The following is a 55,331-nucleotide window of genomic DNA, read 5'->3' on the forward strand; positions in this document are numbered from 1 at the left end:
CCACGACGCGCAATTCCCGGAGACACCGGCCCCATCTTCGTGATCCTGCCGAGCCTTTCCTTCGCCGGAGTCGTTTCCGGGCGTCAGTCCGAGCGAGCCCGCAAACTGCCGTTCGTTGCGGAACTGCCCTCCGCTGCCGATGCTCGCCAAGATGGCAGAAGCCGTCACCGGTTTCCCCTCCGGAATGGTCCGCAGCAATTTCATCTGCCGGTCTGCACGCGTGATGGTCTCCAGCCGCATGTCAGGCCGGCGCATGAGAGGACCGCTCGACAGGAGTTGCCCGGAGAGGAGGCGCAGGACATCCGGCCCGATCTCGGGACTATCCGGGGCCGAACCGTCGGCGACATCTTTCGCGAAGCCCGTCATCTTCGCCAGACCCTGAGGCAGGACTATCCCGAATTCCGCCAGCCGTCCGCGCAGCATGTTCACCCGCTGCGGTCCCTGCCGCCCCACGCGTTCCCGCCGTCCGGTGCAGGCCTGGCAGGGCCTGCCGGTCTTCCGGCTTCACCTGCACGACGCGCATGGTCGGCCGCGCCACGGCCTCGCGAGGCTCGCTTCCGCATCTTGCGCGGCCCCACTGGGGCCACGTTCCGGCTCACCGTCTGATTTGCCCCGCTTCACGTCGGGTTTGACGTGGATCAGCGGGATCGGCCGCACTTCCTGTCCCTGCTTCGAGAGCTCCCGCGCCCGATACTGGCCCGACGCACCGGCTTCCTGCCAGATCAGGTAAGGGGCGGGGCGCTCGAAGAACGCGGGCCGCTCTGCCCTGCGCAGCGGCTTGTTGAAGACGACCTCGCCCGCTGGGGTGATCCCGTGAACCTGGAAGAGCTTCCCGGCCGGATCCGGACCGACTGTCGTAACCGTCAGATGCTTGGCTTCTTTCGCAGCAGGCAAGGACATCTGCACGAGGGCGCATTGCGATGCCGGGCGAGCAGGGGCCATCCACCCCACCCGCTTTGGAAAGACGTCCCGTGGCCGCTGAGCGCGCCCCGGGGGGGATCGGTATAAGATTGCCCGGGCCTGCACGATTTCGGTTGCGTCCCCCGGCAGGCCGGGAGCGTGTGCTTCGGTGGGGGGGCAGGCTCGGTGGGGCGACGGCCGGGGCTACCGACTGGCGAGAGCCCCGGCGAGGCCGAGAAGCGCGTCGATGTCGAGATGGGTTTCAAGATGGGCGGCCAGCCTGTCAAGCGTGTCCTCGACCGTGGCGTCATAGCCTTTGCTGCCGGTTTCGACCCCCAGCCCTGCGAGCCAGGCGCGGCGGAAGCCGTCCTCGGAGAAAAGCCCGTGCAGATAGCTGCCCGCGACCCGCCCATCGGCCGAGATCGCCCCTTCGGGTCGGTCGCCGATATGGACGAAGGGGCGCGCGCGGTCGGGCCCTTCGGTCGCGCCGATATGGATCTCGTAGCCCGAGACGGTGGCGCCGGTTGCGGCATGGGTGGCCGCGATCCGGGTCAGGGTCTTGTCGGCATGCATCACCGTCTCGACATCGAGAAGTCCAAGGCCCTCGGTCACGCCCGGCGGACCTTCGAGCCCCTCCGGATCGGCGATGCGGCGACCGAGCATCTGATAGCCACCGCAGAGCCCCAGCACCTGCCCGCCCCGGCGCAGATGTGCGGCAAGGTCGATATCCCAGCCCTGGGCGCGCAGGAAGGCCAGATCGCCCCGGGTCGATTTGGTGCCGGGCAGGATCACCAGATCGGCATCGCCGGGCAGGGCGCGGCCCGGTGGCACCATGCTCAGCCGGATGCCGGGTTCGAGCTTGAGCGGGTCGAGATCGTCGAAATTGGCGATCCGCGACAGCATCGGGCAGACGACGTGAAAGCTGCCCCGGCCCGCGCCGCCCAGATCCACGGCATCCTCGGCAGGCAGGCGGCAGGCCTCGGGAAACCACGGGATCACGCCGAAGCCGGGCCAGCCGGTGCGGGCCCCGATCAGCCGGTAGCCATCGTCGAAAAGCCGCGGATCGCCGCGGAACTTGTTGATGGCAAAGCCCCGGACCATGGCCAGATCGCCGGGATCGAGCACCGCCTGCGTGCCGACGATCTGGGCGATCACGCCGCCCCGGTCGATATCGCCGATCAGCACCACCGGCACATCCGCGGCCCGGGCAAAGCCCATATTGGCGATATCGCCCGCGCGCAGGTTGACCTCGGCCGGGCTTCCGGCGCCCTCGACGATGATCAGGTCACGCCCGGCGGCCAGCCGGTGGAAGCTGTCCAGCACCGGCGCCATCAGTTTCGGTTTCTCGGCGGCGAAGGCGCGGGCGCGCAGCGCGCCCCGGGCCCGGCCCTGCACCACCAGTTGCGCGCCGGTATCGGTTTCGGGTTTCAGAAGGACCGGGTTCATGTCGGTCAGCGGCTCGAGCCCCGCCGCCCTTGCCTGCAGAGCCTGCGCCCGGCCGATCTCGCCGCCATCTGCGGTCACGGCGGCATTGTTCGACATGTTCTGCGGCTTGAACGGCGCAACCGACAGCCCGCGCCGAAGCGCTGCGCGGCAGAGCCCGGCCACCAGAAGCGACTTGCCCACATTCGAGCCGGTGCCCTGCAGCATGAGTGCGCGTGTCATCGGTGGGGCTCCTGTCTCGACCGGGCGCCGGTTGCGGGCGTCGCGTCATGGGTATTTGGACCAGGAAGAAGCTGCAAGCGTATCGGGGCTCAGTCGGGCGCGGTGGCGGCGTCCGCGTCCCGGCGGCGGGTCATCTCGGCCAGGGCGCGGAGCGCATAGGGGGTGCCGCAGACCCAGTCGGGGCCGGAAAAGGCGGGGGCCGCCGCCGCGGGAAGGGCGCGGAGCGCGGGATGGGCCAGGATCTCTTCGGCGCGCGAGGTTTTCGGATAGGGGCGTGAGAGGATCAGCAGCTCGGGATCGGCCATCACCAGTTCCTCGAGCGCGAGATCGAAGCCGCCATGGCGACCCTGGGCGGCCTGGTCGGTGCGGGCGAGATTGGCAAAGCCCGCACGGGTGAGGATGTCGTCCGCAAGCGTGCCCTCGCCCTGGGTGTAGCCGTTGGCATAGAAGAAGGCGGCCAGCGGCCGGGGCGGGCCGCTCTGCGACAGCCGGGCGAGGTCCTGTTCGAAGGCGTGGGCGAGCGCCTCGGCCCGGGCCTCGCGGCCCAGGAGCCGTCCGGTCTGACGCAGCCGGTCGGGGATCTCGTTGAGCCGGGTCGTCAGGCCGATCCGCGCGACCCGGATGCCCAGGCGTTCGAGCATGGCGAGGGTCGCCGGGTTCGAATAGGTACCGGCCAGCACCAGATCGGGGCGCATCAGGAAGATCTCCTCGGCGCCGCCGGTATTGGCGGGATAGGCGCGGGCGGCGCCGGCCATGGCCGAGTTCATCGGGTTTGCGGCCAGGTCGCTGACCGAGACGAGCTGGCCCGGGCCCGCGACCAGCATGGCAAGCTGGTCGGTGCAGAGATTCATCGACACCACCCGCCCGGGTGGGTCGGCCAGCGCCGCGGTCCCGGCAAGGGCGAGGGCCGCGGCGAGCCGGATCGCGCTAGAAGGAGGCACGCAGACCCACATAAAGCGCCCGGCCCGTGGTGTTGTAGTGATAGGTGCCGCCAAAGGCGACGGCCGAGTAGAACTCCTCGTCGAAGAGGTTTTCGACCCTTGCATAGGCCTCTGTGGCGTTGCCCAGCGCGTAGGTGACCTGGGCTGCGGCAAGCCCGGCATCGGGCAGAGAACCGTAAGGGTCGAGGCGCCCGGCCACATATTGGTACGAGACATCGGCCGTGAGCCGCGACGTCACCTCGCTACTGACGCCCAGCAGAAGATCGTGGAGCGGGACGCGGTCGAGCCGTTCGCCTTTCCAGCGCACGTCGGTATAGGTGTAGCTGCCGTAAAGCGCGGTCGCAGAGGTCATGTCGTAGCGGCCGGACAGTTCCAGGCCCTGGCTGCGGGTGGTTCCGTCAAGCTGGCGGTAGCAGCCCCAGGCATAGCTGCAGATGGCGGGGTCGGCCGCGCCATAGTCGATCTTGTCATCGATTTCCGCAAAGAAGGCGGTGGCTTTCAGGAACCCGTCGCCCGACAGGCGTTTTTCAAGCCCGATGTCGAAGCTGGTGCTGGTTTCAGGGTTGAGGTCCGGGTTGCCGACCGTGTCGCCGGTAATGGTGCCGTAAAGTTCGTAAAGCGCGGGGACGCGATAGCCGGTGCCCAGAGAGGTGCGGAAGATCAGGTCGGGCTGGAGCCGCCAGGCCAGCGCGGCGCGGCCGGTCACCTGATCGTCAAAGCTAGAATAATCATCGTAGCGCAGCGAAAGCGACAGATCGATGTCGTCGGTCGCGGCCTGGCGAAGCTCTGCAAAGAGCGCGCGGTTGATGACCGAATAGGTCTCGCCGTCAAGCGTGGCCTCGTCCTGCTTCCAGTCGGCGCCGAAGGACAGGTCGGTCCCGGCCGCCAGAGAGGCCGTTCCGAGGTAGCTGGCGGCCCGGCTGGTGCCATCATAAAGGGACGTCCCGAAACTCGAACGGTAGCTGCGCTCGGTCTGCGTGCGCGCCAGCGACAGTTCGTTGTCGACCGCTCCGATCGCGAATTGGGCGAAGGCGCGCAGGCCTTTTCGCGTCGCCTCCGATCGGGTGATCGGGTTCGTGTCGGTAACGTCGCTGTCATAGTCCGAGTTTCCGTCGGAATAGAATCCCGAGAAGCCCAGCCGAAGGGTGTCGGTCAGATCGTAGGCGGCATTGAGCGAGACCGAATCTTCGTCAAAGCCGTCCGCTTCGTCATTGCCCGACAGGGTCGAGAAGCCGTCGGTTTCGACATGCGAGACCGTGGCCGAGATTTCGCCGCGTTCGGTCTTCTGGCCAAGGCTCAGACCGGCAGAGTAGCTGCCATAGGTGCCGGTTTCGACCGTGGCGCGCCCCGAAAAGCCCAGTTTTTCCGGTCTCCATGTGGTGATGTCGACAACGCCCGCGATGGCATTCGCGCCGAAAAGCGCGGATTGCGAGCCCTTCAGCACTTCGATCCTGGAGAGCAGTCCGGCGGTCAGGGTGCCGAAGTCGAGCGCGGCGGGGGTGCCCGAGGGATCGGCAAAGCCCATCCCGTCGATCCGGGTCGCGATATAGCCGTTTCCAAGCCCGCGAATCCGAAGCGTGGCGGTCTGCCCGAGCCCGCCATTCTGCGTGATCGACACGCCCGGCAGGGTGGCAAGGGTCTGGCCCAGATTCTGACCGCCTGCGGCGATCTCGCTGCTCTCGAGCGTCTCGACCGTCGCGCCGGTCCGGTTGGTGGCGATGGGCGTGAGGCTGGCGCTGGCGGTGATCTCGTCCAGCATCAGGCTGGACCGGGCTTCCTGGGCAAGGGCGGGCAGGGGACTCAGCGCGGCGAGGCCGAGCGTGAGGCAAAGGGCAGGTCTGGTCATGTCGGTTCCGTCCCGGTCTCGGGAACCGCCGCGGCGGGCGGTCCGTCCTTCGTGGGGTCCTTGGAAAGACATGCCTCCCGCAGACGGTGATGCGTCACCACTGCGGATGGACCGCCGCCTGCGCCGCGCCCCGCGGACAGGCTGGGTGATCGTCCTGGCAGGTCTCCTGGCTTGCGGGTCGTCGCTTGGCTGGCCTTCCCGGGGCGGACCCCAGTGGCACGATCAGCCGCGCTCGCCGCTTACAGTTGCGGGGGCAGCCGCGGAATTGAGCCGACGATGGCCGCACCGCGTTCCCTTTTCATCGCCCGTCGCCGGGCGAACCAAGACAGTTTTCGGTTAATCCGGGCCTCCGGACCTGTCAAGCGGGACGCCGGGGCGGCAGGCCGCGACGATTGCGGCCGGTTCGGTGCCGAGCGTCAGCAGCAGCGCGGCCTCGCTGCCATGGGCGACCCGGACCGGCAGCAGAGCGAGGGACGGCGGCGCGCGCAGGATCGCACAGGCGATCTCCGGTTGGGCAGCGGCGGGCAGGGCGGGCTGCCCCGGCGTGGTGAAGCCGGTCAGTCTGTGGCTGAGGTCCGGATTGCCGATCGCGTCGACGATGCGTCAGGCGCGCAGCCGGAGCCCGGCGGTGGTCCGGGCTCCGGCATGCCCCCAGCGGGTCGTCGTCGGCGGGGGCTGCCCCGGCCGTCCTGCCGGGGTCGGACGGGGTGGCGGGTCCGGGAGAGCTCCGGTCACGCCGGGCGGCCGCGCGGAGCGCCCTGACCGGACAGACGGTCTCAGTCGGGGCGATCAGGAAGGCCGGTGGTGTCGTGGCGACCGGCGGATGGGCGGCGACAAGGCTGCCGACCGGGTCCTGAAAGGCGGCAAGAGGCGGCGCGTCGCGGTCGCCCTGCGCATCGGGCGGTTCGGCCGATGCGCGGCATATGACGGCGCACGACCAGCCGCCGGTTCTTCTGGCCGTTGCCAGCGGCGCGCGTCACCTCGCGTGGCGGGATCGTCCCGGAGATTTCGGTCAGCGGGGCATCGGGCTGGCTTTTGACGCCGCCGGTTCCGGAGCTGTCGCAGAAGGTCTCCGCGCCTTCAGGGGAATGGGACCGGAGATGTCAGCCTTATTCGCTGCGCCGCGTCTGGTGCCGGGCGGCTGCGGTCGCGATCTCGGCGATGGCCTTGCGCCTCTGAGACAGCGCGGCTTCGACCCCGGTATCCGGTCCGACCAGGGCGCAGAGCGCTTCGTCGGGATCGCGGGACGCCCGCACGAAAATCTCGATTTCGCCATAGCGCATCGGCGTGGCATCGCGGGGCAGTTGCCCGATGCCGGAGGCCTCGGTCAAGGCGGTGGCTTGATCGTCCAGACTCAGGGCGCCGCGGAGATAAACTGCATAGAAATATGCGCGCGGCTGGGGCTTTTCGGCCCGAGGCCTCGGCCCCAGCCGCGTCGGAAGGTCGACGAATGCGATGGCGCGGCAACCGGGAATTGGCGTCTTCATGGCTTGAATGGGAACGGTGAAGGGCATCTGTGGAGGGCGTCTCCGAAATTGCGGGGTCCGCCGGGGCCATGGGGCCGACCGTTCAGGTCGGGCGCGGCGCGTGGCCCGAGCACTCGTTGCGGCCCGGATGCGGGCGGCGGATGCGGCTTGCATCGACCTGGTCCGGGCGCGGGCGGCACCGTCCGGGGCGCAAACCGATAGGCCGGAAACGGGGGCAGCGGTGGAGCGACCAGCGACACGCCAGGCTGGGTCGAACCGCATCGGTCCCGCCTCCTGAGGGGCCCGCCGCCGATCCCGCGCGGGATCGGCATCAGGGCAGGGCCGAGCGCCTCTGCCCCGCTTGCCGCCCAGCCGGACGAGGCGCCGCGCGCCGCGGTCGGCGCGATCGGCAGGACCTCCGCGAGAGGCCCGGCGGTTCTGCGTTGTACCGGGTGCAATACCCGCTTGCGGTTGCTTTCGGAGGCGCGCCTGTCGAACCGGGTCGGCAGCAGCAGGCTCGATCCGCCCGGATGGGGGGCGACGAGCTCCCAGATCGCGGCTTCGGACCAAGGGCGCGAGGCCTAACAGGGTGCTGAAATAGTCGATTGGTCGGAACGGCTTCCTCCGTTCCTGCCATTGCGCTGCTCCTCTCCGCCTTCTTCCCGCCACGCGGCATGCTGGTCGGGGGGCTCCGCCCTCAAATCGCCAGTATTCGCGGCAGCCGGGCAAGATTTGCCGCCGCCAGGGCGAGGATGAAGCGGGACCGCACCCGCTCCACGCCGCGACAGGCCGTCTGCGCCGCGCCTCCCACCGTCTTGGACCAGCCGAAGAGTTCCTCGATCCGCTTCCGGTGCTTCTGCGACAGCGCATAGCCATTGTGCCGGGTGGTCTGTCCGTCGATGGCGGAGGACCGCGCCTTCTGCGCGACATGCGGCGTGATGCAGGCCTGCCTGCAATCGGCTACGAACCCGGCGGCGTCATACGCCTTGTCGGCCCCCGGGGGCAGCCGCCTGGTCGACCCCGGCGACTGCCGGTGCATCATGTCGAGCGCCGCCTTGCGTTCGGCACGGCCATCCGCGCGGGTCAGGTCGCCCTGGACGGCCAGCCCGCTGCGGTTCTCCATAAGTGCGCCCGATGAAGCATAGCATCGCGCCGGTGCCCGGAGATTTCCGGTAGAGCCGTGCATCCGCATCTGTCGTCGAGGCATGCGTCGCGTTCGTGCGCTTCTGACCCCGGAAATCGACTTCGGCATTGCGGCTGGCGGGAAGGGGCATCTGGCGGGTTTCCGGATCGGGCCGCGGGGAGGGGCTTTGCGGGGCGGCGTCCCCTGCCAGAGGATCGCCGGGATCGCCATCCTCTTTCGGCCGGACGCTCTTCATCGAGGCCAAGGCTTTCACCAGCGTGCCGTCGACCGAGAAGTGGTCGTCCGAAAGCAGCGGCGCGACCTCACGGTGGGCCAGGATGGCAGCCATCACCTTGCGTGACATGTCGGTGGTCAAAAGGCGGTCGCGGTTCTTGCTGAACACGGTCGGGACCCAGACCTGGTCGTCGATGCCAAGCCCCACGAACCAGCGGAACAACAGGTTGTAGTCCAGCTGCTCCATCAGCTGCCGCTCGGAGCGGACGGAGTAGAGGATCTGCAGCAGGCTCGCGCGGATCAGGCGCTCCGGCGCGATCGAGGGACGGCCGAAGTCAGTGTAGAGCACCTCGAATTCTGCATCGAGGCTGGCGAGCGCGTCATTCACCACCTGACGGATCTTCCGCAGCGGATGCCGGGCGGGGATGCGCACCTCGAGATCGACATAGCTGAACAGCGATCCGCTCGTCTCGTCTGCACCGCGCATGCCTGTATCCGCCGTTGATCCCCGGCGGATGAATCATGTTCTGCAACCGGCGTCGAGGTACGACTATTTCAGCACCCTGCTAAGGCGCGAAGCAGCACCATGTCATGCCATTTGCGGCGAGGCCGCGTATTCGCAGAGGTCCCGGCCGATCTCCGGGGCCGGGATGGCAGGCAGGTCGATCAGCTCGCAATGCCTCGGGATCTCGGCCTCAGTCTGTATCTGGATCGGCTGGGTATCGGCGTCCGAGAGGCCGGACAGGCCGACAAGATCGGCCGGCGCCGGTCGGTCGCGGTCAGGGGGCTGGTTGCTCCGGTGCCCCGGTCCGGTTGCGCAAAACCCGAACGGGACGGGCCAGTTCCCCGCCCGATCGGTGATTGCGGGGCCAGGGACCTGCTTTTCCGGACCGCCGGGCGGTGCGGGCGCGGCGGACGGGGGCAAACGATGTCATGGACGATGCCGGTCGGGTTCGGGCCTGAAAAACCGGCCGTCCCGTCCGTCCCGGGGCCGTCAGCTCGCCGCCGCTCCGGGCGACAGGGGTTTCGACATGCTCCGCCCGCCGGTCTATAGAGGGGCACTCGCCACGGGGGCGGGCAAGGCGAGAGGTTGGCGATGGCGCGGATCCTGATCGTTTCCAGCTATGTGGCTTCGGGCCATGTCGGGCTGTCGGCCGCGACCGCGGTGCTGCAGGCGCTTGGCCATGAGGTGACCGGACTGCCCAGCGTGGTGCTGTCAAACCATCTTGGCTGGCCGCATGCGGCGGGCGGGCCGCTGCCTGCGGGCGAGCTGCGCGAGATGGCGGCGGCGCTGCGGGCGAACGGGCTCTTGGCGGGCCATGACGCGGTGCTGATCGGCTATCTGCCAAGCCCCGAACATGTCGCCTTCGCCGCCGATCTGGTGATGGAACTGCGTGCGGCCGGGACGGCGCCACGTGTCGTCATCGACCCGATCCTCGGCGATGCGCCGGGCGGGCTTTACGTTCCGGCGGCGGTGGCCGAGGCGGTCCGCGCGCGGCTGGTGCCGCTGGCCGACACGCTGACCCCGAACCATTTCGAACTGAGCTGGCTTGCCGGTCGGGCATTGCCCGATCTCGAGGCCACGGCCGGGGCGGCGGCGGCTCTGGCGCCGGAAGTGCTGGTGACCTCGCCGCCGCTCGGCCCCGAGGCCACCGGCGTGCTGGCGGTGCGGGGGCGGCGGGCAGAGCTGTTCAGGACCCTCCGGCGGGGCCGCGTGCCACATGGGGTGGGCGATGCCTTCGCGGCGATGATCTCCGCCGGGCTCGCCCCGGGCGAGGCGCTGGGCCGGCTGGATGCGCTGGTTCTGTGCAGCATCGGCGCGCCCTGTCTGGCGATTGCAGGTGCTGCGCCGCGCTGGAGCTCGGCCCCGGCAATCATGCCCGAGCCGCATCCCTGACAGGGCGCGCCAAGGGGCCCGGCTTCGCCCGTCAGGCGCCGGAAGCCTGTGTCTGCCCGGCCCCGTGCAGTTCCGCTCAGCTCAGCGCGGCACGAAGCCGGACCAGCGTCGTTTCGAGCCCGCCATTCGTATCGATCCGGCGCCAGCCGATTCCTTCGGTGCCATGGGCAAGCTGGGTTTCGAGCACGTCCAGCGTGGCGTCAGAGGCGCTTGCGCCCCGCGTCGCGATCCGCTCGCGCAGCCGCTCGGGCGGGGCTTCGAGCCAGAGCGTGTCGACCCGAAGCCCGGCGAGCCGGCCTTCGATCTGGGCCCGGTGCGCGGCGGTGTCGAAGACCGCGCCAAGGATGACCGTGGCGCCGCCCTGGGCCAGCGCCCGGCTGCGGGCCGCGATCCGGGCATAGACCTCGTCCGAGACGCCTGGGGCATAGGCCTCCTGCGGCAGATGCTCGGTCGCCTCGACACCGAACATCGCCTTGCGGGTGCGGTCGCTCTCGACGATGCGGGCGCCCGGGGCGGGGCCCAGATGCGGGGCGAGCCGTTCGGCAAGCGTGGTCTTGCCGCTGCCCGACAACCCGCCCAGCACCACCACCCGGCCCTGCGCGGGGCTCTGCAATTCGCGGGCCAGCTCGAAATAGGTCCGCGCCTGCGCCGTCCGGGCCGGATCGTCGCCGGCCGCGGTTGCGCCGACATGGGCCCGGACCTCGGCCCGGACCGCCATCAGGAAGGGCAGCAGGCCATGGGCATCCTCGGCCCCTGCGGCGTCGAAATATCGGTTGGCCACGCGGTTGGCGATCTCGGGCAGGCCGCGATGCCACAGGTCCATCAGCAGGAAGGCGAGGTCGTAGGCGACATCGACGGTGGCTAGCGCGTCGTTGAAGTCGATCGCGTCGAACAGTTCGGGGCGGCCGTCATGGCGCACGATATTGGCCAGATGCAGATCGCCATGACAGAGCCGGACCAGCCCCTGCGCGCTGCGCCGGTCGAGCCGCCCGCGATGGCGCCGGAAGACGCGGCGGAAGGACTCGTCGAGCGCGGCGACGGCGGCGGGGGCGAAGACCCGGCTTGTGGCAAAGCCCGCCCGGTTGATGTCGAGCACGGCCGCCATCCGCGCGGCGCCGCCGGGATGGCGGCGGACCGGCGCCCGGACATGCATCGCGGCCACCGTCCGGGCCAGATGTTCGGCATCGGCCCCGGTCAGGTCGCCGGCCTCGGCCACCCGGTCGAGAATGTCGTCCTGCGAGAAGCGCACCATCTCGACCACGGCATCGACCAGCGGCCCGTCGCCATCGAAGGCAAGCCCGTCCGCCTGTCGGGTGATCCGCCGCACCCCCAGATAGATCCCGGGCGCGGTCGGCCGGTTCAGGGCGAATTCCTTCTCGCAGGTCCGAAGCCGTATCCCGGGCGTCGAGAAATCGGCATAGGGCAGGCGTACCGCGCGCTTCAGCTTCCAGGCGCGGTCTCCGGCCAGGAAGATGCGCGAGATATGGGTTTCGATCTCGCGCGGCGGTTCCGGTCCGCGCGTCTGTGCGCGCAGGAAGGCCGTGACCTCGGTCTGGTCGTCCAGGATCATGGGGCAGTCTCCTCGGTGTCGAGCCTAGACCCGGTGCGTGAGGCCGAACAGGGGGCGAATCCGCCCGGTCGGGGCGGCCCTTCTGCGCGTCCCGGCCGCGCGGCCCCCTTGGCCCGGGCGCGCTTTCCGCTAATTGCTGACGGAAGGGGCCGGTTCGGGCGCCGTGAACGCGAGGGGAGGGCCGATGGCCGCCAGCACGCAAAAGAAATACGAGGACCGCATCGCCGAGCACGAGCTCGAGGCGATCGATGCCAAGGCGCCGATCCGGGCGCTGGCGCTGTTCGAGTCGATCCGCCGGGAGGGCGCGCATGAGCTTAACCGCCCGGCCTCGGCCCTGGCGCTGTCGGGACTTACGGCGGGGCTTGCGATCGGGTTCTCGGTCTTGTCCGAGGCGCTGCTGCGGACCCATCTGCCCGACGCCCCCTGGCGGCCGCTGATCGAGAATCTCGGCTATTCCGTGGGCTTCGTGCTGGTCATCCTCGGTCAGCTTCAGCTGTTCACCGAGAATACCATCACGGCGGTCTGTCCGGTTCTGGACGATCCGCGGCCCCGGGTTTTTGCCAGCCTCGCCCGGCTCTGGTCGCTGGTGCTGGTCACCAACCTGATCGGGGCTGCGGCCTTCGGCTGGGTGCTGCATGCCGGCACGGTCTACGAGCCCGAATTGCGGGCCGCCGTGGTTGCGCTGTCCGATCACGCCACCGGCTATGGCTGGTGGGAGACCGCGGTCCGGGGCATCGGTGCGGGCTGGCTGATCGCGGCGCTGGTCTGGGTCAAGCCGAATGCGCGCAACTCCGAACTGCTCCTGATCGTGCTGGTGACCTATCTGATCGCGCTGGCCGATTTCTCGCATGTGATCGCGGGCACGACCGAGGCGGCGGTGATGGTCTATTCCGGCGGCATGGGCGCGTTGGAGGCCCTGGGTGGCTTCGTTCTACCCGCGCTTGTGGGGAACATTCTCGGCGGAACGGTATTCTTCACCCTGCTGACCTATGCCCAGATCCGCAGCGAACTTGTGGGCGATCCGGATGCCGGGAGAACGCGATACTGACGCCCATGAATTCGGAGCTGTCTTCTGGCCGGTCTTCGGGCGTGTCCCGCGCGGCGGATGGCCGGGGCTGGGGGTGGGGCCGGTTTCGATCCCGGCCCTTTCGGGCGGCGTGTCCAGGGCGGGCTAGACACCCTCGCCACGGCTGCTAACTATCGGCAGGCGAACAGTAAGGAGACGCCGAAATGGCCGATGGAAGCAGAACGGGCGGCGCGTGCCGCAGTGTGGTCATCAACGGGTTCACGAACAGTGTGCTCGACCCCGATGCGCCGATGCTGGGGCCGGTCGAGAATGGCGGGACGATCATCGCCAACACCGCGCCCGGGTGCTGGGGGCCGATGATCACGCCCAGCCTGCGCGGCGGCCATGAGGTCACCCGTCCGGTCGCGGTCGAGGGCGCCGAGCCGGGCGATGCCCTCGCGGTCCGCATCCGCGACGTCACCGTGACCTCGCTGGCGACCGCCTCGGGCCATGACAGCTCGCCCGAGGGGTTCTGCCTCGGCGATCCCTATGTTGCCGCGCGCTGCCCGACTTGCGATGCGCTCTGGCCCGAGACCCATCTCGAGGGCATCGGCGGGGAAGCTGTGCGCTGCAATGTCTGCGGCAATCCGGTGACCCCGTTCTCGATCGTGCATGGCTATACCGTCGCTTTCGACGACACCCGCAGTGTCGGCGTCACCCTGCCGAGCGACGCGGCCGAGACCATCGCCCATGACGCGCCCCATTACGCGGCGCTGCCCGATGCCAGCCGTCAGCATTCGATCCTGGTCTATGCGCCCTCGGACATGCCGGGCGCGCTGGTCCGGATGCGGCCTTTCCTCGGCCAGCTTGGCACCTGCCCCTCGAAGGCGATGCCCGACAGCCACAACGCGGGCGATTTCGGCGCCTTCCTGGTCGGCGCGCCGCATCCCTATGCGCTGACCCCCGAGGAACTCGCCCAGCACAAGACCGACGGCCATATGGATATCGACGCGGTTCGTCCCGGCGCGATCCTGGTCTGCCCGGTCAAGGTCAGGGGCGGCGGGCTTTACATGGGCGACATGCATGCCGGTCAGGGCGATGGCGAGATCGCGGGCCATACCATGGATGTGGCGGGCAGCGTCACGCTGCAGGTCGAGGTGGTCAAGGACTATCCCATCGATGGCCCGGTGCTGTTCCCGCTGGCCGAGGACCTGCCGCCGATGGCGCGTCCGTTCAGCGATATCGAGAAGGCCCGGGGCGCGCGGCTGGCGCGGCGCTGGCATGTCAATGCTCTGGAAGAGGTCGCGCCGGTTTCGGTGATCGGCACCGGTGCCAACCTGAACATCGCCATCGAGAACGGGCTGGAGCGCGCGGCGAAACTTCTCGACCTCTCCGTGGCCGAGATCCGCAACCGTGCCACGATCAACGGTGCCATCGAGATCGGACGGGCGCCGGGGGTGATCCAGGTCACCTTCCTCGCGCCGCTCGATCGGCTCGATGCGGTCGGGCTTGGCGGCTATGCGCGCGAGCAGTACGGGATCTGACCCCTGACATCCCGGAGCGCGGCCCTTCATCGCGCGCTCCGGGGCCCGGCATCTTACCGCGGCCGGCCTGTCCGGCCCGGCCTCGCCCGCGCCGCATCCGGCATCTTTGCCGGGGCGAGGTTCCTTGTAGGGAAGCACCGATGCTGTCTCGGCCCGGCCCCGGGTTTCAACACCCTCCTGTCCAATGGAAGCGCGTGTCTTTCGACGCGATGCCGCGGTTGCCGTTCCGGGCGCGGCGCCATACCCGCTTTCGACAAAAGTCCCGATCTCGTTTCTTTATCCGTTCCGGCCAGCATGCTGCAGGACGTGTCCCCGGCTGCCATGCGACCTGTCAGGGGTCATGCTTTCCGCGTGGCACCGAGTCCCGATCCCGACCGCGAGCTTCGCGGCCCCGCAAGGCGGCTTGGGCTTCCGGTGAGCGTATCGGTGGTGCTATCGCGAAGCCTGGCTGTCAGCGCGTCGTCAGAGCTTCGTTCCGACATCGGGAGGAGAGACAGGAGGCATTTTCAGGCACCCGGGGGCGGTTGCGGTTGAACCGCGCGGATTGCAGGCCTGACGGCTCTGACCCGTGCATCTGGCTCGGCTGTCGCCCTTGGCCGGACGGTGCCGAGGCGCGGGCCGGCCTGCACAGCCTGCATCCTAGCGGAAACGGCGCCGATATTCGGAGGGGGACAGGCCGACTTCTTTCTTGAACGCCTTGCCGAAATAGTTGGCATCCTGGAAGGACAAGTCGAGAGAGACGTTCGTGATCGGCAGGTCGCTGTCCTGGAGCAACTGCTTGGCGCGCTCGATGCGCTGGGTCTTGAGGTAGGAGATGAAGGTCACGTCCATCTCCTTGCGGAACAGACGGCTGAGATAGCAGGGGCTGATCTGCGCGAAATCAGCCGCATCCTCCAGCGTCACGCCCTTGTGCAGGTTTCGTTCGATATAGTTCAGCACATCCTGGATCCGGCCCGAGGCATGGGCGCCGCCGGATTCGTTGGCCTCGAACAGCACATCGGTGATCTGGCAGAGGATCTCCTGCACCTGGAAATGGCTGTGCATGTCGAGCCGCTGTGTTTCGAGCGTGTCGACTTGACGGGCGAGGGGGGCAGGCAGATCAAGCCCGCGCCGCTCGACCATCTGCAGCATGATGCGCAGGAATTCCAGCACGGCGCGGCGCGGCGAGGCCTCGCGCTGGGCGTATATCGCTTCGAGATGGCGGCGCACCAGCGCCAGGCATTCGCGATAGGCGCTCTGGTCGACGAGGGCCGCGATGCGGTCGGCGACAGGCGGCTCGGGGGCGCGGATCGAGTCGGGCGCGGGCGCGGGGGCCGTCACGGTCCAGGCGTCGGCGGCGCGCGCGGCCACAGGTTCATGCTCGGTGAGGCATTCGCGCACGGCCTTGATCAGATCTGCGGTACGGACCGGCTTGAGCAGGAAATTGTCGGCCTTGAGGTGAATCGCGCTCTGCATGAGCTCGAAATAGTCATAGGCCGTCAGAATGATGACCTTGGTCTGCAGGCCGCGATCGCGCAGGGTCTGGATGATCTCGAGCCCGTCCGGACGCGGGATCTTGATGTCGACCAGAACCAGGTCGATATGCTGGGCCTCGATCAGGGCCATCGCCTCGGTGCCGTTGCGAGCCTCGCCCACGATCCGGCCATTCTCGAGGTTCTTCTCGAGGATGCTGCGCAGCGCGCGGCGCTCCAGCTCCTCGTCTTCGATGATCGCGATATCGAACATGGGATCGGTTCCTTACTCCTGCCGCGCCCGGGCCGTGGCCTCGTCGAAGCCGGTCGGCAGCCGCAGCCGCACCAGGGTGCCGCGCCCGTCGCGGAACGGGCTGACGATTTCCAGGCCGTGGCCATCGCCGAAATAATGCCGGAGGCGGCTGTCGACATTGTGCAGGCCGATGCTCTTGCGGCCGCCCCGGTCGGCTGTCCCGGCCAGCACCGCGATCCGGCGTTCGGCCGTGATGCCCTCGCCATTGTCGATGATGTCGACGATCACGTCCTGACCGTCGCGATAGGCGCTGATTTCCACCAGACCGCCGCTTTCGCGCGGTTCGATGGCATAGTTGATGCAATTCTCGACGATGGGTTGCAGCACCATGAACGGGCAGGACACTTCGGCCAGCTGCTCGGGGAGGTCGATCGTGAAGCTGAAGCGGTCGCCCAGACGCAGGCGCAGCAGGAACAGATAGTTCCTGACATGGTCCATCTCGGAGGCGAGCGGCAGGAACTGGGTCCCGCTTTTCTTGAGAATGTAGCGCATCATGTCGGCGAAGGCATGCACCGTGCTTTCGGTCTGCTCGGCATCCTCGATCAGCGCGAGCCGGCCGATGGTATTGAGGACGTTGAACAGGAAATGCGGGTTCACCTGATAGGACAGGGCCTGCAGTTCCGCCTCGCGGAGCAGGCGTTCCAGTTCGGCGCCGCGCTTGGATTCCTCCATCAGCCGCAGGTTCTTGGCGTAAAGCTCCTGGGTGACGCTGTTGGAATAGCTTTGCTCGACGATATGCGAGGCGATGTAGAACAGCGAATAGGCCGCCGAGCGCAGCCGCCCGTAGGAAATCTCGCCGATGTCATGATACAGCGCCATCAGGCGCGGATCCTCGCGCCAGGACGCCTCGACCGGGAACAGCCCCGAGAGATCGATGAGATCGGGCGCCATCTCGCCGGGCCGCATCTTGACCTGGCCGCAGATCACCGCGCCCAGATACTCGCCCCGCATGATGATCGGCGCAGCGAAGTCGACAAGGCCCGCATGGCATTTGTAGATTGAGGGATCGCCGGTCGAGAGCGCGGTGCGGCCACCCACCGCGTCGCAGTGATAGCAGCGCTCGCGCCATTTCGGATGGTGCCGGATTGTGTCGCAGAAGGAACTGAAGCCGCTTGGCTTCGTGACCGGCTCGCCATCGGGATCGACGATCACCATGGCGACGCCCACCGCCGCGCTGAAATTGTCCTGCACCTTTTGCAGAGTGTCGATGTTCATCAGATCGACAAGGCGCTGGTGGCGGGCGGCTTTCTCCTCGGCGGTCCTGGAACCGCCGAGAGGGAAAGAGGCATTTTTAATGTATGATTTCTGATCGACTTCGGACGTCAGTTGAAAGCCTTCTGCAAGGCGTCCGCACGATCCGTCTGCTCCCATGGGAACCCCTCTGTGTCCCGCCCGAAATGCCCGTATGCCGCCGTCTTCTCGAAGATCGGCCGACGAAGCTGCAAGATGTCGATCATGCCCGCCACGGAAAGCGGAAAGACCGACCGGACCGCTTCTTCAAGCTTTCCGGTATCCACCTCGCACCCAGAAGGTAAGGTAATCCCGACCATCTCGGGAAGTAACTGACCTATCGCAAATGCGAGCGAGACTTCACAACTTTGTGCGATTTCTGCAGCAACGATATTTTTCGCGATGTAGCGGCACATATAGGCAGCCGTGCGGTCGACCTTTGTCGAATCCTTGCCCGAGAAGGCGCCGCCGCCATGGCGGCCGATGCCGCCATAGGTGTCGACCATCAGCTTGCGGCCGGTCAGCCCGGTATCGGCGGCGGGGCCGCCCAGCACGAAGCGCCCGGTCGGGTTGATCAGCACCCGTGTATCGGCGCGCAGCCAATGACCCATCACCGGTGCGATCACCTCTCCGATCAGGCCGCGCAGCATCTCCTCGCGGTCGATCTCGGGGTCGTGCTGGGCCGAAAGGACGAGACTGCGCAGCACGGCGGGCCGGCCGTCGGCGCCGGTCTCGAAGGTGACCTGCGCCTTGCCGTCGGGGCGCAGCCAGGGCAGCCTTCCGGAATGGCGCACCGCTGCCAGCCTTTCGGTCAGCCGGTGGGCGTAATGGATCGTGGCGGGCATCAGCGTCGGCGTCTCGTCGCAGGCAAAGCCGTAGAAGATGCCCTGATCGCCAGCGCCGATCTCGGCATCGCGCGACACGCCCATGGCGATGTCGGGCGATTGTTCATGCAGGTCGGTCAGGATGAAGCAGCCCTCGGCATCGAAACCCAGCGCGGGATCGGTATAGCCGATCCGGCGCAGCACGCCGCGGGCCAGGGCGGGCACGTCGACATGCGCGGTCGAGGTGATCTCGCCCGCGATATGCAGCGTGTTGCCCGAGGCCAGGACCTCGGCGGCGACACGCGCCATCGGGTCCTTCGCGACATAGGCATCGAGGATGGCGTCCGAGATCTGGTCGCAGACCTTGTCCGGATGGCCTTCGGTGACCGACTCAGAGCTTGTGCAGGTTGTCATGGCCTTCGCCTCCTTCCAATGCGGGGTGTCCGGTGCGGTCGGGGTCAGCCCCCGACCACGCAGGTCAGTCCGAAGGATTGGATTGCCTCGACCAGCGGCGTGACCGTTTCGGGTTTCATGTTAGGGGTGTCGCCCATCGGATAGGAGCGGCCGAGCAGCGAATACTTGTTCTCGCCATAGGTGTGGTAGGGCAGCAGGTGGACGGTATCGACGCCCGGCATCAGCTTGGCGAAGCGGGCGACCGCCTCGGCGGCCTCGATGCTGTCATTGACGCCGGGCACCACCGGGATCCGCACCACGGTATGGGTCAGCGACGAGATGCAGAGCGCGTTTTCCAGGATGATGCGGTTGTCGACGCCGGTATTGGCGACATGCGTGTCGGGGTCGATCGACTTCATGTCGAGCAGCACATGGTCGACATGGGGGATCACGTCGCGCACGATCTCCCGCGTGGTGTAGCCCGTCGTCTCCATCGCGGTGTTCCAGCCCTGTTCATGGCAGGCCATCAGCAGTTGCTTGGCGAATTCATGCTGGAACAGCGGCTCGCCGCCGGACAGCGTCACGCCGCCGCCCGAGCGCCGGTAATGGATCGCGTCCTTGCGCAGTTCCTGCATCACCTGGGTCACGCTCATCTTCTTGCCGGACATGCTGAGGGCCTGGGTCGGGCAGACGGTCGTGCAGGTGCCGCATTCGATGCATTTCGAGCGGTCGACAAAGCCCGGATTGGTCGGTGCCAGCGCCTGGGTCGGGCAGACCGGCACGCATTGGCCGCATTTGATGCAGCTCGAGGCACGGAAGAAGAGTTCGGGTTCGGGATTCTGGCTTTCGGGGTTCGAGCACCAGCGGCAGCGCAGCGGGCAACCCTTCAGAAAGACGATGGTGCGGAGCCCCGGGCCGTCATGGATCGAATAGCGTTGAATGTCGAAGACCGTGCCTTCGCAGGAATAGTCGATGTCGGTCATCTGGTGGTTCCTTCCGTGTATCTTGAGACCTGTTCATCGGTGCAGGTCAGAAGGCGGGGCTTTGTGCCGCCTCGATTGCCGCCATCGCCATCCGCACGGCCGAGGTCTCGCCCAGCACCGCCAGAGTGGTGGTGGTCTGCGGGCAGGAGCCGAACAGCTCGACCGTGTAGACATTGGCCGTCTTTCCGGCCAGGTCGGCGTAGTAGAAGAGATCAGGGACGGAGGTCTGGACAAAGCCGATCGCCGAGATCGGATTGGCCTCGATCCACTTGCGGGTATGCGGAGCAATGCGCCTCGTGAGCATATCCATGATATTCTCTTGCGGCGCGTTGATGATCCTCATCATGTGCATGGTCCCGTTTCCCCTGATCTCTTCTTTTCACCTGGTGCCGAACTCCGCGCTCAGCGGACGTTCAGCGCCTCGACCATCACGCATTTGCGCTTGCGTGCGAACGACTTGGGCGAGGTCAGCCCTTCGCCGGTCGGGCCTGCGATGGTGAAGGTCGTGTAGCCTTCGCCGCCGACGGCCAGCCCCGCATAGGACGGGCCGTTCTTGACGAAGATCGTGGTCTGGATGAGCTTGGCCATCTTGGTCAGCTTGCGCACGTTGGTCGAGTGCATCATCGCCGTGTGCCGGTTTCCGTGTTCCAGCTCGACCGCCAGATCGATGGCATCGTCGACGCTGGGTGCACGCACCAGCGGCAGGATCGGCATCATCAGCTCTTCCTGGACGAAGACATGATCCTTGTCGGCTTCGGTCAGGATGATCTTGACGTCGTCGCCCACGGTGATGCCGATCAGGCCCAGCAGGTGCGCCGCGCTCTTGCCGACGCAGGAGGTTTTCGGCCCGCCCTTCTCGTTGATGACAACGCCCTCAAGCTGCTTGATGACCGCCGGGTCCTTGATCAGGTAGGCACCGCATTTCTGCATTTCCGAGATCAGGAAATCGGCGATCTGGTTGACCGCGATCACTTCCTTCTCGGCGATGCAGGGCAGGTTGTTGTCGAAGCTGCAGCCGTTGACGATGTCGCGGGCGGCCTTCTCGATATCGGCGGTCTCGTCGACCACCACCGGCGGGTTGCCCGCGCCCGCGCCGATCGCCTTCTTGCCGGTCGACATCACGGTCTTGACGATGCCCGGGCCGCCGGTCGCGACCAGCATCCGCACCTTGGGATGGGCCATCATCGCGTTGGTGTTGTCGATCGAGGGCGTCTGCACCGTCACCACCAGGTTCGCGGGCGCGCCGAGCGTCGCGAGCTTGCGGTTGATCAGCTTGATCGTCAGCAGCGAGACCTTGGTCGCGCGCGGGTGGACGCTGAACACCGCCGAGTTGCCGGCCGCCAGCATGCCGATCGAGTTGCAGATGACGGTCTCGGTCGGGTTGGTGGTGGGGGTGATCGCACCGACCACGCCATAGGGCGAGTATTCGACCAGCGTCAGGCCGTCATCGCCGCTGACCGCATCGGTGGTCAGATCCTCGATGCCCGGGGTCTTCTCGCAGGCCAGCCGGTTCTTGATGATCTTGTGGGCGGCATTGCCCATCCCGGTTTCCTCGGCGGCCATATGCGAGATCCGCTCGAGCGTGCCGTTCGACAGGATCACCTCGCGGATGCCGTCGGTGAAGCGCTTGCGGGCGGCCATCGAGCAGAACAGGAACTGGCGCTGCGCCAGCTCGGCGGCCTCGATCGCCTCGTCCATGGTCGCGAAGACGCCGTCGCCCAGCGTGGTCGCCTCTTCATCCGAGACCGCGACATCGGCCGAGCTGCCCGAATGCGGGCAGACACCGCAGGGTTGCTTGTCGCCGAGCGCCTTGACGACGAGATCGTTGACGATGTCGTCGATGGGGTCGTCGACGGGCGACTTCGACCAGCAGCAGCGTTTCGAGCCCGGCACGTAACCGGCGCCATCGGTCGTCGCGGCTGCCGGAGACGATCCCAGATCGGTCAGGATCTGAGCCACGAGGTCGGACATGGGCTGACCGCTTTTCGGCTTGGCCGGCGGCGGAGCGTCCGCAGCGCTGTCGGCCGCCGTGCTGCCATAGCCGCTCAGGACCTGGGCCACGGCGTTGCTGATATCCTTGTCGTTCATCTTTCCGCTCCTTCTTCGGGGCTCTGCCCCAATTCGTCCGAAATTCCGGTCAGGGACTGGCGCGCGATGGCCATGTCCTCGTCGACGGTGCCGCCGCTGATGCCGACCGCTCCGACGACCCTGTCGCCGCGCCGAACCGGCATCCCGCCGCCGAAGGTCACGACGCGGCCGTCATGGGTGCTTTCGACGCCGAACAGCATGCCGCCCGGTTGCGCCATCCGGCCAAGCTCGTCGGTGCCCATGCGGAAGGCCGCGGCCGTCCAGGCCTTGCCGGGGGCCAGCGCGGCGCTGGCGGGCAGGCTGCCCTCCATCCGGTGAAACAGGATCTGGGCCCCGCTTGCATCGGCCACCGAGATCACCACCGGCACGCCCATCGCCACCGACGCGGCCCGGGCCCGGGCGGCAATGGCCTCGGCTTCGGCGAGGGTCAGATCCGCCGCCGGGGCAGGGGAGACCCCGCGCCGTTCCAGCGCAGCCGTCACCAGCCGCTCGATCAGTTGGGTTTCGTTCGGGCTCATCATCGCATGCGCCTCCTCAATGGGTCTCGACGGTGTCGACAATGCCGACGATCGAGGCATCCGAGACCGACTTGCCCAGCGAACCCGCCATCCGCGCGCCGCTGCCCTTGGCGACGATCACCGTCTCGCCCCAGCCCGCGCCGACCGTGTCGACGGCGATCTCGGTGAAACCGGTCGGTTCCAGTTGCGGGGTCAGCCGCGCCACGATCAGAAGCTTGGAGCCGGTGAGGCTCGGATCCTTGCTGGTCGAGACCACGGTCCCGATAACGCGTCCCAGATGCATCGGCCTTCTCCTACACTCTCACGACGCGGACCTGCCGGGCCCGCAACTCTTCCGCCGCCAGCGGCGTGATCAGGACATCGGCGTCGAGCGTCAGTTCGGCGCTGTCGAACGTCTTGGCCTCGCTCCAGCCGAAGACCCGCGACCCGGGCACGGAGGGTGTCGCGGTCCTCCGGCCCGGGCCCGGCCCCCGGTCGCCCGGCCGCGGGGACGCGATGGCATCGCCCAGCTTCGCGGCCCAGGCAAACTCGACCCCATAGCTCTGCAGGCGGACCAGATGTCCGGCCAGCATTTCGCGATAGGCGGCATTTCCGGTCAGACCGCGCGCCTTGCGGTCGCGGCTGGCGGGGCAGACGCCGTCACGGGCCGCCACCACGCGGCGGCCGCGTTCGAGCGCGCCGGTCAGAAGCGCCGAGACCTCGTCCTCGGCCATGCCGAGCGAGGCCCGCGCTGCCAGCGCCACGCTGAGCGCGGGCACCACCACGAGGCCATGGCGTCCCAGGACGCCGTCGATATCGGTTTCGCCGGGCGCCGCCATCGGCGGGATCGCCTGCGCGCCGCCCAGCAGGCGCAGCCGTTCCGGGGTCAGAAGCCCGGCGGCGTCGGGGCTGCGGCGGATCTCGAAGGACCAGCCCGCGGCATTCAGCGGCGACAGCGACCGGATCGCCGCGTCGAGGCCCAGATCGGTGCCCGAGACCAGCAGCAGCGCCGAGCGCTCGCGGGCCTTCAGACGGGCCACGATGCGGTCCGACAGCAGGTCCAGCAGGGCCCGGTCGAGCAGGGTATCGAGCGCGGCGCGGTCCATCATTTCTCTCCTGTCGCTTGCGGGAACATCGCGATCCCCAGCGGGGTCACCAGGAGCGGCTCGGCCGGCTTGACGATCCGGCGGCCGGTCTCCTTGGCGAAGACCTGCTCGAACTCGCTGAAGGTGCAGGCGCCGCCGACGACATGGACGGCGTCCAGATCGGGATAGGCCTCGAGGAAGCGGGCGACGATGCTGGCCATCTTGTCGGCCACGGGGCGGATGACGGCGAAGACATCGCGTTCGGCGGCGGGGTCCAGCTTCTCGGCCTCGGCCTCCTCGAAGCTGACGCCGCGCGCCCCGGCCAGGACCAGCGTCATATGGGTGCCGCCGGTCGCCTCGTCGAAGGAAGCCAGGACCTCGCCATCCTTCAGCACGCTGATGCCGGTGGTGCCGCCGCCGACATCGACAACGGCGCCGTCGGCGATGCCGAGGAACCGGGCCGCGGCGGCAGGTTCGTCGACGATCTCGGCCAGCTCGAAATCGGCCGCCTCGACGACATTGCCGATGGCCTTGGTGCTGCCCGGATGGATGCCGGGCGGGATCGCGGCGGCGGCCCGGATCAGGGGCTCGCCAAGGCGCGCTTCAAGCTCGGCCTTCATCTCGCGGACGGCACGGACCGCGCCGATATAGTCGACGACGATGCCGTCGCGGACCACCGTCGAGCGGAAGGTGGTCCCGGCGACGGGGCGGTTGGCCGCGTCGAGCACGGCCAGCACCAGATTTGCGGTGCCGAGATCGACGCCGATCTTCAGCGGGCCCGGCGCGCGGCGATCCGCGGGCAGCACGTCGCCCGAGCGGATCAGCTCGGCAAAATCGCGCAATGTCCTGTCGGTGCTCATCGTTCTGGTCCCGTTTCCTCGCGTCGTCGTCCCTGCGGTCAGTCCCGGAGGATCCGCACGATATCGTCGTTCTTCAGCCCGAAGGCGTTCGCTTCCTCGACGTCGATATGCATCTCGGTCGCCGAGGCCTCGGCCGCGCGGATCGCGACGTGATGCATGATCCCGCCGCGCGGTCCCTCGACCAGCACGCTGACCTCGTCGCCATTGGCGAGGCCCAGCCGGGCGGCGGTTTCGGGCAGCATGTGGATGTGGCGCATCGCGACGATCACGCCCGCGCTCTTGCGCACCGAGCCATGCGGGCCGACGATCTCGAGGCCGGGGGTGTCGTTGAGCTTGCCCGACATCCGGAGCGGCGGGCGGACGCCCAGCGCGAAGCCGTCGGCGGTCGAGACCTCGACCTGGGTGTCCTTGCGCAGCGGCCCGAGAACCCGGACCTTGCCGATCTCGCCCTTGGGCCCGCGCAGGATCACGGTTTCCTCGGCGGCATACTGGCCGGGCTGCTTCATCGCCTTCTTGCGGGTCAGCATGACGCCGGGGCCGAACAGCGCATCCATGTCCTGGCGCGACAGGTGGATATGCCGGTTCGAGACGCCGACCGGAACCAGCGCGGGGTCGGATCCCGCGTCGGTTCCGGTCGTGCCCCGCGCTGCCGCACGCCCTTGCGCCAGCACCTCGGAGACGATCCGATCAATCATGTTACCAGTTTCCAGCATCGTCCTGTCCTGTTCCTCTCGACCCGCCCCCTTGCCGCGTCTCTCCGCGGTGGCCTCGGGGGCTTCGGTCCCGGCCGCATCGGGCGTCCGGCTCCTGGCCGCTTCCGGTTCTTGCCCCGCGCGCTGCGCCGGGGCGGTTCACATCACTTCCCGGAGCGTCCGGGCTTCCTGGCCGGGCTGGAACGCCGGCGGTTCCGCCGCCCGGCATTCGCCGTCCCGCCGGCCGCCGCCGCCTCGTCGGAGGTGTCAGCGGCTGTCTCCGAGGGCGCGGCTTCGGGCCCGGCTTCGGGAGCGGGCTCGGAGCTTGTCTCGGTCGGTGTGTCCGTCCCGGCCTCCGGAGCCGCCTGGTCCTCGGCAGCGGGTGCTGCCTCGGCCGGGGTCTCCGCCGGGGGGGTGTCGGGGGTGGGGGTGTCGTCGGACGCCAGAGTCCCAGTGGCGTCCGACGCGGCCGCCGCATCCGTTTCCGCGTCTTGTTCGGCCTCGGCCGTGTCGACCTCCGCCGGAGCGGGCGGAGCCGCTTCGGCAGGGGACGGTCCGGCTTCGGTCGCGGGCTCGGAAGCTGCAGCCAGGCCGCCTTTCGGATCCGGGTCCGGATCCGTCGGCGGCAGCGCACCCACCGTTGCAGGACTGTCCACCAGCAAGGACACGTCCCGCGCCGGGCGCGCGATAACCTGGGTCGACACGACGCGGTTGACCCGCTCGGCCGCCACGGCGCCGGCCGCAACCGCGGCCTTGATGGCGCCCACTTCTCCGCGAAGCTTGACGACCGTCATGCCATCGCCATTGGTCAGCTCGTAGCCCACCAGCTGGACATTTGCCGATTTCACCGCAGCATCGGCGGCTTCCACGGCAGCAGCCAGGCCGATGGTTTCGATCAATCCAAGGCTTTTCTCGGTCATGACGGTCATCCTCTTTCAGGCTCAGATGTACGGCGTGGTGGTCGACTCGAGCGGAGCCGGGTCCATGGCGCCCAGAAGCTGCTTGCCGACATCGCGGGCAGCATGGATCGCCTGGCGCACCGCACCGGAATCGCCGCTGAACATGTAGATGGCCTCGTTCGAGTAGCTGGTCCCGCCATTGCCGGGCGAGGCATAGCCGACGGTCTCGACCGTGGCCGCCTTGGCGGCGGTATCGGCCATCAGCACGCCGATGGCGGCAGGCGCCCCCACGGTGATGCCGAAAGCCTGGCCGACCGGCGCGCCGAAGGCCTTGTTCAGGGCGTAGCTGGCACGGGCGGTGTACTGGAACTCCAGGTGGCCCGCGTCGTTGCCGTAGACATCGCCGAAGGTCCGGTCCAGTTCGCCCAGCATGACCTCGACCGCCCGACGGGCGTCCGAGACATCCGCGGCGCCGAAGATGACCAGCGAGCCGTGGCCGCCGCCGCCCTTGGTGTCGCGCGGCAGTTCGATCACCAGCACTTCGCTGTTGGTCGCCTTCACCGCCTCATCGGCCGCGAAGATATGGGGACCGGCTCCGGTCCGTGCGCCAACGATGCCGATCGAGCGGTATTTCTTGTCGATCTTCATCGCTTCGTGCAGGGCCGGATCGACATTGGCGATGACCACGCCGATGGTGTCGCCGATCGCGGTGCCGACGAATTCGGTCAGCTGGCAGGCCTTGGGCGCCTTTGCCGGGGCTGCCTTCGCTTCGGGTTGGGGGGCGGAGGAGGAGGAGCTGTCGCTCCCCCCCATTTTCCGGATCACTTCCCCCATGAGTTGTTCGACGAGATCGTCTTTCATGACCGATCCTCCTAGTCTTCAGTCAGGGGTTACTCGGCGACCGGGGCGGGATGGGGCAGAATGCGTTCCACCTCGGTATGCGGCCGCGGGATGACGTGGACAGAGGCCACGGTGCCGACCTTGCCAGCCGCCACGGCGCCCGCATCGGTAGCGGCCTTGACCGCGCCGACATCGCCACGCACCATCACGGTGACGAGGCCCGAGCCGATTTTCTCGTAGCCGATCATCGTCACGTTGGCCGATTTGACCATGGCATCCGCCGCCTCGATGGCGCCGACCAGACCTTTGGTTTCGACCATTCCCAGTGCTTCCTGTTGCATCGCTCTCTCCTTGCTCACGATCTTGCGTTGATGAAGTTAGACTTGGGGTCTTCGCGCTTCTTGCTCTGCTGCATCCTCCCTCGTCCTCTAACCGCCGACCTGCGCCAGCAGATCTTCCAGATCTGCCTGGGACGGTTTGCGTGGGTTGCTGGTCGTGCAGGCATCGGCCAGCGCAGCCGCCGCGACGTCAGAGCTGACGCGACGGTATTCCTCCTTGTCGGCACCGATCTCGGGGATCGTTGCGGGGATGCCGAACAGGGTGTTGAACTCACGGATCTTGGCGATCAGCGCGGCCACTCCGGCAGGGGTGTCGGGGGCGTCGAGGCCGATCAGCCGGGCGATCCGGGCATAGGCGGCGGCGGCCTTCGGCTCTGCCGCGTTCCACGGGATGACCACGGGCAGAAGCACCGAGTTGGTGCGGCCATGGACCACGTGCAGCTTGCCGCCCAGCGCATGGGCGAGGCTGTGGTTGACGCCAAGTCCCGCCGCGGCGAAGGCGAAGCCCGCCAGGCAGGACGCCTGGTGCATCGCGTCGCGCGCTTCCATGTCATTGCCATCGGCATAGGCGCGGGGCAGGTAGGCGAAGGCGAGGCTCAGCGCCTTGTCGGCGAAGGCGTCGGTAAAGTAGTTGGCGCCTCGGGCGACCACGGCCTCGAGCGCGTGGGTGATGACGTCCATGCCGGTATCGGCGGTCACCTTGGGCGGCGCGGTGCGCACGAATTCGGGGTCGAGCAGCGCCACGTCGGGCACCAGCTCTTCCGAGATCAGCGGGAATTTGCGTCCGTTGGCCGGATCCGAGATCACGGCGAAGGTCGTCACTTCGGACCCGGTGCCGCTGGTCGTCGGGATTGCGACGAAGGGGATGTAGCGATCGGGATGCATCTCGCGGACGATGGCAAGGATGGCTTTCGCGCCGTCGATCGGCGAGCCGCCGCCGAGCGCGATGATGACTTCGGGGCCGAAATTGCCCAGATGGCGAGCTCCGGCGGAAACAGCGTCGATGGGGGTGTCGGGGACAACCTCGTCAAAGACCCTGATCTGGCAGTCGGGCAGCGCCTTGCGGACCCGGTCGAGGGCGCCGGACTGCGCCAGGAAAGCGTCGGTCACGATGCCGACCTTCCGGCCGCGATAGGCGTGCAGGCGGTCCAGCAGTCCGGGGCCGAAGACGATCTCGGTCCTGGTTTGGAAACTCGTGTAGCGGGTCATTCGGGTCACCTGTTCTTCGCGGGTCGTCGGGTCGTCAGATCGTGAGGGCGGCGGACACGGGCGGTTGGATGTCAGGGGAGCCCGCCCGTGTCTCTGCCCGGCCGGCCCCCGCGTGCTGCGCTGCGGGGACCGACCTGTCTCTGGATCAGAACGTTTGTTCCGTCCGGCTGATGATGTCGTCCTGCACCTCTTTCGCGAGGACGACGAACTGGGCGCTGTACCCGGCCACGCGGACCACGAGGTCATTGTGGGCTTCCGGATGTTTCTGCGCGTCCAGCAGGGTTGCACGGTCGATCACGTTGAACTGCACATGCATGCCCTTGTGATCGAAGTACGACCGCACCAGCGAAGCGAAGTTCTGCAGACCCTGGTCACCGGCCAGCGCCGAAGGCAGGAACTTCTGGTTGTAGAGGGTGCCGTTCGACGCGATGAAGTGGTCCAGCTTGGCCACCGAGTTGGCAGCGGCGGTCGGGCCCTTCGAGTCCTTGCCCTGCCGCGGCGACACACCGTCCGAAAGCGGCTGCTTGGCGAGACGGCCGTCGGGCAGCGCGCCCACGTCCTTGCCGAAGAGCACGTTCGCGGACACCGGGTAGATCCCGGCCTGGAACTGGCCGCCACGCGGGTTGGTGTATTTCTCCACCTCGAGGCAGTAGATCCGGGCGCATTTCCGGGCGATCAGGTCGACATCGTCGATGTCGTTGCCGAAGCACTCGGCCGAGTCCATCAGGCGCCGGATGCTTTCATACTTCGACGAGTCCGACGTCGGAGCGCTGTTGGTGGCGAGGGTCCGGTAGACCTCGTCCTTCAGCGTGGCCACATCGACCGAGCTGTTGGTCGAGAGGACCTTGCGCACCGCGGCGTAGACTTCTTCCTCGGACGGCCCCTTGCCGGTGGCCGACGGAGCGGTCGAGCCGAGCGCGACACCGAAGTTCGCATCCATGGCTTGCTTGAGGTCGGCCATCGACACTTTCTTCTCGTCGAAGACGAACTTCTTCATCGCGTAGACCGAGTCGCCGCTATCCGCGACGCCGAAGGCCTGCGGGCCGGTGAAGTTGTAGATCGCGCCACCTTCCTGGACCGACTTGCCGCGGCCGAGGCAGTCATCGACCATGGCCGAGAGGAAGGGCAGCGGAGCCCGTTCGGCATGGGCGATGTCGACGCAGTTGTCGGCTTCGGCAAGGTGTTTGACGAAGAAGGCCATCTGCGTCTTGAACGCGACGTAGAAGTCGTCGAGCGATTTCCACTCGGTCATCTCGCCGGTTTTCGGACCCAGCTGCGTGTCGCCCGCGCGGCCGTTGTTCATGGTGATTTCCAGAACCTTGGCCACGTTGAAGAACGCCGCGTCGTGCCAGCCTTCGGTGCGGTGGATCGCCTGCGGTTCGACGCAGCCGACGATGCCGTAGTCGCGGGCATGGGCCAGCGAGACACCGCGGTTCTGCAGCGCGGGGATGATCACCTCGTCGTTGTAGACGGCCGGAACCCCGAGCCCGAGACGCACGACCTCTGCCGCACGGAACAGGAACTCGTCAGGAGTACCCTGCCAGACGCGGATCGAGAAGGACGGCTGCGGCAGCTTCACATGCGCGGTGGCTTCCATGCACATGTAGGACATCTCGTTGGTGGCATCGAGACCGTCTTCGGTCTGACCACCGACGCAGAGGTTCTGGAACACGGCGTAACCGGCAAAGGCCTGGGCCGAAACTTCGTCGCGGGTCTTGTTGACGTCGTTCAGCTTGATCCAGATGCAGTCGACCAGTTCCTGGGCGAACTCCTTGCTGATCGACTTGTCGGCCAGGAAGTAGGGGTTCATGTACTGGTCGAACCGGCCGGGCGAAATCGAGTGGCCCGAGGATTCGATCTGCAGCATGCACTGGATGAACCACATCGTCTGGCAGGCTTCCCAGAAGGTCGAGGCCGGGTTTTCAGGCACGCGACGGCAGTTCTTGGCGATCTGTTCCAGTTCCGCCTTGCGGGCCGGGTTCGATTCCTTCGCCGCCAGTTCCTCGGCCTTCGCGGCATAGCGATGGGCGAAGTTGATCGCGGCGTTGTAGGCGATCACGGTCGCGTTGTAGAACTGTTTCTTCTTGATGAATTCCGGATCTTTCTCGTCGAGCGCCTCGATCGACTTGATCGCCTGCTCGATGACACCGCGGAAGCCGATCTTGAGGATCTTGCCATAGTCCACGCAGACGTGGCCGACGCCGCCGAAGTAGTAGTTGCCGACGGTGAAGACGCCATTGTTCATGCAGTCATGGGTCTTCTTCGACATGTACGAGGCCGCAAGCGCCTGGGTGGTCTTGCCCGGCCAGTACTTGAAGGCCTCATGCAGCTCGGCTGCGGTTTCCTTCGGGATCTCGAAGGGGTCGGCCATCCGGGTGGCCATCGTGTCGAACTCGGCTTCCACCCATTCGAACGAGAATTCGGGGCAGATTTCGGTCGAACGCGGGTTCTTGGTGATCGCGCCGACGATCAGCTCGTCTTCGCGGATGGTGACCGGAAGCTCGTTGAAGATCTTCTCGGCAACCTTGGCGCGCCGCAGGATCGCCGGCAGCCCTTCGGTTGCCTTGTAGGCTTCGGTCGCAAGAACAGCACGCTCGGACTCGACGTAAGGCTTCGCGTTGATGATCTGCTTCTTCAGCCGCAATACGCGGTCCGTCGGTTTCGTAAAGCCCTTCTCAATCATGGTATCCTCCAGGCTGTTATGCCCCGCCGAGCCATTGCGGCCCGCCGGCGCCGATAGGTTCGTTCAGTTCACGACATCGGGTGCGATGCGACGCAGGAAGGCGCGCATGAGCCCCGGGTGACCGGGCCAGGCCGGAGATGTCGCGAGATTTCCGTCGGTTACGGTGTCTTCCGGCGCAACGGCGACATAGGTGCCACCGACAGCGCGGATCTCGGGGGCGACGGCCGGGTAGGCCGTCAGGGTGCGGCCGGCGAGCACGCCCGCGGCTGCAAGGATCTGCGGCCCGTGGCAGATCGCGGCGACGGGCCGGTCGTTCTTCATGAAGCTGCGGACCAGGGTCAGCACTTCGTCGTCGAGCCGCAGATATTCGCAGGCGCGGCCGCCGGGGAGATAGAGCCCGTGATAGCTGTCCGGGTCGATCAGTCCGAAGGCGGCGGTCAGACGAAACAGGTGACCGGGCTTCTCGCTATAGGTCTGGTCGCCCTCGAAATCGTGGATCGCGGTCCGGATGGTGTCGCCCTTGCATTTGCCGGGGCAGACCGCGTCGACCGCGATGCCTGCCATCTCCAGCGCCTGGAAGGGAACCATCACTTCATAATCTTCGGAATAATCGCCGACGATCATGAGGACTTTGTTTTTCGAGGAACCGAACATTCCATTTCCTTCGCGATGAGCCGCGTCGTTGAATGGAGAATAGGTGTTGGTCGGGGTCCGGGACAACGCGAAGGGTTTGACAATGACGGGTAATAACTTGCCGGAGGGTGCAAAATCCGGCGTATCGGTCATGAAAACAAGGGGTTTGGCGCAGGAGGGCGGTGCGCGGCGCAAATCGGAGCGATGACAGGAAATTACCCGGGCGGGTAAAATCTTGTCATGGGGAGGTCAAGATAACCCCGGTAAAGCCCTCAAGGGGCGTGTGGTGTGGGGCTCCTGCGGTTTCGGGGGCGAATCGAGTTCTCCTTTCAAGTGTCTGAAAAACATATATAAAAAAAGATTTATGGGGCGGTTCTGGACGATTTTGGCTCCTTCGAGGGGCAGGTTTTCCGGCCTTTCCCGACTCTGGCAAGAAATCACCTGCGGAAGCCAAGTTCCCCGCGTTGACCGTTTGGGTAAATTCGCTCACCATTATTTACGACGACGCGCCCAAATTCGGGTTTCGTTTCGATATTCCGATATCGAGGGATGAAAATTTCCGACCCGGGAAGCTAATCTTTTTCCGGATGTGGTTATTTTTGTTTTTGAAATCCGGCAGCGGTTGCGGAGCGAATGGAAACCGAAAGAATCGACATGAGATCTTGAAAGCGGAATCGAAGTGAGCGCGCAAATCCACGTCCTGGATTTCGGGTGAGCGATGTCGGTTGCGTTGCAAGGAGGAACAAATGACTGCACTCGGTTTACTGGTCGCCTTCGGGGGCGGCATTTTCGGGGCGGCGATCGGCGCATTGCCGGCCTTCGCCTTCGTGGGCATCCTGACGATCGCGGGCGTTGCGATCCAGTTGGCCGTCGCGCCAGCGGCCACCGACTTCTTCGGGATCCCGTTCGGCGTCTTCGGTCCGCATGTGGGCGGCTTCGCCTCGGGCGTCGCCGCCGCGGCCTATGCGGCCTCGAAGGGCAAGCTTGACAGCGGCCGCAACATCGTGACGGCGGGCATGGGGCTGAACAGTCCCGACGTGCTGCTGGTCGGCGGCATCTTCGGGATCGTCGGCTACGTGATCTGCTGGGGCGTCGCGATGGTGCCCGATGTGGGCCCGGGCCTGCCCTGGACCGACTATCCCGGCATGAGCGTCGTGATCTCGGCCTTCATCGTGCGCTTCATCTGGGGCACCTGCGGGCTGTGCGGCAAGACGCCGGAAGGCGAGCGCTTCTTCCATCCGACCGATGCCACCAAATGGCTGGTGTTCCAGAGCTCCTTCGGCCAGATCGCCATGATCGGCGTCGGCGTCGGGCTTCTGGGCGGCTGGCTGGGCATCACCTACGGCATGGCGGGTGCGCTTCTGGCCTTCGGTATCGCGGCGGCGAGCCTGCTGTTCCTGACCGTGGGCGTGCTGACTCCCGTCACCCACCACATCGCGCTGCCGGCCGCCATCGTCGGTGTCGCGTCGGGCAGCATCATCTGGGCCGGTATCGCGGGTCTGGTCTGCGCCTTCGTCGGCGAGTTCTTCGCCCGGATCTTCCTCGATCGCGGCGATACCCATATCGACCCGCCGGCCTGCACGATCGCAGCCATGACGCTTGTCTTCAACGTACTGACATCCATCGGTTTCTGGGCTCTCCTCCCAATGCCGGTGTGATCCGGGGGCAGGCCGACACCCTGCACCCCGAACGGGCGGCGCGACATCCCTCCTCCCAAACTCCCCCCTCGTCGCGCCGCCCGTCCTCGCTGTTTTAAAAGAAAGGACGGCCAGATGATCCTGACCATCAACTGCGGCAGCTCCAGCCTGAAGTATCAGCTTTACTCGACAGATCTGTCCGAAGTCGTCGCGAAGGGTCTGATTGCCCGGATCGGCGAGGACTGCTCTACATCCGACCACCACGCCCGCGGCCGACGGGAGTCTGTCGTGCAGCCGATTCCCGACCACCAGGCAGGCTTCCGGCTCATGGTCGAGAACCTGATGAACCCCGAATTCGGCGTCATCGACAGCCCTGCCGCGATCACGGCCATCGGCCACCGCGCGGTGCATGGCGGCGACGTCTTCGTCGACTCGGTCGTGGTCGATGACAACGTGATGGCGCAACTGCGCGCCTGCATCGGCTTCGCGCCGCTGCACAACCCCTGCAACATCGCCGGGATCGAAGAGGCCCGGCGTCTGTTCCCGGGCGTTCCCAATATCGTCGTCTTCGACACCGCCTTCCACCAGACCGTGCCTCCCGAGGCCCATGTCTTCGCGCTGCCCTACGATCTTTACGCCAAGCACGGTGTCCGCCGGTACGGTTTTCACGGCACGTCCTGCCGCTATGTCAGCCAGGCCGCAGCCGACCTGCTGAACTGGCCGATCAAGGACATGAAGATGGTGGTCTGCCATCTCGGCAACGGCGTCACGCTGAACGCGGTCAAGGGCGGCAAGTCGGTCGATACCTCGATCGGTTTCGGCACCTTCTGCGGTGTGCCGATGGGGACCCGCGCGGGCGATTTCGACCCGGCCGTGGTCTTCCACCTGGTCAAGCAGCTCGGCATGTCGATCGATGAGGTCGAGAAGCTCTGCTATCACAAGAGCGGCCTGCTCGGCGTCTCGGGTGTCAGCAACGACATGCGCGAGGTCAGCCGCCGCGCCGCCGAGGGCGACGAGCGCTGCGCGCTGGCGGTCGATATCTTCGTCTATCAGATCAAGAAGACCATCGGCGCCTATGCCGCCGCGATGGACGGGCTCGACGCCCTGGTCTTCACCGCGGGCATTGGCGAGAACAGTGCCGAGATCCGGTCGCGGATCTGTTCCGGTCTCGGCTTCCTCGGGGTTCGGATCGACGAGGCCTCGAATGAGGTGGCGCGCGACGGGTATCCGAATATCAGCGCTCCCGACGCGTCAGTGGCGACGCTGGTCGTGCCCACCGACGAGGAACGGATGATCGCGATGGACACGCTGCGCCTGACGCCCGATCACCTGCTGACAACGCCGCGCGGCGTCTCTGCGCGCGGCTATGAACAGGCGCGGCCGCTCTAGGCCGTCCCTGCCGTCGTCCGGCGGCCTGTCGGGGAGCAGCGGGGGATGCGTCTTCCGCGGGCCCGGCAGGTCGTCGGCGGCTCTCGGCGGCCGCGCCTTCGGCCGCCTTTCTGCTGTTTCTGGGGCAGAGGATGGAACCTCGGGTGCCGAGGATGCCGGCCGCCCCGACTGCAGCGAAAAACGGCACCGGGTGCAGCCCTGGCAGGCCGCGTCACACCGCCTGACGGCGCGCGCCCGCATTCCGGTGCGATCGCGCCGGTGGAGACCCTCTCCGAACTTCGCTGGAAAGCGCCCCGGTCGGGCGCCTCGCAGCAGCCCCCAAGGACATGACAAGGAGGAAGGCCGCTTCGATCCCGGTTCGGATCGGGCGGCGGCGGCACGGAACCTTTGCGTGACGACGGGGTGAACCGCGCGGTGCCGCCGGTGGAGAAGGCGACAGGGTCCGGCCGCCGGGATGGCGGCCGGTTCGTCTTTCGGGCAGGGCTCAGGCGCCCTGCACCTCGATCCTCCTGACCTGCGACTGCGCCTGGGCCGTCTGCGGCAGGCGGATCGTCAGCACCCCGTTCCGGAACGAGGCCTCGGCCTTGCTGCCATCGACGCCGGGCGGCAGCGGCAGGCTGCGATAGATCGCGCCATAGCTGCGTTCGGACAGGTAATAGCCGGTCTTCTCTTCCTGGCGCTCGATCCTCTTCTCGCCCTTGACGGTCAGGGTGTCGTCGGTGACGGAGACCTCTATGTCCTTCATCTCCATGCCGGGCAGCTCGATCGACACCTCGATGGCATCGGCGGTCTCGACGACATCTGATTTCGCATCGCCTCCCAGCGGCCAGTCGCGCGCGCCGAGGCGGTTCCAGAACCCCTCGAAGACGCGGTTCATGTCGCGCTGCAATGCCGCGATCGGGTTGTCTTCGTCAGTTCCGGTTCCGGTTTTGGGCTCGGGGTTGTGCTCCTTCCGCGCCCAGGGGATGAGATCCCTGATCTGCATGATATGTCCTCCTTTCCATGCGCGATCCGCTCAGGCGGACCTGACGGCGATCTTCTTCGGTTGCGCGGCTTCGGCGCGTGGCAGGGTCACGCGCAGCAGCCCGTCCTTCATCTCGGCCGCGATCCGGTCGGGGTCGACATCCTGCGACAGGGTGAAGGCGCGTTCGTAATCGCCCTCGCCATATTCGGCATGAACCAGTTGCAGCCGTTCGGGCCGGGCGGTTCCGGCGCGGCCGCTGATCGTCAGCACCCGGTTTTCCAGCGCGATCTCGACATCGGACACGGAGACGCCGGGCATCTCCAGCATCAGCGTCACGGTGCCGTCGCTTTCGACGATATCGGCCAGCGGGCGGTAGATGCGGCCGCCACGGGCGGTTTCCGGCGCGTCGGCGGGGCTTTTGTCGGGGGCAGTCATGTCGGTGGTCATCTGGCGTCCTCCTCTCACAAGGCCTTGATCTCGATCCGGCGCGGCTTGTCTTCCTCGGGACGCGCCACGACCACGCGCAGCACGCCATTGACGAAGCGCGCCTCGACCTGGTCGTCGCGGGCGGGGAAGGGCAGGCGGATCGCGCGGCTGAAACGCCCATAGGCGCGGTCGCGCCGGTGCCAGATGGCGCTGTCGCCGAACTCCGGCGCGCGGCGTTCGCCCGACAGCGTCAGGACATTGTCCTTGATCGTGATGTCGATATCCGACGGGGCGATGCCCGGCAGCTCGGCGGTGATCGCCACGGCCTCGTCATTCTGCCAGACATTGACCGCCGGAAAGGCGGCTGTCCGAGCGCCGAGCCTTGCGCCGAGGGTCCGGTCGAGGTCGCGGCCCATCTGGCGCATCAGCGCGAACGGGTCCGCAGCGAATGTGGACGGATAGAGCATGACACGTCTCCTTGCTTGCGTCGGTCGCAATACCGGGGCGCTGATACGCACCGGCGGAGACGCCCCTGGGGGCGAACATGCTTCAGGTCCCGCCGTGCGGCGGCGGTTGATGTCCTGACGACCCCGGCGGCTTTCCTTGCGGACAAACCCCGGCGGTCCGCTCGTCGAGCCGGACCTGTCGCGTGTTCCCGAAAACCCCGAACGGGCGTTTCCGATGCTGATAAAGGAAGACCCGGCCGCACCGTCAAGATCTTCGAAAACGGAAAATCATCCCTATCTCGAAGGGGCAGAGACGGGTGGAAGGCAAGGGCCTGCCGGTCGTTCTCAGCAGGGCGGGGAAGGGGGCTTGCCTTATCCGACTAATTTTGTCAGATTAGGCGCAAGCTCACGCCAGCGGCGGTTTGCGCCCAGCCGAGACCGGAACATCAGGCTTTCGGGGAGGCCTGCGGGCTGCTGGCCGTTGCGGTCGGCCTGCCTGCCGCCTCCCCGGAAACGAAACTGGAGGATCTGCCCATGATGTTGTCCGAAGGCTCTGCCGGTTTCCGCGCCGGCCGTCGCCACGCATTGAAACCGGCCTTTGCCGGGGCATGGGGGCCGCGCCATCCGGGACCTTCCGGCAAGGCTGCCGGCCGGCTGGAGCGCATTGCATGAGGGGCTCCGGCTGCGAGCGCCGTCTCGGGCCACAGGACCGGCCGCTGGCCGAGGCGGGCTACGATCCGTCCGAGCAGGGCGTTCTGACCGTTGCGCGCCACTATTTCCAGAGTTTCGCCTTTCCGAACAGCCAGGCCTGGATCAACGCCTTCGCCAAGGCCGAGGCGATGTTCCCGCCGGGGATGGCCCGGGCGCGGGCCTCCGAGATCGCGGTGGCGGTGCTGGCGGCGGTGCAGCAGATGCGTGCCGCGCGGGGCTCGGGGTTCCGTTTCTCGAACCCGGACTGCCCGGGCTGTGCCCGGATCCTCAGCCCGCATGAGCGCCAGTTCATGGAGGTGCTGGTGGCCTTGCGCCGGGGCCGGCGCAGCCGGGCCCATACCGCGGCGATGCTGATCTGCGAGGGCAATGCCTCCGAGACCTTTCTCGTGGCGATGTCCGACCTGGCGGCCCTGACCGGTGCCCTGCCTTCGGGGCAGGGACAACCGGCCAGGGCGCAATGCGATCGGGGACCGGCGGTTTCCTGACGCATCCCCCCTGTCGACGTGCCGCGGCGGGCAGGCCATCGCGCGCGCCCTGCGGCACATCGGGGTCGGCAGGGGGGCAATTTCCTCCGACACGGTCAGGACGGCCGGGCCCCGGCAAGGGCCCGGCCCCCGTATCAGTGCAGCAGCTGGCCGTGACTGGCGGGGCCATCATTGGCCGGATGCGCCCGCACCAGCCCCAGCAGCGCCATTCCAAGCTCTTGCGCGACCGCGACCGCCTGCGCGGCGGCCTGCGGCTCCATCAGGGCCAGCGCGAACAGGAAGGCATCCTCGCGCTCGCCGACAAGGGCGGCCGCCACCATCTGGGCGAAGGCGTTCTCATCGCCGCCGACCTCGCGATGGGCGGGGCGGTGGCCGGCCATCGGGCGCCGCCCGGCACCCCGGACAAGCTCTGTCACGGCGTCGAGCAGCTCTTCCTGCGCTTCGGCGCGCGGGCCGAGGATCTGTCCGAAATTGCGACGCATGCGAGCCCGGGTCGCGGGGCCGTCGGACCAGCCGCGCAGGCAACGGATCGCGGCACGCTCGAGCGGCGGCAGCTCGTCGAGCGTGGCGACGGGGGCGGCCCCCCGTGAACCGCGATCCGGGGTCATTTCGTCAGGATCAGCTTGCCCGCGCGGGTGATGCGCAGGGTGTAGGCGACGCCGTCCAGCAGGATCCGGGTGGTGATCTCACCATCGGTCAGGACCCGGGCGTCATGCACCGGGGTGGCGCCGGTGCGGAAGCTGTGTTCGGCGCGGCTCATGGGCGGCCTCGCGGGGTTTTCGGCATTGCGGGGGGCATCATGTCATGTCTCCTTCTTGCGGGTGCTCCGGCGGGCAGAGCCTGGGGGGTGAGAGGTGCTGCGGCTATTCTGCGGCGGTTGTGGCGATACCTGCGCGCTCTTCGGCGAGAATTGCGGCAAGTCCCTCGCGATAGGTGGGATAGCGCAGCGCGAACCCGGGCAGGGTCTTCAGCCGGTCGTTGCGGATGCGCCGGTTCTCGGCCCAGAACGCCGCTGCGCCGGGCGGCAGCCCGGCCTCCCCGAACGGTACGCGCGGCGCGGGTGGGCGGCCCAGAAGCCGCGCAGCATGATCCAGAAGCGCATGTGCGGGGGCGGGCAGGTCGTCGGCGAGGTTCACGAGGCGCTGGCCTGCAGGGGCGGACATGGCGGCCAGGATCGCGCCTGCCGCATCTTCGACATGGATGCGGTTGAACACCTGCCCGTGGCGCAGCACGGCCCGGATGCCGGGGCTTCGCATCCGGTCCAGTGCGTTGCGGCGCCCGGGACCGTAAAGGCCGGACAGGCGCAGGATGTCGAGCGCGGCGCCGCCATCGGCAGCCAGTGCGGCCCAGTCGCCTTCGGCGATCAGCCGGGCGCGGGCATCGGCGGTTCGCGGCGCCGGGGCGCGGGTCTCGTCGATCCAGGCGCCGCCGCAATCGCCGTAAATCCCGGTCGAGGACAGATAGCCGATCCATCCCGGTCCGGAACGCAGCGCCCCGGCGGAGACGAGCGCGGCGCGGACCGGACAGCCCCCGGCGCCGGGCGGGACCGAGATCAGCAGATCGGTGACGCCCTCCAGCATGTCGGCCAGACCGGCCCGACGCTCGCTGGCGGCGGTGTCGAAAAGATGCATCCCGATGCCTTGCTCGGCCAGTTCGGCCGCGCGCAGCGGGTCGCGGGTGGTGGCCGAGACCCGGGCGCCCGCGTCGCGGGCGCGAAGCGCCACGAGGCCTGCGCAGAAGCCCGCGCCGAACACGAAGAGATGGCGTCCCGAAAGCGGTCCTGCGGTTCGGATCGTCCTGTTGCGGGAAAGACGGACGGATGCGCGCGGGGTCATGCTGTCGTCTCCTCTGGGCTGCATGCCTCACGGGTGGCCTCACTGACGGAGCGATCGGTCCAGGCGATGAGCCTCGTGGTCATCGCCACCTGCCAGAACCGCCCGGCAAGCGTCAGAGTCAGGGCTCCGGTCCCGGCCGTCATCAACCCCGCTTCCTGCCACTGCGTCAGAAGCGGCGCGGCCAGATCCTCGAAGCGGAGCGCGAGGCCGCATTCCGCAAGCGCCCGCTCGACGGGGGCGGGGTCGAGCCGCCCGCGCTCCATCCCCGCCTTTATCGCGTTATGCACCGGTGCCAGGGCCGAGGGGCGCATCAGCCCCGCCAGCGGCGCCCGGCCGCCCTGCCGGGTGGCCTCGGCATAGGCGTCGAGATCGGGCTGCAACCGGTAGCCATGGCCGTGCAGATTGCCGCCCGCGCCCGCGCCGAAGGCAAGGCAGGCGGCGCCGGACTTGATATCGGCATTGTAGAGGTTGCGTTCGCGCAGGCCGCGCCGCCAATGTGTGGTCGAGATCGCGTCCCATCCGGCCCGCTCCATCTCCTCGCAACCATCGGCGTAATAATGGCCAAGGCTGTGGGGCGCGGCCGGCAGCAGCTTGCCCTTCTCCTGAGCCAGCAGGAGCGGCGTGCCGGGGATCGTCTTCAGCGCATAGAGATCGAGCCCGTCGATCCCCAGCGCGGTGGCCATCCGCAGATCGTCGCGGAAGGTGGCGCGGTCCTGGCCCGGCAGGCCGTAGATCAGGTCGATCACCACTGCGCCGCAATCGGCCGCGACGAGGCCTTCGAGAAAGCGCAGCGTCTCGCTTCGGGTGGATTTGCGGCCGAGACGGCGGCGCACGCGGTCGTCGAAGCTCTGCACGCCGAGCGAGATGCGGTTGACGCCGGCGTCGAAGGCCGCCCGTGCCTTCTCGAGCCCGAAACTGACGATCCGTCCCTCCAGCGTGATCTCGCAATCCGGGCTCAGCGGCAGGGTCTCGCGAAGACTGCCGACCAGCCGGGCGAGATCGCGGGCGGACAGGGCAGAGGGGGTGCCACCGCCGAGATAGAGGGCGCGGATCGGGTGACCCTGCTGCGCCGCCGTTGCTGCGCCGGCGCGCATCTGCGCCAGCACCGCGTCGACATAGGGCGCGCCCGCCTCGCGCCGCCACGGGTTCTGATAGAAGCCGCAGAACAGGCAGTGGTTCTCGCAGAAGGGGACATGGACATAGGCCACCGTGGGGCCCTGGCGCGGCGTCTCGCAGAGCCGGTCCCAAAGCGCGGGCACATCCTCGGCCGGTACCGCGCTGACGCGACCATGGGCATGCGCCCGTATCCCGCCCGAGAAGGCGCCCGCGAGCGGGTCGTCCGAGATGCGGGCGAAGAACGGATCAGAGCGGCTTTCGTCGGACGGTGTCACGTTTTGCACAGTCATCCATGTCCTCCGGAAAGCGGGCAGGGGCCGGGCAAAGAGCTGGGTCCTGTCGTGACGCGTAGCGGTATCTGTGGCGGGGCCGAAATGGCGCCCTTTAACCCGACTCTTTTTATCAGGTTAGAGCGGCGAGGGAAAGAGCCTTGCCTCCGTTCCGCGCGGCGACAGGCGGTCGGCCGCAGGCCCCGGGCGCCGGAGGGGAAAAGGCGGTGGCGGCGGCCGGTCGAATTCTGACTGAAAAAGTCACGGATTGATGTCTGACAATATCTGTCAACCATTTGATTTTTAACAGAAATTTATTGCGTCCTGCGGGCGGAGGCGTTATGGTGAATTCATGGCGCCGCGGCTGGGTGGCGCCTCTGAAAAAACAAGGAGACATCCGATGTCCGCCCAAGCTTGCAGCAGCTGCACCTTCTTCCAGGATCATGCCCTCAACAGCGGCAAGAGCGCCGAAGCCGCCGGGCTGTGCCGGTACAATCCGCCGGTTACGCAACCCGAAGCCGATTCCCGCGGCCTGTGGCCGGTGGTGAAAACCGACGACTGGTGCGGTCACTTCGAACAAGAAAACGCCTGATCGGTCTGCGCCAGCCAGGTCCCTTCGCCGCCAGCCGCTAGTCGAGCCAGCGATGCGGATCCCCAGCCAGCCATGACGTGACAGATCTTGCGAAACGGGGCGGTGCAATGCATCGCCCCGTGGGCTTTTCCGGCTCTGCCCCGAACGATCGCCCGGGCAGGGCGGTCCTATCCGGACAAAAGGGCTTCGAAGGCCGGGATCTCAAGCCCCGGGCTGACCAGAAAGCCCTGACCGAATTCGCAGCCGTTTTCGACCAGCCAGGCCAGTTGGTCCTCGGTCTCGATCCCTTCCGCCACGGTCGAGAGCTGCAGGCTCTCAGCGAGCGCCAGCATCGCCCGGACGATACGCTCGGAGGCCTCGTCCCGGGCATCGAGCTGAGCGATGAAGCTGCGGTCGATCTTCAGTTCGCTCGGGCGCAGCTTTTGCAGATAGGCAAGCGAGGAATAGCCGGTCCCGAAATCGTCGATCGAGATCCGCACCCCGGCATCGGCCAGCCTGGCCAGGTTCCGGGGCGCCTCGCTGGCACAGGTCATCAGGCCGGTCTCGGTGATCTCGAGCAGCAGCAATTCGGGCGGAATGTCGTGATAGTCGAGCAGTGCCAGGACCGAGGGCACCAGCTCGGTGCTTTGCAGCGAACGGGCCGAAAGGTTCACCGAGACCGGCAGCCGCAGCCCGCGCCGTACCCATTCGCCCTGCTGCCGGGCGAACAGCTTGAGTACCCGCAGGTCGAGTGCGTTGTGAAGGCCGTTGGCCTCGGCCAGAGGGACGAATTCGGCCGGAGAGACTTCGCCAAGCTGCGGGTCGCGCCAGCGCAGCAGCGCCTCGGCGCCGACGATCATGCGCCGGTCGGAAATGTCGAATTTGGGCTGGAAGACCAGCCGGAAGCTGTCCTCGCAAAGCGCCTTGCGCAAGGCGCTGAACACCTGCAACCGCCGCTCGCTGGTGAAGCGCAGGCTTTCCCTGAAATGCGAGATCCGGTCGCGGCCGTTCGACTTGGCGGAATAAAGCGCCATGTCGGCGGCGCGCAGCAGGTCCTCGGCGCGGGTGGCATCGCGCGGGGCGTGGCTGAGCCCGGCGCTGCAGGTCAGCAGCACCTTGGTTCCCGCCACCTCATAGGGCGAGCGGATATCGCCGAGCGTCCTTTGCAGCAGACGTTCGGCCTCTTCGGGGGTGCTGTCGGCGATGAAGAACAGGAATTCGTCGCCGCCGAACCGGCCGAGGCAGGCCCGCTCGCCCATGGTGTCTTCCAGCCGCCGGGCGAAGGCCGACAGGATAGCGTCGCCGATCTCGTGGCCCATGCCGTCATTGATGTCCTTGAAGGCGTCGATGTCGAGAAATCCCAGCGCCAGGCCCTTGCCCGCCGGGTCGAGCCCCGCCAGTGCGCCGCGCAGCCTTTCCACGAAGCCCGGACGGTTGGCGAGTCCGGTCAGGGCATCGCGATTGGCGAGGTCCTTGGCGAGGCTGAAGGCAGCATAGAGATCGGACTGGCCGGCCATCAGCGTGCTGACATCGGTCGAGGTTCCGCCGACGGCGAAGATCTTGCCGCTATCGTCGCGAAGCGGAAATTTCTGGATCAGGAAGCTGCGCCGGTCCTCGGGGGCGGCGGCATAGCTGCCCTGATTGCTGATCGGCTTTCCTGCGATCAGCACCTCGATATCGAGCGCGCGCGAGCCCAGCAGCCCGTCGAAGGCGCGGCGCTGCTCGACGCTCAGTGTTTCGGCGCCCTCCAGATAGGCGCTGGCGGCCCGGTTGGCGAAGATCAGGTTGCCGGTCAGGTCGAAGGCATGGATCAGGGTCGAGGTCGAGTCGCTCAGCATCTGCCGACAGCGGCCTTCGCGTTCCTGCCGGTCGTCTGAATGGCGGTCGACCAGAAGCATATGCACCCGGCTGTCCTCTTCGGAACAGGCCGGAAGCCGGGCCAGGTGGGCGCTATAGGACAGATATGCCCCGTCATGGGGCCTGCCGACATGGAGCGGGATCTCGGTGGCGGAGCCCTCTTCGGTGACGGAGGGCGGTGCGGCCAGATAGGCATGCACGCGGCTTCGGGCTTCCGCGTCGAGCATGCGGTAGACGGAGCGGTTGCAGAGCTGCTCGGTCGCGGAACAGCCGAACACGGCGGCCGCGGCCTCATTGGCCTCGCGCACCACCCCGCTCCGGTCAAGAACAACCGCAGGCAGCGGAAGGCGTTCGAAGAGGGTCAGGTATTTGCGCCGCTCCCTTTCCGAGACGGCCTGCGCCTCGACCAATTCCCGGTTCTGCATTTCCAGCTCGAGCTGGATCAGCTCGAGCCGGTCGGAATGGTTTGAAGCGGTCTCGGGGCCGCAGGCCGACGCCTGACGGGGGAAGGCCTGGAGCTCGAACTCGAACGATTGCCCGGAAGGCCGGCGGGAAGCTTTCCCGATGTCACTCGTCCTGTCGTCTTCTGCGGCCGGCAGGGGGGCCGGCGCATTGTATCGTCCCATTTCCGGCACAGTCCTCGGCGAAGTCACGCTAACCGTCCGGACTGTCCTCCGACAAAGCTAACGATCTATTGAACAACTTTAGCGAGACTGCTGATTCAGACTGGTTTTTTTAAGACTTAGCCGCCGTGACGTTGCGTCTTTTCGCGAGTATTGAGGCTGGCGCCCGTTCCCTTCCGGAGCCATGGGTCGATTTCGACGTGCCGGATCACCGCCCCGACCGCGCTTCCGGGGACCGGGGTAGCCGTCATGCAGACCCGGCGCCCTTCGGTCGGTCCGTGACAGGGATATTCCACCGAGAACTTGGGCTGGCGGCCCTCGAGAACCGATTTCAGCCCCTCACGCGCCCGCAGGGCGAGGCCCGGATCCTCGGGGTCGAACGGTACCGGCAGACCTTGTGGCGGCATCAGGCAGGCCGCGAGGTAATTCCCGCCGGGGCTGCAATGATCCGGCGCGGCATCGCCGCCTGAATGGGCGCAGCGCTTCCAGGCCTTGTTGACCAGCGTGATGGTGCCGTCGGCATCCAGGGCCGCGACAGGTTCGGGCATTGCGTCGATCACGCCCCGTAACCGCGCGAGATCGCGATGGGCGGTGACATCCCTGAGCGTCACCAGGGCGCCGCGATGACCCGAGGCCTGTATCGCATAGGGCGTGATCCGCACCCGATACAGCGCGCCATCCTCGGCCGTGGTCTCGCGCTCGAAACCGGCTTCGCTGCGGATCGTGTCGCGGATGTCTTCCAGCAGGTCGGGATAGTGCAGCTTGTGGGCGATGTCGCAGAGCGGTTGCCCGATATCGCTGTCGCGCAGCTTGAAGACCGAACAGGCCTCCGGCGAGAAGCGGGTGATGAGCAGCGCCTCGTCGAGGAACACCGTCGCCACGCCCGCCGACTGGACCATGCTGCCCAGATCGGCATTCAACCGGTTCATCAGGGCCATCTTTTCCTGATAATCGGCATTGAGCGCGTTGATCTCTTCGTTGACCCATTGCAGCTCTGCGTTGGCGCCCTGCAATTCGTCGTTCGAGGCGAGCAGCTCCTCATTGACCGATAGCAGTTCCTCATTCGAGGTTTCGAGTTCCTGGATCGTGGCCTCGAGATCGGCCCGGGTCCTGTCGAGTTCGCGTCCGAGACCGTCGATCCGGGCCTGGGCCTCGGCCGGCAGCTCGACTGGCTTGCCGCCTTCCGGGCTGTTCTGCGATGCCTGACCGAGCCTCTCGAAGCTCAGCAATGCGCCAGAGCCGGGAGCTGCGGCCGGCAAGGTCACCGCATGCAGCCGCAACAGGCCGTCCGTCCCGGCAAGCGGCATCTCGACCGGATCCGAGCTCCGGGCCGTGTTGCTGGCCATCGCCAGATCGAGCAGGCGGCGTGCCGTGGCGACCAGCGCTTCGGGCAGGATCCGGGCCAGTTCTGGACCGGCCACGCCGGGGCGGGACGGGAGGAACGGCCGCAGGTCGCCGAAGAGATGGATCGCCTCGTGCCTGTCATTGACCATGATGCAGGGCAGGGCGCAGGAGCCGGGCGAGGCTGTGGCTGGCCTGTCGGAGAGCGGGGCGCGGCTGCGGGGGGAGGGGGGCTCTGCGCTCATTGTGGGGCGGATCTCCGGATCACCGTCGCCGCCGGCCTGAAGCGGGGGCAGCCTCCGATCATGGCGGGACGAGGTTTTCAGCGAGGACAGGACGAATTGGCCCGATGGCCGTGACGAGACCCGGACAAAGACCTTGTGCCGGGCATCGACCGGCTGAAACCCGTTCTGAAGGCTGGACAGGGTCTCGCTGCTGCCGAGGAACAGGTGACCGGATTTTCGGATCGCATATTGCAGCCGCAGCAGCGCGTCCTTCTGTGCGGCCGGACGGAAATAGATCAGCGTATTGCGACAACTGACCAGATCCATCCGGCTGAACGGCGGGTCCGAGAGCAGGTCGTGACGGGCGAAGACCAGCGACCGGCGCAGCGTGTGTCTCACCTGCAGCCTGCCGCCATCGGTCCGGAAATAGCGCTCCATCCGCTCGGGGCCGATTTCTGCGCCAGCCGAGGCCGGGTAGCTGCCCGCCGAGGCGACTTGCAGGCTGTCCGGGTTGATGTCGGTGGCAAAGACCTTGATCCTCGGCTCTCGCCCGGCCTTGTCAAACGCCTCATGCAGCAGCATCGCGAGGGAATAGGCTTCCTCACCGGTCGCGCATCCCGCCACCCAGACCCGCGCGGTCTGGCCGGGCGGAAGCGTCTCGACGATCCCGGGGATCACGCGGTCCCCGATCACCCGGAACGCCTCTTCGTCGCGGAAGAAGCGGGTGACCGAAATCAGCAACTCGCGGTTCAGCGCCGTGACCTCGCCGGGCAGGCTCTGCAGCAGCGCGGCATAGCTTTTCAGATCCGGCTGGCCGAGGACCTGCATCCGCCGGCCGATCCGGCGCAGGACCGTCGAGCTCTTGTAAAGCCTGAAATCGGTGCCCGTGGCGTCCTCGAGCGCCTGCAAGATCGCCTCGCTCTCTTCCGGGAACGGTTGTTCGCGGGCCGCGGGCTCTGGCCCGAGGGGGATCTGCGGCGGCCATTGCCGACGGTCGAGCGCGCGCCGGGCAAGCTCGGTCGCCGGCAATCCGGCATCGACGATCCCGGCGCGGCGCAGGCCGGCCGGCATGGCGTTGCCTCCCGCTTCCCCGCTGTCCTGGCTCAGGGCCAGCCCGCCGGCGGCGTTGATCGCGATGGCGCCGCGGCTGCCGTCCGGGCCGGTGCCCGACAGAACGATGCCGCAGGCCCGGGCGCCGCATTCCCCGGCCAGGGACGTGAAGAAGATGTCGATGGGGAGGGCCGGACCGTCACCGCGCGGGGCAAGCCGCAGCAGGCCCTTCTCGATCCGTACCAGCTTGCCGGGCGGGAGCAGGTAGACATGGTCGGGGGCAATCCGGGTGTCGGTCTTCATCATCTCGACCGGCATCGGGCTGTACCGCGCCAGACGCTCGGCCAGCCGGCTTTCCTGCCCCGGTGCGAGGTCCTGGATCACCACGAAGGCGGCCCCGGACCCGGCCGGACAAGTCGCGAAGAAGCTCTCGAGCGCCGAGGATCCGTCTGCCGGAGCTCCGATCCCGATCACCGCTGCGACATCTTCTGGAGGGAAACCGGAGAGGCGCGGACGAGGATCGGCTTCGATGTCCATCAGGAACGCGTGCCCCGCTTTCTTCAAGCCCGCGCCTGCGGCCGATCACGTCAATCAAGCCTCGCGCTCGATCCTCGCGACCGTTCTCGCATACGACCGGGGGTTGATCAACTGCTTTCAGGAACAAGCTTTTTGCATCGCGGCATGGTTGCTGCGGGGGCACAGGTCATGCCTGTCATGCCGTCGCGGGCCCGGTTTTCCGGTGCGGCCGCGATGTCCTCTGGCATGGCTGCGATGCGGGGCCAGGGCAGGACAGAGGACATCTGAAAAAGCAAGGACACCTGCCGCAGAGCGGTCGGTGTCCTGCTGAGATCGGATGGGGCGGACGAGGATCCGTCGCCGGAATCAGGCGGCCCGCGAGACCAGAACCTCGTCAACCTGCTTTTGCGCGCCGGCCTCGTCCATGCCCGCAACCGCGGCCACTTCGCGGGTCAGCCGTTCGAGCGCGGCCTCGTAGAGCTGCCGTTCGGAATAGCTCTGCTCGCGCTGGTCGTCGGCGCGGTGAAGATCGCGCACCACTTCGGCGATCGAGATCAGGTCGCCCGAATTGATCTTCTGTTCGTATTCCTGGGCGCGACGCGACCACATCGCGCGCTTGACCTTGGCCTTGCCCTTCAGCGTCGCCATCGCCTTCGACACCACATCGGGGGTCGAGAGCGAGCGCATGCCCACCTCGGTCGCCTTGTTGGTCGGCACCCGCAGGGTCATCTTGTCCTTCTCGAAGGAGATGACGAAGAGCTCGAGCGGGATGCCTGCGATTTCCTGCTCCTCGATCGACACGATCTGACCCACGCCATGGGCGGGATAGACCACGTAATCGTTGGGGCGGAACTCGGATTTCTTGGTCTTTGTCATTCAGCACTTCCTCGCATAGACCGCAGGGGCAGCGACAAGAGAAAGGCCCGTGCCGGTCGGCATCCGGCTCATCCAGTCTTTCGGCGCTGAAAAACCACACCGCAGAAGGTTGATTCTGCGTGTGGTTTAAGGGTTCGGTCTGCCACTTTGTAAAGGAACCATAACACAAAAAACGCCCTACGGAAAGCGTTACGCTCTTTCCGTAGGGGCAAGCACATGAATGTGCGCGCTATTCCCTGCTCAGGGCCGCAAGCGGCAATCGTTGACTGCCGGGCGTCGACTGCCGGGGCTCAGCCGCCGGCGCCGGGGGTTTCCGAGAAATACTTGGCGCGTTTCCCTTCTTCGCCGTCCCGTTCCTCCGCTTCGGGCAGCGGATCCTTGCGGGTGATGATGCAGGGCCAGGTTTCGGCATATTTCCGGTTGAATTCGACCCACTCGTCCATGTCCGGCTCGGTATCGGGCCGGATCGCGTCGGCCGGGCATTCGGGTTCGCAGACGCCGCAGTCGATGCACTCGTCGGGATGGATCACCAGCATGTTCTCGCCCTCGTAGAAACAATCCACGGGGCAGACCTCGACACAGTCGGTATATTTGCAGGCAATGCAGTTGTCGGTGACGACGTAAGTCATGGGCGAACTCTCGATTTTCCGATCTGGCTGGACCTAAACCACGACCGCCGATCATTCAAGCGGCGGTTTGCGGCTTCGGTCAAGGTCGCGGCGCTCCTTTTTTGTCGGGCGACCTCCGCCATCGTATCTAGGGCTTGCGGGCGCGGGCGCCTTGATCGGGGTCAAGTCCTCGTAAAGGGTGCGCGCCTCGGTCGCGGGGCCGCGGCGTTCTGTCAGGGCGAGAACGCGCACCACGCGGATGTCCTGGCCCTGCGGAAAGGTCAGGGTGTCGCCCGGGCCGATCCGTTGGGCAGGCTTGTCGGTCTTGGTGCCGTTCACGCGAACATGCGCGCCGGCCACCAGTTTGGTGGCCAGCGTGCGCGTCTTGAAGAAGCGGGCCTGCCAGAGCCACTTGTCCAGCCTGGCAGTCCGGCGCGGGGCCGCGTCGCTCACCCGCGAGCTACTTCTTGGTCTTCAGCCCCATCAGCGCGGCGGCGAAGGGGTTGTCGGGGTCGATGGGCTTTTCCTTGCGGGGCGGACGGGCCTCGAAGGTCTTGGGCCCGTCATGGCGCGGTCCGCCCTTGCCGCCCTTGCCGCCGGGCTTCCCGCCATGCTTGCCCTTGCCCCCGCCGCCGGGCTTGCCGCCGCGACCGCGCGCGCCGTCGCCTGCCTGCTGTTGCGGGCGGTCGCCGCGCGGGCGGCCGGCGGGCCGCCGCCGGGGCGCCCAGGTGAAGGTGTAAAAGACCTCGACCTCGGCCGGTGCGGTGCTGCCGGGGGCGTCCTTGTCCGCCTCCTGTTCAGCCGCCACCTCTGAAGTCGTTTCTGTCCCGGTCTCTGCCGGGGGGGCGGTCTCCGCATCTGTTCCCGTATCCGCGGGCGTGTCTGCGGATTGGGCATCTGCGGCTTCGGGTGCCGGGTCCGCGACTTCTGCAGGAGGCTCGACCGGCGTTTCGGCCGTGGTGCTGTCGCTTGCCGTGTCGGGCGCGCTTTCCCCGGCGCTCGGGGTCTCCGCTCCGGCGGCGATGTCCGCTGCGGTTTCGTCGGGCTGGGCCGCAGGGGCGGGCGCCGCCTTGACCTTGGGCCGCTCGCCTTTCTCGGCGCGATAGCCCAGTCCCTGCATCAGGTCGGCGAACTGCTCGAGCGTGGTGCCGGTGATCGACAGCATGTCGGCCTTGGCCTCGAAGCCTGCCCGGGTGTCTTCCGAGCGGATCTGGTCGGCCAGCCGTTCCAGCATGTCGATCCGGATCGCGCGGGTGCCCGCGGGGCGGTATCCGGCCAGCCGGTGGACATCTTCGGAGACGCCCGGCATCACCGGGATCGTCACCAGCCCGGGCGGCGGGCTTTCGGGGAATTCGTCCAGATTGTGCGCCAGCGACCACAGCACCAGCCGCAGACGGGTCGGCGCAGGCTTCAGCAGGAGCGGCATGAAGATCGTGAACTGCCCGAAGCGGATGCCATGCTTGCGCAGCGCCGAGCGCGCCTCCTGGTCGAGTTCCTTGACCTCCTGTGCGACGCCGTCGCGCGACAGCACGCCCATCGCCTCGACCATGCGGAAGGCAAAGCCCCGGGTCAGTCCGGTCAGGGTCTCGTCGCGCTGCAGGTTCAGCAGCGGCTCGAACAGCGTCGCCACCCGGCGGTCGATGAAATGCTGCAACCGCCGACGGACCTTCTCGATCACGTCGGGGCCGGCCTCGTCGTCGACGAAGGCGTCGATGGCGGGTTTCAGCGGGTCGGCGCCCGCCACCAGCTTGCCCACCGCGTGCTCGCCCCACATCAGCCCGCCCTGCTCGGTGAAATCGAGCTCGGTATCGGGCGCGTTGTAGAAACGATCGGCGCGCAGATGGAATTCGGGGGCTAGCGCCACCAGCGCCGCCTGGCGCAGGGTCTTGGCTTCATCGGGGCTGGCAGACGCGTCCTGCCGGAAGCGGAAGCCCTCCAGGCGGCCGACGAACTGTCCCTCGACCGTCACCTCACCCTTGTCGTTCACCTCGGCCACAAGGCTCTCCTTCTGTTTCAACCGGCGGAGCAGAACGGAGGTCCGCCGGTCTACGAATCTTTGCGTCAATGCGCCATGCAGCGCGTCCGACAGGCGGTCCTCTACCGCACGGGTCTGGGCGCGCCAATGCGGTTCGTCCACGACCCACCCCGTGCGCTGGGCGACATACGTCCAGGTGCGGATATAGGCCAGACGTTTCGACAGCGTGTCAATGTCGCCGTCTGTCCGGTCTATCCGCCGGACCTGGCGGGCCATCCAGTCGTCGGGCACCCGCCCGGCATTGTGCAGGAAGCCGAAGATGCGTTCCAGCAATCCGGCATGCTCGGCCGCGGAAATCCCGCGAAAATCGGGTATTCGGCAGACATCCCAGAGAAGTTTGACATCGCGCGAGTCGCGGATCCGGGCGCGCAGGTCCGGCAGGCCCGACAGCGACTTGAGCGCGTGCAGGTCGTCAGATTCGCGCACGCGGGTCAGCCAGTCGCCCTCTGCGTGTGTCTCAAGCGCGGCAATCAGCCGCTCCGGCGTTCCGAAGTCGAGCCTGGAATTGCGCCACTGCAGGCGCGCGACCGGGTCAAAACGGTTCTCGACGATCGCCTCGGCCACCTCGTCGGGCAGCGGGCGGGCCTCGCCGGTGACGCCGAAGCTGCCATTCTGGGTATGGCGCCCGGCGCGGCCCGCGATCTGGGCCAGCTCGTTCGGCCAGAGCGGGCGCATCCGGCGCCCATCGAATTTCGACAGTGCCGAGAAGGCCACATGCTTGATGTCGAGATTGAGCCCCATGCCGATGGCGTCGGTCGCGACCAGATAATCGACATCGCCATTCTGGTAGAGCGCGACCTGGGCGTTGCGGGTCCGGGGCGAGAGCGCGCCCATCACCACCGCACAGCCGCCCTTCTGGCGCCGGATCAGCTCGGCGATGGCATAGACGTTCTCGACCGAGAAGCCGACGATGGCCGAGCGGGGCGGGATCCGGCTGATCTTCTTCGAGCCGGCATGGATCAGCTCGGAGAATCGCTCGCGGCGCAGGAACTGGGCCTTCGGCACCAGCGCAGCGATCGCATTGCGCATCGTGTCGGCCCCCAGAAACAGGGTCTCGTGCTGGCCGCGGGCATGCAGCAGGCGATCGGTGAAGACATGGCCGCGCTCGGGATCGGCGCAAAGCTGGATCTCGTCGATGGCCAGAAAATCGGCGCCGGTACCCTCGGGCATCGCCTCGACCGTGGCCACCCAGTATTGCGCACGCTCGGGCACGATCCGTTCCTCGCCGGTCACGAGTGCCACCACCGAGGGCCCGCGAAGCGCGACGATCCGGTCATAGACCTCGCGCGCGAGCAGGCGCAGCGGCAGGCCGATGACACCGGTACGGTGGGCCAGCATCCGCTCGATCGCGTAATGGGTCTTGCCGGTATTGGTGGGCCCGAGGACCGCGGTGATCCTCGATTGCGCTGTCATCCTTCAGCCCCTTCGCCCGTCTTTCAGAGGGTCCGGCCTGAGGTGACGATCTCGAGCCGGTGCACGGCGTCTTCTAGGTCAGGATCGTGGGGATGTATAGCGCGGGCCGCACGATAGGCGCCGAGCGCGCGATCTTCCTGTCCGATTTCCTCGAGGATGGTGCCAAGCCCGGTCAGGGCGCCGAAATGCCTCGGGTTCAGTGCGAGCGTATGGGCCAGATCGCCCAGGGCCGGGCCGTAAAGCCCCGAGCGGTAATAGGCCAGGGCCCGCGAATTGTAGGCTTCGGCGAAATCGGGGGCATGGTCGACCAGCGCGGTCAGATGCCCGATGGCGGCGTCGTACTCCTCGGCCTCGATGGCGTCCCGCCCGCGCCTGAGCAGCAGGTCCATCGCCGCAGAGCCCGATTTCGACCATTCGCTCCAGAGCGCATCCTCGACCCGCTGCCAGTTCGGCAGCTCGGGGCGCTGCAACTCCTCGAGCAGCTCCTCGGCACGCATGGAGCCGGCGATGCCCCGCTCTGCGATCAGCGCGGAGCCGGAAAAAACCGCCGAGGCAAGAAATACCGCGAAGGCAAGATTGAGAATGCGCGAGGTATTGGCCATAACGAGGCACAAGATAGCGTAACAGGCGGAGAAAGGCGACATGCCCCGCATTCACAAATCGGAGGTACCCGAATGAGCGATACGCTGGACAAGGCCGTCGAGGCCCTCAATGCCAAACTGTCGGGCGGTTTCAACGGCGTTGCCAAATTTGCCATCGAGGATACGGGCGACATCATCGTCGATTCCGAGGGCGCCCATGCGGGCGATGCCGAGGCGGATGTGACGCTTTCGGCCAGCCTCGAGACGTTCCGGGCGATGATGGAGGGCGAGCTCAATCCGACCACGGCCTTCATGACCGGCAAGCTCAAGATCGAGGGCGACATGGGCAAGGCGATGCAGCTGGCCCAGATCTTCACCTGATCCGGATGGACCGGGCGCCGCTTTACGCAGATGTCGCCGACGGCCCCGCGGATGGCAGCGCCTGGTGGCTGCGCACGGAGGACGGTGTGCGGATCAGGGTCGGCCTCTGGGGCCGCAAGGCGACCGGGGGCACTGTGCTCCTGTTCTGTGGCCGAACCGAATATGTCGAGAAATACGGCAATGCCGCGGCCGCGCTCCGCGCGCGGGGCTTCGCGACGCTGGTCGTCGACTGGCGCGGGCAGGGGCTGGCCGACCGGGCGCTGGAGGATGCCTCGCTTGGCCATGTCGCGCGCTTTGCCGATTTCCAGGCCGATGTCCGGGCGGTGCGGCGCGCGGCCAGGGTGCTGGACCTGCCGCGGCCCTATCACCTTCTGGCCCATTCGATGGGCGGCGCGATCGCGCTGCGCGCGCTGAGCGAGGGGCTCGACGTGGCGAGTGCGGTGTTCTCGGCGCCGATGTGGGGGATCCGGCTCGGCCCCGTCGCGGCGCCCGTGGTCCGGGCGCTGAGCGGCATCGGCCGCGGCGCGGCGCGGGTGCCCGTGACCGGTGCCCGGGCCTATGTGCTGACCACGGCCTTCGAAGGCAACGACCTGACCGGAGACCGCGAGATGTACGAGAGGCTGCGCCGTCAGGTGACGGTACATCCCGATCTCGGCATCGCCGGACCGACCGTGACCTGGCTGCGCGAGGCGCTGTCCGAGGCAAGGCGACTGGCGCGGTTGCCCGCGCCGGCGGTTCCGGCGCTGACCTTCCTCGGCGGGCGCGAGCGGGTCGTCAGCGCCGCCGCGATCCGGCGGCGTATGGCGAACTGGCCGGGCGGCCGGCTCGAGATTGTCGAGGACGGGCGCCACGAGATCCTGATGGACCGGCCGGAGATCCGCACGCGCGCCTGGGATGCCGCCGCGGCGCATTTCCGCGCCCATGGTGGCTGAGGAGCTGCGCGGTCGGCGGCGCGCCCTGCCGGATCCGGGAAGGTCGTCAGTGTGCCTTGTCAGTGCACATTGACCGGGGCCATGTCGTTCTGGCGCGCCAGGATGAAGGCCAGCTTGCGGTCTCGCACCAGCGCCAGCCGGTCGCCATTCGCGTCGTGGACGGCGTAAAGCTTGTCCAGATCGGGGGCCTGGCGCTGCAGTTCCTCGGGCAGCTCGGCCACCTTGACCGCCCGGACATAGACGATGCGCTCGTCCGTATCGGGCAGGGGATCGTGGTTCACATTCATGACCGTTTACCTCACGCTCTGGAAATCCGGATCGTCTGTACGACGCTTTCGGGCACCGCCCGGTTCAGATCGACATGCAGCAGGCCGTTTTCCATGGTTGCGCCGCTGACTTCGACACCGTCGGCCAGCACGAAGCTGCGCTGGAACTGCCGTGCCGCGATCCCGCGATGCAGGAAGATCCGCTCGGCGCCCTCCTCGGCCTGACGGCCGCGGATCACCAGCTGCCGGTCCTCGACCGTGATCGCAAGATCGCCTTCGCGAAAGCCCGCCACGGCCAGGGTGATCCGGTAGCCCGTTTCGGATGTCTGTTCGATATTGAAGGGCGGATAGCCTTCGTTTCCGGTTTTGGCGGTTCGCTCGACAAGGCGTTCGAGCTGTTCGAAGCCCAGAAGGAAAGGGTGAGAGCCAAGGGTGAGTTTCGTCATGGGCAAGTCCTTGAACAAGCGACCTGGAATTTCCGGGACCCCGCATCCGCGGCGGTCCGACCCAGGATATGGGAGCCGGAGCGGCTTCCCGCAAGGCCATTCGCCCGCTATGTTAACACTTGAAGCAACTGCAGCGACTCAGTCCCCGGGAACCAGATGAACATCGCCAGCGAGATGAAATCCGAAGAGGTCCTGCGCGTCAAACTGGAGGTTCTGCGGCGCGAGCACCGCGATCTCGACGACGCTATCCATGCTCTGCAGGAAAAGGGAACCGGCGACAGCTTCACGATCAAGCGCCTGAAGAAGCAGAAATTGTCGCTGAAGGACCGGATCGCGCTGATCGAGGATCAGCTGACCCCCGACATCATTGCGTAGCGGCCGCACACGTCTATAGTGCCCGCTCGCAAAAACGAGGGGGTCGAACCGCATGGGCGACGTGAAAGTGGGCATCATCATGGGCAGCCAATCGGACTGGTCCACGATGAGGCAGGCAGCCGACATCCTGGACGCACTGGAGGTCCCCTACGAGGCGCGGATCGTCTCGGCCCACCGTACCCCGGACCGGCTGTGGGACTATGGCAAGTCCGCGGTCGGGCGCGGCCTTCAGGTGATTATTGCGGGCGCGGGCGGGGCCGCGCATCTGCCCGGCATGATGGCCTCGAAGACCCGGGTGCCGGTGATCGGCGTGCCGGTCCAGACCCGGGCGCTTTCGGGCGTCGACAGCCTGTATTCGATCCTGCAGATGCCCAAGGGCTTTCCGGTCGCGACCATGGCGATCGGGGCGGCGGGGGCTGCCAATGCCGGGCTGATGGCATCGGGCATCCTCGCGCTGAACGATCCGGCGCTGGCCGAGCGGCTCGAGCGCTGGCGCGCCGATCTCTCGGCCTCGATCCCCGAGGTGCCCGCCGATGAGTGAGCCGCGCGTTTCCGCCCGCCTCGCCCCTGGTGCCACCATCGGCATTCTCGGCGGCGGCCAGCTTGGCCGGATGCTGTCGGTCGCGGCCTCGCGGCTGGGGTTTCGCTGTCACGTCTTCGACCCCGCGCCCGCGCCGCCCGCCGGTCAGGTCGCCGCGCTCGTGACGACCGCACCCTACGAGGATACCGAGGCGCTGGCGCGTTTCGC

Annotated in this window: 51 protein-coding genes, 2 pseudogenes and 1 riboswitch (2 of these 54 cut by a window edge); of the genes and pseudogenes, 12 read left to right on the forward strand and 41 right to left on the reverse strand. The window is 67.3% G+C overall.

Features of this window, described 5'->3' with window-relative positions; translation table 11 throughout:
- The 7 genes and pseudogenes from ACK8CO_RS13370 to ACK8CO_RS13400 form a co-directional block, all read right to left on the reverse strand.
- Positions 1–423 carry the 5' portion of a transposase gene (locus ACK8CO_RS13370; RefSeq protein ID WP_414899025.1) on the reverse strand. It extends 6 nt beyond the left edge of the window, so only the first 423 of its 429 coding nucleotides appear in the window; the start codon lies at positions 421–423; its stop codon lies beyond the left edge, outside the window.
- Between the two features lie 81 nt (positions 424–504).
- Complete coding sequence (locus tag ACK8CO_RS13375; protein ID WP_414896936.1) at positions 505–942, reverse strand: hypothetical protein; 438 nt, start codon at positions 940–942, stop codon at positions 505–507.
- A gap of 162 nt (positions 943–1,104) precedes the next feature.
- On the reverse strand, positions 1,105–2,565 hold the full coding sequence (locus ACK8CO_RS13380; RefSeq protein ID WP_414896937.1) for a cobyric acid synthase: 1,461 nt from the start codon (positions 2,563–2,565) through the stop codon (positions 1,105–1,107).
- Between the two features lie 89 nt (positions 2,566–2,654).
- Positions 2,655–3,518, reverse strand: coding sequence for an ABC transporter substrate-binding protein (locus ACK8CO_RS13385; protein ID WP_414896938.1), 864 nt, complete (start codon positions 3,516–3,518; stop codon positions 2,655–2,657).
- A complete protein-coding gene (locus ACK8CO_RS13390; protein WP_414896939.1) occupies positions 3,493–5,352 on the reverse strand; it encodes a TonB-dependent receptor plug domain-containing protein in 1,860 nt (619 codons plus the stop codon). The genes ACK8CO_RS13385 and ACK8CO_RS13390 overlap by 26 nt, the downstream gene beginning before the upstream one ends.
- Before the next feature lie 138 nt (positions 5,353–5,490).
- A riboswitch (cobalamin riboswitch) is annotated at positions 5,491–5,692 on the reverse strand.
- 769 nt (positions 5,693–6,461) lie between these two features.
- Complete coding sequence (locus ACK8CO_RS13395; RefSeq protein WP_414896940.1) at positions 6,462–6,683, reverse strand: hypothetical protein; 222 nt, start codon at positions 6,681–6,683, stop codon at positions 6,462–6,464.
- Between the two features lie 832 nt (positions 6,684–7,515).
- A pseudogene (locus tag ACK8CO_RS13400) lies at positions 7,516–8,662 on the reverse strand (IS5 family transposase).
- A gap of 609 nt (positions 8,663–9,271) precedes the next feature.
- Between ACK8CO_RS13400 and ACK8CO_RS13405 the strand changes: the two are divergent.
- Positions 9,272–10,072, forward strand: coding sequence for a pyridoxal kinase (locus ACK8CO_RS13405; RefSeq protein WP_414896941.1), 801 nt, complete (start codon positions 9,272–9,274; stop codon positions 10,070–10,072).
- A gap of 76 nt (positions 10,073–10,148) precedes the next feature.
- On the opposite strand, the gene ACK8CO_RS13410 is transcribed toward ACK8CO_RS13405, so the two are convergent.
- The gene (locus ACK8CO_RS13410) at positions 10,149–11,642 is read right to left on the reverse strand and encodes an AAA family ATPase (protein ID WP_414896942.1); all 1,494 of its coding nucleotides are present in this window, start codon (positions 11,640–11,642) and stop codon (positions 10,149–10,151) included.
- A 184-nt stretch (positions 11,643–11,826) separates the two neighbouring features.
- On the opposite strand from ACK8CO_RS13410, the gene ACK8CO_RS13415 reads away from it, so the two are divergent.
- Together ACK8CO_RS13415 and ACK8CO_RS13420 are read left to right on the forward strand one after the other, a co-directional pair.
- Entirely contained in the window at positions 11,827–12,690 is an 864-nt protein-coding gene (locus ACK8CO_RS13415) for a formate/nitrite transporter family protein (RefSeq protein WP_414896943.1), read from the forward strand.
- A 182-nt stretch (positions 12,691–12,872) separates the two neighbouring features.
- The gene (locus ACK8CO_RS13420) at positions 12,873–14,192 is read left to right on the forward strand and encodes an acetamidase/formamidase family protein (protein WP_414896944.1); all 1,320 of its coding nucleotides are present in this window, start codon (positions 12,873–12,875) and stop codon (positions 14,190–14,192) included.
- 639 nt (positions 14,193–14,831) lie between these two features.
- Here ACK8CO_RS13420 and ACK8CO_RS13425 read toward each other — a convergent pair.
- From ACK8CO_RS13425 to ACK8CO_RS13505, 17 genes and pseudogenes are all read right to left on the reverse strand, one after another.
- Complete coding sequence (locus ACK8CO_RS13425) at positions 14,832–15,917, reverse strand: response regulator (protein WP_080617388.1); 1,086 nt, start codon at positions 15,915–15,917, stop codon at positions 14,832–14,834.
- A gap of 12 nt (positions 15,918–15,929) precedes the next feature.
- The gene (locus tag ACK8CO_RS13430) at positions 15,930–17,171 is read right to left on the reverse strand and encodes a PocR ligand-binding domain-containing protein (protein ID WP_080617387.1); all 1,242 of its coding nucleotides are present in this window, start codon (positions 17,169–17,171) and stop codon (positions 15,930–15,932) included.
- 107 nt (positions 17,172–17,278) lie between these two features.
- Positions 17,279–18,424 carry a methionine adenosyltransferase gene (gene metK / locus ACK8CO_RS13435; protein WP_414896945.1) on the reverse strand — a complete coding sequence of 382 codons (1,146 nt, stop codon included), beginning with the start codon at positions 18,422–18,424 and terminating at the stop codon, positions 17,279–17,281.
- Positions 18,425–18,468: 44 nt separating this feature from the next.
- Entirely contained in the window at positions 18,469–19,386 is a 918-nt protein-coding gene (locus ACK8CO_RS13440) for a glycyl-radical enzyme activating protein (RefSeq protein WP_080617385.1), read from the reverse strand.
- A gap of 46 nt (positions 19,387–19,432) precedes the next feature.
- On the reverse strand, positions 19,433–19,696 hold the full coding sequence (locus tag ACK8CO_RS13445) for a BMC domain-containing protein (RefSeq protein ID WP_231119143.1): 264 nt from the start codon (positions 19,694–19,696) through the stop codon (positions 19,433–19,435).
- A 92-nt stretch (positions 19,697–19,788) separates the two neighbouring features.
- Entirely contained in the window at positions 19,789–21,474 is a 1,686-nt protein-coding gene (locus tag ACK8CO_RS13450; RefSeq protein ID WP_414896946.1) for an aldehyde dehydrogenase family protein, read from the reverse strand.
- Complete coding sequence (locus ACK8CO_RS13455; RefSeq protein ID WP_155774186.1) at positions 21,471–21,992, reverse strand: heme-binding protein; 522 nt, start codon at positions 21,990–21,992, stop codon at positions 21,471–21,473. Before ACK8CO_RS13455 ends, ACK8CO_RS13450 begins: the two co-directional genes overlap by 4 nt.
- Positions 21,993–22,008: 16 nt before the next feature.
- Complete coding sequence (locus ACK8CO_RS13460; protein WP_080617381.1) at positions 22,009–22,275, reverse strand: EutN/CcmL family microcompartment protein; 267 nt, start codon at positions 22,273–22,275, stop codon at positions 22,009–22,011.
- Positions 22,276–22,285: 10 nt separating this feature from the next.
- Positions 22,286–23,077, reverse strand: a complete 792-nt coding sequence (locus tag ACK8CO_RS13465; protein ID WP_080617380.1) for a hypothetical protein — start codon at positions 23,075–23,077, stop codon at positions 22,286–22,288.
- Complete coding sequence (gene eutJ / locus ACK8CO_RS13470; RefSeq protein WP_414896947.1) at positions 23,077–23,916, reverse strand: ethanolamine utilization protein EutJ; 840 nt, start codon at positions 23,914–23,916, stop codon at positions 23,077–23,079. The genes ACK8CO_RS13465 and eutJ overlap by 1 nt, the downstream gene beginning before the upstream one ends.
- Positions 23,917–23,954: 38 nt before the next feature.
- The gene (locus ACK8CO_RS13475) at positions 23,955–24,629 is read right to left on the reverse strand and encodes a phosphate propanoyltransferase (RefSeq protein WP_080617378.1); all 675 of its coding nucleotides are present in this window, start codon (positions 24,627–24,629) and stop codon (positions 23,955–23,957) included.
- A 632-nt stretch (positions 24,630–25,261) separates the two neighbouring features.
- Positions 25,262–25,528 (reverse strand): annotated as a pseudogene (locus ACK8CO_RS13480) (BMC domain-containing protein); the annotation flags it as partial.
- Between the two features lie 21 nt (positions 25,529–25,549).
- Positions 25,550–26,368 (reverse strand): propanediol utilization microcompartment protein PduB, encoded by an 819-nt coding sequence (gene pduB, locus ACK8CO_RS13485; protein WP_080617377.1) that lies wholly within the window; start codon positions 26,366–26,368, stop codon positions 25,550–25,552.
- A 29-nt stretch (positions 26,369–26,397) separates the two neighbouring features.
- Positions 26,398–26,688 carry a propanediol utilization microcompartment protein PduA gene (gene pduA / locus ACK8CO_RS13490; RefSeq protein WP_080617376.1) on the reverse strand — a complete coding sequence of 97 codons (291 nt, stop codon included), beginning with the start codon at positions 26,686–26,688 and terminating at the stop codon, positions 26,398–26,400.
- 87 nt (positions 26,689–26,775) lie between these two features.
- Positions 26,776–27,894, reverse strand: coding sequence for an iron-containing alcohol dehydrogenase (locus ACK8CO_RS13495; RefSeq protein ID WP_414896948.1), 1,119 nt, complete (start codon positions 27,892–27,894; stop codon positions 26,776–26,778).
- 145 nt (positions 27,895–28,039) lie between these two features.
- Complete coding sequence (locus ACK8CO_RS13500; protein ID WP_080617374.1) at positions 28,040–30,577, reverse strand: glycyl radical protein; 2,538 nt, start codon at positions 30,575–30,577, stop codon at positions 28,040–28,042.
- 63 nt (positions 30,578–30,640) lie between these two features.
- Positions 30,641–31,363, reverse strand: coding sequence for a DJ-1/PfpI family protein (locus ACK8CO_RS13505; protein ID WP_414896949.1), 723 nt, complete (start codon positions 31,361–31,363; stop codon positions 30,641–30,643).
- 593 nt (positions 31,364–31,956) lie between these two features.
- Here ACK8CO_RS13505 and ACK8CO_RS13510 point away from each other — a divergent pair.
- A complete protein-coding gene (locus ACK8CO_RS13510) occupies positions 31,957–32,868 on the forward strand; it encodes a permease (protein ID WP_080617372.1) in 912 nt (303 codons plus the stop codon).
- Between the two features lie 114 nt (positions 32,869–32,982).
- On the forward strand, positions 32,983–34,236 hold the full coding sequence (locus ACK8CO_RS13515; protein WP_080617371.1) for an acetate/propionate family kinase: 1,254 nt from the start codon (positions 32,983–32,985) through the stop codon (positions 34,234–34,236).
- A 484-nt stretch (positions 34,237–34,720) separates the two neighbouring features.
- Here ACK8CO_RS13515 and ACK8CO_RS13520 read toward each other — a convergent pair whose 3' ends face one another.
- Genes ACK8CO_RS13520 through ACK8CO_RS13530 form a run of 3 tightly spaced genes read right to left on the reverse strand, consistent with a single transcriptional unit; the run spans position 34,721 to position 36,093 of the window.
- Positions 34,721–35,221, reverse strand: a complete 501-nt coding sequence (locus ACK8CO_RS13520) for an Hsp20/alpha crystallin family protein (protein WP_414896950.1) — start codon at positions 35,219–35,221, stop codon at positions 34,721–34,723.
- A 30-nt stretch (positions 35,222–35,251) separates the two neighbouring features.
- Positions 35,252–35,647 (reverse strand): Hsp20/alpha crystallin family protein, encoded by a 396-nt coding sequence (locus ACK8CO_RS13525; RefSeq protein WP_414896951.1) that lies wholly within the window; start codon positions 35,645–35,647, stop codon positions 35,252–35,254.
- Positions 35,648–35,661: 14 nt separating this feature from the next.
- The gene (locus tag ACK8CO_RS13530; protein WP_414896952.1) at positions 35,662–36,093 is read right to left on the reverse strand and encodes an Hsp20/alpha crystallin family protein; all 432 of its coding nucleotides are present in this window, start codon (positions 36,091–36,093) and stop codon (positions 35,662–35,664) included.
- Between the two features lie 647 nt (positions 36,094–36,740).
- Between ACK8CO_RS13530 and ACK8CO_RS13535 the strand changes: the two genes are divergently transcribed.
- Complete coding sequence (locus ACK8CO_RS13535; RefSeq protein WP_196774267.1) at positions 36,741–37,268, forward strand: hypothetical protein; 528 nt, start codon at positions 36,741–36,743, stop codon at positions 37,266–37,268.
- A 134-nt stretch (positions 37,269–37,402) separates the two neighbouring features.
- Here ACK8CO_RS13535 and ACK8CO_RS13540 read toward each other — a convergent pair whose 3' ends face one another.
- The 4 genes from ACK8CO_RS13540 to hutW all read right to left on the reverse strand — a co-directional run bounded on the left by ACK8CO_RS13540 (position 37,403) and on the right by hutW (position 40,509).
- Positions 37,403–37,876 carry a hypothetical protein gene (locus ACK8CO_RS13540; protein ID WP_080617367.1) on the reverse strand — a complete coding sequence of 158 codons (474 nt, stop codon included), beginning with the start codon at positions 37,874–37,876 and terminating at the stop codon, positions 37,403–37,405.
- Complete coding sequence (gene hemP, locus ACK8CO_RS13545) at positions 37,873–38,028, reverse strand: hemin uptake protein HemP (protein WP_080617366.1); 156 nt, start codon at positions 38,026–38,028, stop codon at positions 37,873–37,875. Before hemP ends, ACK8CO_RS13540 begins: the two co-directional genes overlap by 4 nt.
- 103 nt (positions 38,029–38,131) lie before the next feature.
- Positions 38,132–39,103: an NAD-dependent epimerase/dehydratase family protein gene (locus tag ACK8CO_RS13550; RefSeq protein ID WP_414896953.1), complete on the reverse strand. Its 972-nt coding sequence runs from the start codon at positions 39,101–39,103 to the stop codon at positions 38,132–38,134.
- Complete coding sequence (hutW, locus tag ACK8CO_RS13555) at positions 39,100–40,509, reverse strand: heme anaerobic degradation radical SAM methyltransferase ChuW/HutW (protein WP_414896954.1); 1,410 nt, start codon at positions 40,507–40,509, stop codon at positions 39,100–39,102. Before hutW ends, ACK8CO_RS13550 begins: the two co-directional genes overlap by 4 nt.
- A gap of 379 nt (positions 40,510–40,888) precedes the next feature.
- On the opposite strand from hutW, the gene ACK8CO_RS13560 reads away from it, so the two are divergent.
- Positions 40,889–41,080 carry a hypothetical protein gene (locus ACK8CO_RS13560; RefSeq protein ID WP_042459562.1) on the forward strand — a complete coding sequence of 64 codons (192 nt, stop codon included), beginning with the start codon at positions 40,889–40,891 and terminating at the stop codon, positions 41,078–41,080.
- A 167-nt stretch (positions 41,081–41,247) separates the two neighbouring features.
- On the opposite strand, the gene ACK8CO_RS13565 is transcribed toward ACK8CO_RS13560, so the two are convergent.
- From ACK8CO_RS13565 to ACK8CO_RS13595, 7 genes are all read right to left on the reverse strand, one after another.
- Positions 41,248–43,341 carry a putative bifunctional diguanylate cyclase/phosphodiesterase gene (locus ACK8CO_RS13565; RefSeq protein WP_414896955.1) on the reverse strand — a complete coding sequence of 698 codons (2,094 nt, stop codon included), beginning with the start codon at positions 43,339–43,341 and terminating at the stop codon, positions 41,248–41,250.
- Between the two features lie 317 nt (positions 43,342–43,658).
- Complete coding sequence (locus ACK8CO_RS13570; protein WP_414896956.1) at positions 43,659–46,628, reverse strand: CheR family methyltransferase; 2,970 nt, start codon at positions 46,626–46,628, stop codon at positions 43,659–43,661.
- 408 nt (positions 46,629–47,036) lie between these two features.
- The gene (locus ACK8CO_RS13575) at positions 47,037–47,546 is read right to left on the reverse strand and encodes a CarD family transcriptional regulator (RefSeq protein WP_080617359.1); all 510 of its coding nucleotides are present in this window, start codon (positions 47,544–47,546) and stop codon (positions 47,037–47,039) included.
- A 290-nt stretch (positions 47,547–47,836) separates the two neighbouring features.
- The gene (gene fdxA / locus ACK8CO_RS13580; protein WP_042459571.1) at positions 47,837–48,175 is read right to left on the reverse strand and encodes a ferredoxin FdxA; all 339 of its coding nucleotides are present in this window, start codon (positions 48,173–48,175) and stop codon (positions 47,837–47,839) included.
- A gap of 51 nt (positions 48,176–48,226) precedes the next feature.
- Positions 48,227–48,607: an RNA-binding S4 domain-containing protein gene (locus tag ACK8CO_RS13585; protein WP_080617358.1), complete on the reverse strand. Its 381-nt coding sequence runs from the start codon at positions 48,605–48,607 to the stop codon at positions 48,227–48,229.
- Between the two features lie 7 nt (positions 48,608–48,614).
- Positions 48,615–51,602 (reverse strand): helicase-related protein, encoded by a 2,988-nt coding sequence (locus ACK8CO_RS13590; RefSeq protein WP_414896957.1) that lies wholly within the window; start codon positions 51,600–51,602, stop codon positions 48,615–48,617.
- A gap of 23 nt (positions 51,603–51,625) precedes the next feature.
- A complete protein-coding gene (locus ACK8CO_RS13595; protein WP_414896958.1) occupies positions 51,626–52,246 on the reverse strand; it encodes a tetratricopeptide repeat protein in 621 nt (206 codons plus the stop codon).
- A gap of 30 nt (positions 52,247–52,276) precedes the next feature.
- Between ACK8CO_RS13595 and ACK8CO_RS13600 the strand changes: the two genes are divergently transcribed.
- Both ACK8CO_RS13600 and ACK8CO_RS13605 read left to right on the forward strand, forming a co-directional pair.
- Complete coding sequence (locus tag ACK8CO_RS13600; protein ID WP_080617356.1) at positions 52,277–52,564, forward strand: SCP2 sterol-binding domain-containing protein; 288 nt, start codon at positions 52,277–52,279, stop codon at positions 52,562–52,564.
- A 5-nt stretch (positions 52,565–52,569) separates the two neighbouring features.
- Positions 52,570–53,496, forward strand: coding sequence for an alpha/beta fold hydrolase (locus ACK8CO_RS13605; protein ID WP_414896959.1), 927 nt, complete (start codon positions 52,570–52,572; stop codon positions 53,494–53,496).
- Positions 53,497–53,555: 59 nt separating this feature from the next.
- Here ACK8CO_RS13605 and ACK8CO_RS13610 read toward each other — a convergent pair whose 3' ends face one another.
- Positions 53,556–53,783 (reverse strand): DUF1150 family protein, encoded by a 228-nt coding sequence (locus ACK8CO_RS13610; RefSeq protein ID WP_080617354.1) that lies wholly within the window; start codon positions 53,781–53,783, stop codon positions 53,556–53,558.
- Between the two features lie 11 nt (positions 53,784–53,794).
- Positions 53,795–54,208 (reverse strand): Hsp20 family protein, encoded by a 414-nt coding sequence (locus ACK8CO_RS13615; RefSeq protein ID WP_080617353.1) that lies wholly within the window; start codon positions 54,206–54,208, stop codon positions 53,795–53,797.
- 156 nt (positions 54,209–54,364) lie between these two features.
- Between ACK8CO_RS13615 and ACK8CO_RS13620 the strand changes: the two genes are divergently transcribed.
- The 3 genes in view from ACK8CO_RS13620 to ACK8CO_RS13630 are tightly spaced (at most 52 nt apart) and all read left to right on the forward strand, a layout consistent with a single transcriptional unit that may run on beyond the window.
- Complete coding sequence (locus ACK8CO_RS13620; RefSeq protein WP_080617352.1) at positions 54,365–54,583, forward strand: YdcH family protein; 219 nt, start codon at positions 54,365–54,367, stop codon at positions 54,581–54,583.
- A gap of 52 nt (positions 54,584–54,635) precedes the next feature.
- Entirely contained in the window at positions 54,636–55,124 is a 489-nt protein-coding gene (gene purE, locus ACK8CO_RS13625) for a 5-(carboxyamino)imidazole ribonucleotide mutase (protein ID WP_414896960.1), read from the forward strand.
- A protein-coding gene (locus ACK8CO_RS13630; protein ID WP_414896961.1) for a 5-(carboxyamino)imidazole ribonucleotide synthase crosses the window boundary here: on the forward strand, positions 55,117–55,331 show its beginning. It continues 880 nt past the right edge of the window; 215 of the gene's 1,095 nt are visible here — the first part of the coding sequence; it begins with the start codon at positions 55,117–55,119; its stop codon lies beyond the right edge, outside the window. Before purE ends, ACK8CO_RS13630 begins: the two co-directional genes overlap by 8 nt.

This window comes from Rhodovulum sp. HP10, assembly GCF_047553435.1.
Classification (GTDB): Bacteria; Pseudomonadota; Alphaproteobacteria; order Rhodobacterales; family Rhodobacteraceae; genus Rhodovulum.

Bases quoted from the DNA above. Each gene is read 5' to 3' on its own strand.
- ACK8CO_RS13375 (WP_414896936.1), bottom strand. From the start codon at position 942: ATGGCCCCTGCTCGCCCGGCATCGCAATGCGCCCTCGTGCAGATGTCC.
- ACK8CO_RS13380 (WP_414896937.1), bottom strand. From the start codon at position 2,565: ATGACACGCGCACTCATGCTGCAGGGCACCGGCTCGAATGTGGGCAAG.
- ACK8CO_RS13385 (WP_414896938.1), bottom strand. From the start codon at position 3,518: ATGTGGGTCTGCGTGCCTCCTTCTAGCGCGATCCGGCTCGCCGCGGCC.
- ACK8CO_RS13390 (WP_414896939.1), bottom strand. From the start codon at position 5,352: ATGACCAGACCTGCCCTTTGCCTCACGCTCGGCCTCGCCGCGCTGAGT.
- ACK8CO_RS13405 (WP_414896941.1), top strand. From the start codon at position 9,272: ATGGCGCGGATCCTGATCGTTTCCAGCTATGTGGCTTCGGGCCATGTC.
- ACK8CO_RS13410 (WP_414896942.1), bottom strand. From the start codon at position 11,642: ATGATCCTGGACGACCAGACCGAGGTCACGGCCTTCCTGCGCGCACAG.
- ACK8CO_RS13415 (WP_414896943.1), top strand. From the start codon at position 11,827: ATGGCCGCCAGCACGCAAAAGAAATACGAGGACCGCATCGCCGAGCAC.
- ACK8CO_RS13420 (WP_414896944.1), top strand. From the start codon at position 12,873: ATGGCCGATGGAAGCAGAACGGGCGGCGCGTGCCGCAGTGTGGTCATC.
- ACK8CO_RS13425 (WP_080617388.1), bottom strand. From the start codon at position 15,917: ATGTTCGATATCGCGATCATCGAAGACGAGGAGCTGGAGCGCCGCGCG.
- ACK8CO_RS13430 (WP_080617387.1), bottom strand. From the start codon at position 17,171: ATGAACATCGACACTCTGCAAAAGGTGCAGGACAATTTCAGCGCGGCG.
- metK (WP_414896945.1), bottom strand. From the start codon at position 18,424: ATGACAACCTGCACAAGCTCTGAGTCGGTCACCGAAGGCCATCCGGAC.
- ACK8CO_RS13440 (WP_080617385.1), bottom strand. From the start codon at position 19,386: ATGACCGACATCGACTATTCCTGCGAAGGCACGGTCTTCGACATTCAA.
- ACK8CO_RS13445 (WP_231119143.1), bottom strand. From the start codon at position 19,696: ATGGATATGCTCACGAGGCGCATTGCTCCGCATACCCGCAAGTGGATC.
- ACK8CO_RS13450 (WP_414896946.1), bottom strand. From the start codon at position 21,474: ATGAACGACAAGGATATCAGCAACGCCGTGGCCCAGGTCCTGAGCGGC.
- ACK8CO_RS13455 (WP_155774186.1), bottom strand. From the start codon at position 21,992: ATGAGCCCGAACGAAACCCAACTGATCGAGCGGCTGGTGACGGCTGCG.
- ACK8CO_RS13460 (WP_080617381.1), bottom strand. From the start codon at position 22,275: ATGCATCTGGGACGCGTTATCGGGACCGTGGTCTCGACCAGCAAGGAT.
- ACK8CO_RS13465 (WP_080617380.1), bottom strand. From the start codon at position 23,077: ATGGACCGCGCCGCGCTCGATACCCTGCTCGACCGGGCCCTGCTGGAC.
- eutJ (WP_414896947.1), bottom strand. From the start codon at position 23,916: ATGAGCACCGACAGGACATTGCGCGATTTTGCCGAGCTGATCCGCTCG.
- ACK8CO_RS13475 (WP_080617378.1), bottom strand. From the start codon at position 24,629: ATGCTGGAAACTGGTAACATGATTGATCGGATCGTCTCCGAGGTGCTG.
- pduB (WP_080617377.1), bottom strand. From the start codon at position 26,368: ATGAAAGACGATCTCGTCGAACAACTCATGGGGGAAGTGATCCGGAAA.
- pduA (WP_080617376.1), bottom strand. From the start codon at position 26,688: ATGCAACAGGAAGCACTGGGAATGGTCGAAACCAAAGGTCTGGTCGGC.
- ACK8CO_RS13495 (WP_414896948.1), bottom strand. From the start codon at position 27,894: ATGACCCGCTACACGAGTTTCCAAACCAGGACCGAGATCGTCTTCGGC.
- ACK8CO_RS13500 (WP_080617374.1), bottom strand. From the start codon at position 30,577: ATGATTGAGAAGGGCTTTACGAAACCGACGGACCGCGTATTGCGGCTG.
- ACK8CO_RS13505 (WP_414896949.1), bottom strand. From the start codon at position 31,363: ATGACCGATACGCCGGATTTTGCACCCTCCGGCAAGTTATTACCCGTC.
- ACK8CO_RS13510 (WP_080617372.1), top strand. From the start codon at position 31,957: ATGACTGCACTCGGTTTACTGGTCGCCTTCGGGGGCGGCATTTTCGGG.
- ACK8CO_RS13515 (WP_080617371.1), top strand. From the start codon at position 32,983: ATGATCCTGACCATCAACTGCGGCAGCTCCAGCCTGAAGTATCAGCTT.
- ACK8CO_RS13520 (WP_414896950.1), bottom strand. From the start codon at position 35,221: ATGCAGATCAGGGATCTCATCCCCTGGGCGCGGAAGGAGCACAACCCC.
- ACK8CO_RS13525 (WP_414896951.1), bottom strand. From the start codon at position 35,647: ATGACCACCGACATGACTGCCCCCGACAAAAGCCCCGCCGACGCGCCG.
- ACK8CO_RS13530 (WP_414896952.1), bottom strand. From the start codon at position 36,093: ATGCTCTATCCGTCCACATTCGCTGCGGACCCGTTCGCGCTGATGCGC.
- ACK8CO_RS13535 (WP_196774267.1), top strand. From the start codon at position 36,741: ATGAGGGGCTCCGGCTGCGAGCGCCGTCTCGGGCCACAGGACCGGCCG.
- ACK8CO_RS13540 (WP_080617367.1), bottom strand. From the start codon at position 37,876: ATGACCCCGGATCGCGGTTCACGGGGGGCCGCCCCCGTCGCCACGCTC.
- hemP (WP_080617366.1), bottom strand. From the start codon at position 38,028: ATGAGCCGCGCCGAACACAGCTTCCGCACCGGCGCCACCCCGGTGCAT.
- ACK8CO_RS13550 (WP_414896953.1), bottom strand. From the start codon at position 39,103: ATGACCCCGCGCGCATCCGTCCGTCTTTCCCGCAACAGGACGATCCGA.
- hutW (WP_414896954.1), bottom strand. From the start codon at position 40,509: ATGACTGTGCAAAACGTGACACCGTCCGACGAAAGCCGCTCTGATCCG.
- ACK8CO_RS13560 (WP_042459562.1), top strand. From the start codon at position 40,889: ATGTCCGCCCAAGCTTGCAGCAGCTGCACCTTCTTCCAGGATCATGCC.
- ACK8CO_RS13565 (WP_414896955.1), bottom strand. From the start codon at position 43,341: ATGCAGAACCGGGAATTGGTCGAGGCGCAGGCCGTCTCGGAAAGGGAG.
- ACK8CO_RS13575 (WP_080617359.1), bottom strand. From the start codon at position 47,546: ATGACAAAGACCAAGAAATCCGAGTTCCGCCCCAACGATTACGTGGTC.
- fdxA (WP_042459571.1), bottom strand. From the start codon at position 48,175: ATGACTTACGTCGTCACCGACAACTGCATTGCCTGCAAATATACCGAC.
- ACK8CO_RS13590 (WP_414896957.1), bottom strand. From the start codon at position 51,602: ATGACAGCGCAATCGAGGATCACCGCGGTCCTCGGGCCCACCAATACC.
- ACK8CO_RS13595 (WP_414896958.1), bottom strand. From the start codon at position 52,246: ATGTCGCCTTTCTCCGCCTGTTACGCTATCTTGTGCCTCGTTATGGCC.
- ACK8CO_RS13600 (WP_080617356.1), top strand. From the start codon at position 52,277: ATGAGCGATACGCTGGACAAGGCCGTCGAGGCCCTCAATGCCAAACTG.
- ACK8CO_RS13605 (WP_414896959.1), top strand. From the start codon at position 52,570: ATGGACCGGGCGCCGCTTTACGCAGATGTCGCCGACGGCCCCGCGGAT.
- ACK8CO_RS13610 (WP_080617354.1), bottom strand. From the start codon at position 53,783: ATGAATGTGAACCACGATCCCCTGCCCGATACGGACGAGCGCATCGTC.
- ACK8CO_RS13615 (WP_080617353.1), bottom strand. From the start codon at position 54,208: ATGACGAAACTCACCCTTGGCTCTCACCCTTTCCTTCTGGGCTTCGAA.
- ACK8CO_RS13620 (WP_080617352.1), top strand. From the start codon at position 54,365: ATGAACATCGCCAGCGAGATGAAATCCGAAGAGGTCCTGCGCGTCAAA.
- purE (WP_414896960.1), top strand. From the start codon at position 54,636: ATGGGCGACGTGAAAGTGGGCATCATCATGGGCAGCCAATCGGACTGG.